The organism is Microbulbifer sp. S227A (assembly GCF_049800935.1).
Genome location: NZ_JBNAFZ010000002.1, coordinates 392759 through 450009 on the forward strand (window position 1 = coordinate 392759; position 57251 = coordinate 450009).

54 protein-coding genes (2 of these 54 running past the window's edge) are annotated in these 57251 nt (G+C 62.8%); 32 read left to right on the forward strand and 22 right to left on the reverse strand.

All coding sequences use genetic code 11. The features are described from left to right. The 5 genes from ACP15R_RS06755 to ACP15R_RS06775 all read right to left on the reverse strand — a co-directional run. Positions 1 to 557, reverse strand: partial view of an ABC transporter permease gene (locus tag ACP15R_RS06755; RefSeq protein WP_424985628.1) — the 5' portion only. Its footprint begins 292 nt before the window's first position; only the first 557 of its 849 coding nucleotides appear in the window; it begins with the start codon at positions 555 to 557; its stop codon lies beyond the left edge, outside the window. Continuing rightward, the gene (locus tag ACP15R_RS06760; RefSeq protein ID WP_424985629.1) at positions 557 to 1417 is read right to left on the reverse strand and encodes an ABC transporter permease; all 861 of its coding nucleotides are present in this window, start codon (positions 1415 to 1417) and stop codon (positions 557 to 559) included. Before ACP15R_RS06760 ends, ACP15R_RS06755 begins: the two co-directional genes overlap by 1 nt. A gap of 3 nt (positions 1418 to 1420) precedes the next feature. After that, positions 1421 to 2509, reverse strand: coding sequence for an ABC transporter ATP-binding protein (locus ACP15R_RS06765; RefSeq protein ID WP_424985630.1), 1089 nt, complete (start codon positions 2507 to 2509; stop codon positions 1421 to 1423). 71 nt (positions 2510 to 2580) lie between these two features. After that, a complete protein-coding gene (locus ACP15R_RS06770; RefSeq protein WP_424985631.1) occupies positions 2581 to 3648 on the reverse strand; it encodes an extracellular solute-binding protein in 1068 nt (355 codons plus the stop codon). 159 nt (positions 3649 to 3807) lie between these two features. Beyond that, a complete protein-coding gene (locus ACP15R_RS06775) occupies positions 3808 to 4680 on the reverse strand; it encodes a MurR/RpiR family transcriptional regulator (protein ID WP_424985632.1) in 873 nt (290 codons plus the stop codon). Positions 4681 to 4816: 136 nt separating this feature from the next. Here ACP15R_RS06775 and ACP15R_RS06780 point away from each other — a divergent pair, with 136 nt between their 5' ends. Genes ACP15R_RS06780 through ACP15R_RS06810 form a run of 7 tightly spaced genes read left to right on the forward strand, consistent with a single transcriptional unit; the run spans position 4817 to position 12542 of the window. After that, the gene (locus tag ACP15R_RS06780) at positions 4817 to 5593 is read left to right on the forward strand and encodes an N-formylglutamate amidohydrolase (RefSeq protein WP_424985633.1); all 777 of its coding nucleotides are present in this window, start codon (positions 4817 to 4819) and stop codon (positions 5591 to 5593) included. Then, on the forward strand, positions 5590 to 6111 hold the full coding sequence (locus tag ACP15R_RS06785; protein WP_424985634.1) for a TRAP transporter small permease subunit: 522 nt from the start codon (positions 5590 to 5592) through the stop codon (positions 6109 to 6111). Before ACP15R_RS06780 ends, ACP15R_RS06785 begins: the two co-directional genes overlap by 4 nt. After that, the gene (locus tag ACP15R_RS06790) at positions 6111 to 7436 is read left to right on the forward strand and encodes a TRAP transporter large permease (protein ID WP_424985635.1); all 1326 of its coding nucleotides are present in this window, start codon (positions 6111 to 6113) and stop codon (positions 7434 to 7436) included. Before ACP15R_RS06785 ends, ACP15R_RS06790 begins: the two co-directional genes overlap by 1 nt. Before the next feature lie 53 nt (positions 7437 to 7489). Beyond that, positions 7490 to 8524: a TRAP transporter substrate-binding protein gene (locus ACP15R_RS06795; RefSeq protein ID WP_424985636.1), complete on the forward strand. Its 1035-nt coding sequence runs from the start codon at positions 7490 to 7492 to the stop codon at positions 8522 to 8524. 36 nt (positions 8525 to 8560) lie between these two features. After that, positions 8561 to 9976 carry a glutamine synthetase family protein gene (locus tag ACP15R_RS06800; protein WP_424985637.1) on the forward strand — a complete coding sequence of 472 codons (1416 nt, stop codon included), beginning with the start codon at positions 8561 to 8563 and terminating at the stop codon, positions 9974 to 9976. A 41-nt stretch (positions 9977 to 10017) separates the two neighbouring features. Continuing rightward, complete coding sequence (locus ACP15R_RS06805; protein ID WP_424985638.1) at positions 10018 to 11400, forward strand: aldehyde dehydrogenase family protein; 1383 nt, start codon at positions 10018 to 10020, stop codon at positions 11398 to 11400. Next, a complete protein-coding gene (locus ACP15R_RS06810) occupies positions 11397 to 12542 on the forward strand; it encodes an iron-containing alcohol dehydrogenase (RefSeq protein ID WP_424985639.1) in 1146 nt (381 codons plus the stop codon). The genes ACP15R_RS06805 and ACP15R_RS06810 overlap by 4 nt, the downstream gene beginning before the upstream one ends. A gap of 86 nt (positions 12543 to 12628) precedes the next feature. On the opposite strand, the gene ACP15R_RS06815 is transcribed toward ACP15R_RS06810, so the two are convergent. The 4 genes from ACP15R_RS06815 to ACP15R_RS06830 all read right to left on the reverse strand — a co-directional run bounded on the left by ACP15R_RS06815 (position 12629) and on the right by ACP15R_RS06830 (position 16748). Further along, a complete protein-coding gene (locus ACP15R_RS06815; RefSeq protein ID WP_424985640.1) occupies positions 12629 to 13159 on the reverse strand; it encodes a hypothetical protein in 531 nt (176 codons plus the stop codon). Between the two features lie 276 nt (positions 13160 to 13435). Continuing rightward, a complete protein-coding gene (locus tag ACP15R_RS06820) occupies positions 13436 to 14704 on the reverse strand; it encodes an ABC transporter permease (protein ID WP_424985641.1) in 1269 nt (422 codons plus the stop codon). Continuing rightward, positions 14701 to 15507 carry a taurine ABC transporter ATP-binding protein gene (locus ACP15R_RS06825; protein WP_424985642.1) on the reverse strand — a complete coding sequence of 269 codons (807 nt, stop codon included), beginning with the start codon at positions 15505 to 15507 and terminating at the stop codon, positions 14701 to 14703. Before ACP15R_RS06825 ends, ACP15R_RS06820 begins: the two co-directional genes overlap by 4 nt. Positions 15508 to 15749: 242 nt before the next feature. Next, entirely contained in the window at positions 15750 to 16748 is a 999-nt protein-coding gene (locus tag ACP15R_RS06830; RefSeq protein ID WP_424985643.1) for an ABC transporter substrate-binding protein, read from the reverse strand. Positions 16749 to 17153: 405 nt separating this feature from the next. Here ACP15R_RS06830 and ACP15R_RS06835 point away from each other — a divergent pair, with 405 nt between their 5' ends. The 4 genes from ACP15R_RS06835 to xsc all read left to right on the forward strand — a co-directional run bounded on the left by ACP15R_RS06835 (position 17154) and on the right by xsc (position 23029). Then, positions 17154 to 18545, forward strand: coding sequence for an aspartate aminotransferase family protein (locus ACP15R_RS06835; protein WP_424985644.1), 1392 nt, complete (start codon positions 17154 to 17156; stop codon positions 18543 to 18545). 146 nt (positions 18546 to 18691) lie between these two features. After that, positions 18692 to 19633: a hypothetical protein gene (locus ACP15R_RS06840; protein WP_424985645.1), complete on the forward strand. Its 942-nt coding sequence runs from the start codon at positions 18692 to 18694 to the stop codon at positions 19631 to 19633. A gap of 41 nt (positions 19634 to 19674) precedes the next feature. Next, positions 19675 to 21132 (forward strand): PLP-dependent aminotransferase family protein, encoded by a 1458-nt coding sequence (locus ACP15R_RS06845; RefSeq protein ID WP_424985646.1) that lies wholly within the window; start codon positions 19675 to 19677, stop codon positions 21130 to 21132. 121 nt (positions 21133 to 21253) lie between these two features. Further along, entirely contained in the window at positions 21254 to 23029 is a 1776-nt protein-coding gene (gene xsc / locus ACP15R_RS06850; RefSeq protein ID WP_424985647.1) for a sulfoacetaldehyde acetyltransferase, read from the forward strand. 90 nt (positions 23030 to 23119) lie between these two features. On the opposite strand, the gene ACP15R_RS06855 is transcribed toward xsc, so the two are convergent. Further along, positions 23120 to 24007, reverse strand: a complete 888-nt coding sequence (locus ACP15R_RS06855; RefSeq protein ID WP_424985648.1) for a phosphate acyltransferase — start codon at positions 24005 to 24007, stop codon at positions 23120 to 23122. A 33-nt stretch (positions 24008 to 24040) separates the two neighbouring features. Between ACP15R_RS06855 and ACP15R_RS06860 the strand changes: the two genes are divergently transcribed. From ACP15R_RS06860 to ACP15R_RS06875, 4 genes are all read left to right on the forward strand, one after another. Beyond that, positions 24041 to 25177, forward strand: a complete 1137-nt coding sequence (locus tag ACP15R_RS06860; RefSeq protein WP_424985649.1) for a citrate/2-methylcitrate synthase — start codon at positions 24041 to 24043, stop codon at positions 25175 to 25177. A 124-nt stretch (positions 25178 to 25301) separates the two neighbouring features. Continuing rightward, the gene (locus ACP15R_RS06865; protein WP_424985650.1) at positions 25302 to 28088 is read left to right on the forward strand and encodes a molybdopterin oxidoreductase family protein; all 2787 of its coding nucleotides are present in this window, start codon (positions 25302 to 25304) and stop codon (positions 28086 to 28088) included. Next, positions 28085 to 28864 carry a 4Fe-4S dicluster domain-containing protein gene (locus ACP15R_RS06870; protein WP_424985651.1) on the forward strand — a complete coding sequence of 260 codons (780 nt, stop codon included), beginning with the start codon at positions 28085 to 28087 and terminating at the stop codon, positions 28862 to 28864. Before ACP15R_RS06865 ends, ACP15R_RS06870 begins: the two co-directional genes overlap by 4 nt. Then, entirely contained in the window at positions 28864 to 29742 is an 879-nt protein-coding gene (locus tag ACP15R_RS06875; protein WP_424985652.1) for a dimethyl sulfoxide reductase anchor subunit family protein, read from the forward strand. The genes ACP15R_RS06870 and ACP15R_RS06875 overlap by 1 nt, the downstream gene beginning before the upstream one ends. A gap of 96 nt (positions 29743 to 29838) precedes the next feature. Here the strand turns inward: ACP15R_RS06875 and ACP15R_RS06880 are convergent, their stop codons facing one another. From ACP15R_RS06880 to ACP15R_RS06890, 3 genes are all read right to left on the reverse strand, one after another. Beyond that, complete coding sequence (locus tag ACP15R_RS06880; protein ID WP_424985653.1) at positions 29839 to 30513, reverse strand: GntR family transcriptional regulator; 675 nt, start codon at positions 30511 to 30513, stop codon at positions 29839 to 29841. Positions 30514 to 30519: 6 nt separating this feature from the next. Then, on the reverse strand, positions 30520 to 31536 hold the full coding sequence (locus tag ACP15R_RS06885) for a Gfo/Idh/MocA family protein (protein ID WP_424985654.1): 1017 nt from the start codon (positions 31534 to 31536) through the stop codon (positions 30520 to 30522). A 311-nt stretch (positions 31537 to 31847) separates the two neighbouring features. Next, a complete protein-coding gene (locus tag ACP15R_RS06890) occupies positions 31848 to 32504 on the reverse strand; it encodes a GntR family transcriptional regulator (RefSeq protein ID WP_424985655.1) in 657 nt (218 codons plus the stop codon). 165 nt (positions 32505 to 32669) lie between these two features. On the opposite strand from ACP15R_RS06890, the gene ACP15R_RS06895 reads away from it, so the two are divergent. From ACP15R_RS06895 to rpsO, 4 genes are all read left to right on the forward strand, one after another. Then, on the forward strand, positions 32670 to 34112 hold the full coding sequence (locus tag ACP15R_RS06895) for an NCS1 family nucleobase:cation symporter-1 (RefSeq protein ID WP_424985656.1): 1443 nt from the start codon (positions 32670 to 32672) through the stop codon (positions 34110 to 34112). A 276-nt stretch (positions 34113 to 34388) separates the two neighbouring features. After that, positions 34389 to 35768, forward strand: coding sequence for a glutamate decarboxylase (locus ACP15R_RS06900; RefSeq protein ID WP_424985657.1), 1380 nt, complete (start codon positions 34389 to 34391; stop codon positions 35766 to 35768). A gap of 242 nt (positions 35769 to 36010) precedes the next feature. Beyond that, positions 36011 to 37015, forward strand: coding sequence for a calcium-binding protein (locus ACP15R_RS06905; RefSeq protein WP_424985658.1), 1005 nt, complete (start codon positions 36011 to 36013; stop codon positions 37013 to 37015). Positions 37016 to 37183: 168 nt separating this feature from the next. After that, positions 37184 to 37453: a 30S ribosomal protein S15 gene (gene rpsO / locus ACP15R_RS06910; RefSeq protein WP_369953691.1), complete on the forward strand. Its 270-nt coding sequence runs from the start codon at positions 37184 to 37186 to the stop codon at positions 37451 to 37453. A 186-nt stretch (positions 37454 to 37639) separates the two neighbouring features. On the opposite strand, the gene ACP15R_RS06915 is transcribed toward rpsO, so the two are convergent. Continuing rightward, positions 37640 to 38965, reverse strand: coding sequence for an ammonium transporter (locus tag ACP15R_RS06915; protein WP_424985659.1), 1326 nt, complete (start codon positions 38963 to 38965; stop codon positions 37640 to 37642). A 29-nt stretch (positions 38966 to 38994) separates the two neighbouring features. After that, positions 38995 to 39333, reverse strand: coding sequence for a P-II family nitrogen regulator (locus ACP15R_RS06920; protein ID WP_424985660.1), 339 nt, complete (start codon positions 39331 to 39333; stop codon positions 38995 to 38997). A gap of 254 nt (positions 39334 to 39587) precedes the next feature. Between ACP15R_RS06920 and ACP15R_RS06925 the strand changes: the two genes are divergently transcribed. Further along, a complete protein-coding gene (locus ACP15R_RS06925) occupies positions 39588 to 41816 on the forward strand; it encodes a transglycosylase domain-containing protein (protein WP_424985661.1) in 2229 nt (742 codons plus the stop codon). 12 nt (positions 41817 to 41828) lie between these two features. Here the strand turns inward: ACP15R_RS06925 and ACP15R_RS06930 are convergent, their stop codons facing one another. Beyond that, entirely contained in the window at positions 41829 to 42437 is a 609-nt protein-coding gene (locus ACP15R_RS06930; RefSeq protein ID WP_424985662.1) for an MlaC/ttg2D family ABC transporter substrate-binding protein, read from the reverse strand. Continuing rightward, positions 42427 to 43221 carry an MlaA family lipoprotein gene (locus ACP15R_RS06935; protein ID WP_424985663.1) on the reverse strand — a complete coding sequence of 265 codons (795 nt, stop codon included), beginning with the start codon at positions 43219 to 43221 and terminating at the stop codon, positions 42427 to 42429. Before ACP15R_RS06935 ends, ACP15R_RS06930 begins: the two co-directional genes overlap by 11 nt. Positions 43222 to 43412: 191 nt before the next feature. On the opposite strand from ACP15R_RS06935, the gene ACP15R_RS06940 reads away from it, so the two are divergent. The 6 genes from ACP15R_RS06940 (at position 43413) to ACP15R_RS06965 (ending at position 49254) form a co-directional block, all read left to right on the forward strand. After that, positions 43413 to 45137 carry a type I secretion system permease/ATPase gene (locus tag ACP15R_RS06940; protein ID WP_424985664.1) on the forward strand — a complete coding sequence of 575 codons (1725 nt, stop codon included), beginning with the start codon at positions 43413 to 43415 and terminating at the stop codon, positions 45135 to 45137. Continuing rightward, a complete protein-coding gene (locus tag ACP15R_RS06945) occupies positions 45134 to 46435 on the forward strand; it encodes an HlyD family type I secretion periplasmic adaptor subunit (protein ID WP_424985665.1) in 1302 nt (433 codons plus the stop codon). Before ACP15R_RS06940 ends, ACP15R_RS06945 begins: the two co-directional genes overlap by 4 nt. 70 nt (positions 46436 to 46505) lie before the next feature. After that, the gene (locus ACP15R_RS06950; protein WP_424985666.1) at positions 46506 to 46964 is read left to right on the forward strand and encodes a RidA family protein; all 459 of its coding nucleotides are present in this window, start codon (positions 46506 to 46508) and stop codon (positions 46962 to 46964) included. Next, on the forward strand, positions 46961 to 47731 hold the full coding sequence (locus ACP15R_RS06955) for a glycerophosphodiester phosphodiesterase family protein (RefSeq protein WP_424985667.1): 771 nt from the start codon (positions 46961 to 46963) through the stop codon (positions 47729 to 47731). The genes ACP15R_RS06950 and ACP15R_RS06955 overlap by 4 nt, the downstream gene beginning before the upstream one ends. 45 nt (positions 47732 to 47776) lie before the next feature. Next, positions 47777 to 48964: a GNAT family N-acetyltransferase gene (locus ACP15R_RS06960; protein ID WP_424985668.1), complete on the forward strand. Its 1188-nt coding sequence runs from the start codon at positions 47777 to 47779 to the stop codon at positions 48962 to 48964. After that, a complete protein-coding gene (locus ACP15R_RS06965) occupies positions 48961 to 49254 on the forward strand; it encodes a 4a-hydroxytetrahydrobiopterin dehydratase (RefSeq protein ID WP_424985669.1) in 294 nt (97 codons plus the stop codon). Before ACP15R_RS06960 ends, ACP15R_RS06965 begins: the two co-directional genes overlap by 4 nt. 12 nt (positions 49255 to 49266) lie before the next feature. Here ACP15R_RS06965 and ACP15R_RS06970 read toward each other — a convergent pair whose 3' ends face one another. Further along, complete coding sequence (locus ACP15R_RS06970; RefSeq protein WP_424985670.1) at positions 49267 to 49569, reverse strand: hypothetical protein; 303 nt, start codon at positions 49567 to 49569, stop codon at positions 49267 to 49269. 84 nt (positions 49570 to 49653) lie between these two features. Next, complete coding sequence (locus tag ACP15R_RS06975) at positions 49654 to 50142, reverse strand: peroxiredoxin (RefSeq protein WP_424985671.1); 489 nt, start codon at positions 50140 to 50142, stop codon at positions 49654 to 49656. A 93-nt stretch (positions 50143 to 50235) separates the two neighbouring features. Here ACP15R_RS06975 and ACP15R_RS06980 point away from each other — a divergent pair, with 93 nt between their 5' ends. Together ACP15R_RS06980 and rsmD are read left to right on the forward strand one after the other, a co-directional pair. Next, complete coding sequence (locus ACP15R_RS06980) at positions 50236 to 51447, forward strand: NAD(P)/FAD-dependent oxidoreductase (RefSeq protein ID WP_424985672.1); 1212 nt, start codon at positions 50236 to 50238, stop codon at positions 51445 to 51447. Continuing rightward, positions 51444 to 52007 carry a 16S rRNA (guanine(966)-N(2))-methyltransferase RsmD gene (gene rsmD / locus ACP15R_RS06985; protein ID WP_424985673.1) on the forward strand — a complete coding sequence of 188 codons (564 nt, stop codon included), beginning with the start codon at positions 51444 to 51446 and terminating at the stop codon, positions 52005 to 52007. Before ACP15R_RS06980 ends, rsmD begins: the two co-directional genes overlap by 4 nt. 9 nt (positions 52008 to 52016) lie before the next feature. Here the strand turns inward: rsmD and map are convergent, their stop codons facing one another. Continuing rightward, positions 52017 to 52832, reverse strand: coding sequence for a type I methionyl aminopeptidase (map, locus tag ACP15R_RS06990; RefSeq protein WP_424985674.1), 816 nt, complete (start codon positions 52830 to 52832; stop codon positions 52017 to 52019). A 66-nt stretch (positions 52833 to 52898) separates the two neighbouring features. Continuing rightward, a complete protein-coding gene (gene sfsA, locus ACP15R_RS06995; RefSeq protein WP_424985675.1) occupies positions 52899 to 53603 on the reverse strand; it encodes a DNA/RNA nuclease SfsA in 705 nt (234 codons plus the stop codon). A 48-nt stretch (positions 53604 to 53651) separates the two neighbouring features. Between sfsA and ACP15R_RS07000 the strand changes: the two genes are divergently transcribed. The 4 genes from ACP15R_RS07000 to ACP15R_RS07015 are packed head-to-tail and all read left to right on the forward strand — an operon-like array spanning position 53652 to position 56601. Continuing rightward, a complete protein-coding gene (locus ACP15R_RS07000; RefSeq protein WP_424985676.1) occupies positions 53652 to 54374 on the forward strand; it encodes a competence/damage-inducible protein A in 723 nt (240 codons plus the stop codon). Next, entirely contained in the window at positions 54371 to 55108 is a 738-nt protein-coding gene (locus tag ACP15R_RS07005) for a GNAT family N-acetyltransferase (RefSeq protein ID WP_424985677.1), read from the forward strand. The genes ACP15R_RS07000 and ACP15R_RS07005 overlap by 4 nt, the downstream gene beginning before the upstream one ends. 6 nt (positions 55109 to 55114) lie before the next feature. Further along, positions 55115 to 55687 carry a peroxidase-related enzyme gene (locus ACP15R_RS07010; RefSeq protein ID WP_424985678.1) on the forward strand — a complete coding sequence of 191 codons (573 nt, stop codon included), beginning with the start codon at positions 55115 to 55117 and terminating at the stop codon, positions 55685 to 55687. Beyond that, positions 55684 to 56601 (forward strand): OmpA family protein, encoded by a 918-nt coding sequence (locus ACP15R_RS07015; protein WP_424985679.1) that lies wholly within the window; start codon positions 55684 to 55686, stop codon positions 56599 to 56601. Before ACP15R_RS07010 ends, ACP15R_RS07015 begins: the two co-directional genes overlap by 4 nt. A 27-nt stretch (positions 56602 to 56628) precedes the next feature. Here ACP15R_RS07015 and ACP15R_RS07020 read toward each other — a convergent pair whose 3' ends face one another. Further along, a protein-coding gene (locus ACP15R_RS07020; RefSeq protein WP_424985680.1) for a LysR family transcriptional regulator crosses the window boundary here: on the reverse strand, positions 56629 to 57251 show its 3' portion. The gene runs 283 nt beyond the window's last position; only the last 623 of its 906 coding nucleotides appear in the window; its start codon lies off the right edge, out of view; it ends in the stop codon at positions 56629 to 56631.

Consider the following 57251-nt stretch of genomic DNA (forward strand, 5'->3'; position numbering starts at 1 on the left):
GTCTGGTCGAACTTCTGCAACCGTGCCGAAATCACCAGCGTCGCGATTGTCGTGACAAATGAAAACTGCCCGAGTACCACCAGCACCAGACCCGGCCGCAGCAGTTCCGCGTCATATCCCACGTGATCCCACAGGCTGTTTGCCACGTTCGAGGAAAACACGAGGATCGAGATGCCCAGCACGATCCCCGGAATGACCAGCGGTAACAGCATCAGCACATAAAGTACGCCGCGCCCGCGAAACTGATAGCGGTTGAACAGAAAGGCGTTGGCCGTGCCCACCGCCACCGACAGGCCCGCCACGCAGACCCCGACAAGCGCCGATGTGCCGATGGACCGCAGGATGCTGCGGTCATGGAACACGCCGATCATCGGGCGTTCATCGCCAAAGAACCAGCTCCACGTGAACCCCTCCCATGGCAGCGAGGGGAACTGGCTGTCGTTGAAGGCAAAAACCGCGACCACCGCCAGCGGCAGCGCCAGATAGAAAAAGAACAGCGCGACATAAGCGTTGTAAATCATCCGCACCGCGCGAGGTTGGGGGATAGACGGTATCATCAGGACCCCATCGTCTTTTCAAGGGTCTGACCGGTCACGCGCAGCGTGCCCCAGACAATCAGCGAGGACAGGATCAGCAGCATGAAGCCAAAGGCCGCGCCAAGCTCCCAGTTAAAGCGCACGATGAATTGCGAATAGATCAGTTCGGTGAACCACAGGCTGTCCTTGCCACCCAGCATGGTTGGCGTCAGATAGTTGCCCAGAGACAGCATGAACACCACGATGCTGCCCGACACGATGCCCGGCGTGGCATGGGGGATGACGATCTCACGCAGCACGCTAACCCCGGACCCGCCAAGGTCATAGCCGGCCTCGATCACCGCATCGTCAAGGGATTCCAGCGTGGTGACCAGCGGCACCACCATGAACAGCATCGAGGTATAGACCAGGCCGACCATCATCGCGACGTCGTTATACAGCATCTCAACCGGCCCATCGGCCAGCCCGGTCCATTGCAGCAGCGATGAGAACAGCCCGGTTTCCCGCAGCAGGATCATCCAGCCGAAGGTGCGCACCAATTCCGACACCCAGAACGGCACCAGGCACAGCAGGAACAGCACCGACTGTACCCGGCCCTTGGCGATCTTGGCGATGTAATAGGACACCGGAAAGGCGATGATCAGGGTCACGATGGTCGTCAGGATCGACATCATCGCGGTGCGCAGAAAGGCCCACATGTAGATGGGTTCGCCAAAAAAGCTGCCGTAATTGGCAAGGCTGGTCGCGTATTCACCAACCCCGACCCGTTCGCGCAGCGACAGCAGCGCCATGTCGACATGCGGGATGATGATGAGCAGGCTCAGCCACAATACCAGCGGCGTCAACAACAGGTAGAAACCCAGTTTTGTCCCGTGCGCCATCGGTCAGGCTCCGAAACAGGCGGTCTGATCCCCGGCCCAGCCGATATGTACCGGGGCGCCTTTGGACAGGTTGGCAAACTCGCCGGATTGCGGCAGCGTCACCTCGATTTCCTGCCCGGTTGCGCCGCGCACCAGAATGCGGCTGGCCGCGCCGTTGAACAGCAGGCTGCTGACCTCGCCGCTCAGACGGTTGTCGAAATGCGCGAGATCGGCGGCATCATGGGCCACCCGAACCGCCTCGGGACGCAGGAAAATCTCGGCGGCGGTTCCGGTGGCAAGCGGCCTGCCCTGTGTCGCCCCGGCGATCAACATGCCGTCGGCGGTGCGCAGCGCGATACGGTTGCCCTCGGCACGTTCAACGGTGCCGCTCCACCGGTTGCTGTCACCGACAAACCCCGCCACAAAGGCGGTTTCCGGCCGGTAATAGAGATCGCGCGCGCTGCCGACCTGCTCGAACTGTCCGGCATTCATCACCGCGATCTGATCCGACATCACCAGCGCCTCGGACTGGTCATGGGTGATATAGACAAAGGTTGTGTCAAACTCGGCCTGAAGCGATTTCAACTCGATCTTCATGCGTTCGCGCAGCTTGAGATCCAGCGCCCCCAGCGGTTCATCCAGCAGCAGCACATCCGGTTCCAGCACCATGCAGCGGGCGATGGCCACGCGCTGTTTCTGGCCCCCCGACAATTCGTCGGGCTTGCGGGTCTCGATCCCCGGCAATCCGATGCGCTCCAGAACCTCGCCAACCTTGCGCGCGATCTCGGGCCCGGGCAGTCCCTTGCGGCGCAGTCCGTAGCCGATATTTTCGGCGACATTCATCATCGGGAACAGCGCGAGATGCTGGAACACCATGTTCACCGGCCGCTTGTTGGGGGCGACCTTCAGCACCGATTTGCCCTTGATCCGGATATCGCCGCCAGAGGGTTCAAGAAACCCCGCGATCATCCGCATGATCGTCGTCTTGCCACAGCCCGACGGGCCCAGGATCGAAAAGAACGATCCCGGCGCGACCGAGAAAGAGACCCCCTTGACGGCGGTTGTTTCGTCAAAGCGCTTGGTCAGGCCCTGGCATTCCAGATCGGGTGTCATGTTCGTTATTGCTCGCCTCAAATGACGGCGGCACCCGCCTTGCCGCGGATGCCGCCCGATGGTTCGGTTGCTTAGTTGGCTGCCTTGACCCGGTCCAGAACGCCGCCTTCGATGGCTTCGAGACCCGCGGGAACCGGCGGATACCACTTGATGTTGTCGATCGCTTCGGGCGGGAAGCTGCTCTGGAACCGCGCCTTGAGCGCATCCGATGCAAATTCATCCGCACCTTGCGACGCGGTAAAGTTGCCCGCCGCCTCGGTGATCTTGGCCGACACCTCGGGGCGCATCACAAAGTTGATCCAGTCATAGGCCGCATCATCCGCCTTGCCCTTGGCGGGCAGCACAAAGGTATCGATCCACCCCAGGGCACCCGAGGCCGGCGCGACAAAGGTAATGTCGGGATTGTCGGCGTTCAGCTTCCAGCCGCCGGTATCCCAGGCCATCGCCGCCACCACCTCGCCGGACCGCACAAGACCCATCAACTCGTCACCGCCGCCCCAATATGTCTTGACGTTGGGCTTGCATTCGATCAGCGCGGTTTCGACCTGGGTCATGATGTTTTCATATTCCGCCGGATCGCCATAGGCGGCAAACGGGTCCATCCCCATCGCATAGGCAAAGCCGATCAGCGTCGGGCGCTTGAGCCGGTACGACACCTTGCCGGCAACATCATCGCCGCACAGGTCGGTGTAATCCTTGACCATCCCGGCCTTGGCCGTATCGAGCACCAGCCCGCTGGTGCCCCAGACATGCGGCACGCCATAGACATCATCGCCCACGGTGGTGTTGGCCTTGGTCGCGGCCAGCATCGAACCGATGAACTGCGCGGCGTCGATCCGGCTCAGGTCGATGGGTTTGTAAATGCCGAACTCGGCCTGGGGGCCGGCAATGCGGTCCTGGCTGGGCTGGGCAAGGTCGAACCCGCCGCCACCGGTGGCGCGCAGCTTGGCGATCATTTCCTCGTTGTTCGACAGGGTCACTTCGACCGTATGGCCGGTCTCGGCCTCGAACATCTCGATCACGTCATCGGGCGCGTACCCGCCCCAGGTCAGCAGACGCAGGGTGTCCGCCGACACCCCGCCCGCCAGTCCGCCGAACGAAAGCGCGACCGCCGCGCCGATCATCATCTTGTGTTTCATGTCATTCCCCTGTCTTGATTATGTGAATCACGGCCCGACACCTGCCAGTGCCGCGAAACAGTATTGCGACAGACATGCCGCCCCTGTTTTCGTTTTTGTTCCTTTTCACAGCAAACGCGCAACTTGCGGATGCTGTCAACACTCACCTGCCCCCTCCCGTCACGTGAACTTGCGAAAGAAGCGGGTGCGGTCAAACATCTCTTCCAGCGCCTCCATCCGGTCGCGGGTACTGTCCCATGTGCGCTCTTGCACGTCGGCGATCACCGTTTCCAGCATCAACAGCAGCGTCACCGATGAATCCCAGGCCGAAGGCACCACGATCCGCCCGCAAAACGAGCAATCCGCGAGGTCATGCACCGGCGAGCGCCATTGATCGGTGAACAGCACGATGACCGCCCCCCGTTCGCGCGCCATTTCGGCGAGCTTGAGGGTCGAGTTCTCGTAGCGGCGGACATCAAAGATCACCACCACGTCGCCCGCCTTCACATCCAGCAGGTAGTGCGGCCAGGCGTTCGAGATCGACTGGATATGGGTCACTTCCGCGCGCAGAACCTGCATATGCAGGAAAAAATGCTCGGCCAGCGACCGGGTGATGCGCCCGCCAACCACATAGACCGACCGCTCGGCATCGGCGAGCATGGCACAGCACCGCTCGAACATCTCAAGGTCGATCTGGGTCAGGGTCTGGCGGATATTGCCCATCACCGCATCGGTAAACCGGTTCAGGATATGCGCCTCGGGCGCGCGCTCGGACCAGATGTTGCGCTTGCTGATGGGGTCGGAAATCCGGGCCTCCAACTCGTCCCGCAGCGCCGCCTGAAACGCCGGAAAGCCGGGAAAGCCCAGTTTCTGCACCATGCGCACGACCGTCGGCGTCGACACCTCGGCATTCTGGGCAACCTGCGTGATCGAACTCAGGCCCGAGACCGGATAACCCTGCAACAGGGAATCGGCGAGCTGTTTCTCCGCCCGCGTGAGCGTATCGAATGCCGATTGCAACCGCTCCGCGATGGTTTCCGATGCCTCCGACACCCGTTGCGCCCTCCGTTTTGCTTACAATATCAACAGCCCGTCGCATCGTGAAGGAATTTTTTCAGACTTCGATTGACAGGGCGGCCCTCGGTGAAGAAAACTTTTCAAGTCAGAGGGAAGTGAACCGGTTTCGAACATGTCACCAACGGGCGCAATGGAAACGGCGGTGGCCGTGCATAATCGCGACGGGCACGGGCCGGCGCTGGTGGTGTGCGAACATGCCTCGAACCGGATACCCGCGCGGTATGACGGGCTTGGGTTGCCCGCGGGTCTGCTGGACAGTCATATCGCCTGGGATCCCGGTGCGCTGCCGGTGGCGCAAGGGATCAGCGCAGCACTTGATGCGCCGTTGGTCGCGGGGGGGCTCTCGCGCCTGCTTTTTGATTGCAACCGCCCGCCAGAGGCCCCGGATGCCATCCCCGCTCGCAGCGAAATTCACGACATCCCCGGCAATTGCACCCTGACACCTCGCGAACGTGAGGCCCGCATCGCCGGCATACACAACCCGTTCCGCGATGCGTTGCAAACGGTGCTGGCCGGGTTCGCGGCCCCGCCGGTGATCGTCACGGTCCACAGCTTTACCCCCGTCTATCGCGGCGTGCCGAGAGATGTGGAGATCGGACTGATCCATGACAGCGATGATCGCCTGACCGCCGCGATGATGGGCTGTGCCGGCGATCACACAGACCGCAGGCTGCGCGTGAACGACCCCTATGGGCCGCAAGACGGCGTGACCCACAGCCTGCGCGCCCATGCCCTGCCGATCAACGCCCCCAACGTGATGCTGGAAATACGCAACGACCTGATCCGTGACCTCCGGTCACAGGTGGCGATGGCATCCATGCTGGCCCGCTGGATCGCCGACGCCTGTACCGATCTGGGCGTGACCCTGCCCGTGGCGGCCCCCACATGATTGCCGCGCTAAGGGCTTATGTCCGCGTCATCGACGCGATCAATTACCGGATTGGCCGGGTCGTGATGTATGGCATTTTCGTGATGGTGGCGATCCTGCTGTGGTCGTCGCTCTCCAAGACGTTCAGCGTTCCGTCGCTGTGGACGCTGGAAATGGCGCAGTTCGCAATGGTCGCCTATTACATCCTTGGCGGCCCCTATTCGTTGCAACTTGGCTCCAACGTGCGCATGGACCTGCTCTATGGCGAGTGGAGCGACCGGCGCAAGGCATGGACCGATGCGATCACCGTGCTGTTCCTGATCTTCTACCTCGCAATCCTGCTGTGGGGAGGGATCGACAGCACGATCTATTCGTTCAAATACGGCGGCGAGCGCAGCCCGACGGCTTGGCGACCATATCTCTGGCCGATCAAGGTGATCATGATCACCGGTATCGCCCTGATGCTGCTTCAGGCCATCAGCGAACTGTTCAAGGACATCCTGCGCCTGTGCGGCGAGGACATGGGAGACAAGACCTGATGTCTTATGAACTGATCGCGGCGCTGATGTTCTCGACGATGATGCTGATGCTGCTCACCGGTCAGCGGGTGTTCGGGGCCATCGGCTTTGTCGCGGTGGTGGCGGCGCTGCTGCTCTGGGGCGACCGGGGCGGGTATGACCTCGGGTTCTCGGCGGCGATGAAGCTGATGAAATGGTACCCGCTGCTGACCCTGCCGATGTTCATCTTCATGGGCTACGTGCTCAGTGAATCGCGCATTGCCGATGATCTTTACAGGATGTTCCATGTCTGGATGGGCGGGTTATCCGGCGGCCTCGCGGTGGGCACCATCGGGTTGATGGTGCTGATCTCGGCGATGAACGGGCTGTCGGTTGCGGGCATGGCCATCGGGGCCACCATCGCGCTGCCGGAACTGCTGCGCCGCAATTATGACAAACGCATGGTGACCGGGGTGATCCAGGCGGGATCGTCTCTGGGCATTCTCGTGCCGCCCTCGGTTGTGCTGGTGCTTTACGCGATGATCGCGCGCCAGCCGGTTGGCCAGCTCTGGCTCGCGGGCGTGGTTCCGGGGCTGATGATGGCGGCGATGTTCATTCTCTATATCGTGGTCCGCTGCCGGATAAACCCGTCGCTTGGTCCGGTCCTGCCAGCCGAAGAGCGCGATATCCCGATGGGCGAGAAACTGCGCCTGCTGCGCGCGGGCCTGCTGCCGTTTGGTATCTTCTTTGCGATGATGATCCCTTTCGTCAATGGCTGGACCTCGCTTGTAGAAAGTTCGGCCATTGGTGCGATGACCGCGTTTGGCGCGGCGGTGCTCAAGGGGCGCATGACTCGCGAAGTGTTCGAGAATTCGGTGCGCAACACGCTTGGCATTTCCTGCATGTTCATGTGGATCATCCTTGCCGCGCTTGCCTTTGGCGCGGTGTTTGACGGGCTGGGCGCGGTCAAGGCCATCGAAAGCCTGTTCACCGAAAAGCTGGGCCTGAACCCGTGGGTGATCCTGATCCTGATGCAGCTCAGCTTTATCCTGATGGGCACGTTTCTGGACGACACCGCGATGCTGGTCATCGTGGCGCCGCTCTATGTGCCGCTGGTCGGCGAGTTGGGCTTTGATCTGATCTGGTACGGCGTGCTTTACACGATCACCACACAGATTGCCTACATGACGCCGCCCTTTGGCTATAACCTGTTCCTGATGCGCGCGATGGCACCACCCGAAATCTCACTTCGCGATATCTATGGATCGATCCTGCCTTTCGTGCTGGTGATGATCCTGGCGTTGACGTTGATCCTGTGTTTCCCGCAGATCGCTCTGTGGCTGCCAGATTACGTTTACGGCAAATAGCCCTCCGCCGAAGAGAGGGAAAACAACGACGACAACCAACAAGGAGAGAAGACATGACAACCAGACGTAAGTTCCTGACAACCTCGGCCCTTGGTGCAGCGGCCGCCCCGCTGGCCACTCCGGCGCTGGCACAATCCACGATCACGTGGCGGATGCAAACCTATGCCGGCCCGGCACTGGCCGCGCATGTGATCGACCCGGCGATCGAGATGTTCAACAAGATCGCCGGCGACCGGATGCAGATCGAACTGTTCTATGCCGATCAGCTGGTGCCCACGGGCGAGCTGTTTCAGGCGATGCAGCGCGGCACGATCGACGCGGTGCAATCGGATGACGACTCGATGGCTTCGCCCACCGAAGTCACGGTGTTTGGCGGCTATTTCCCGTTTGCTTCGCGCTACAGCCTTGATGTGCCGGTCCTGTTCAACCAGTACGGCCTGAACGAAATCTGGGACGCGGAATATTCCAAGGTCGGCGTCAAACATATCAGCGCCGGGTCATGGGATCCGTGCCATTTCGCGACCAAGGATCCGATCCGAAGCCTTGCGGATCTCAAGGGAAAACGCGTCTTCACCTTCCCCACCGCCGGGCGTTTCCTGGCTCAGTTTGGCGTGGTGCCGGTGACCCTGCCCTGGGAAGACATCGAGGTCGCGGTCCAGACCGGCGAACTTGACGGCATCGCGTGGTCAGGCATCACCGAAGACTACACCGTCGGCTGGGCCGACGTGACCAATTATTTCCTGACCAACAACATATCCGGTGCCTGGGCCGGGTCATTCTTTGCCAATATGGAGCGCTGGAACGAATTGCCCGAAGACCTGCAAACCCTGTTCCGGGTCTGCTGTGATCAATCGCATTACTACCGACAGTGGTGGTATTGGGGCGGCGAAGCCTCGCTGCGGGTGAATGGCGACAAGATGGAGCTGACCTCGATCCCCGACGCGGAATGGGCCACGGTGGAAGACGCCGCCCTGAAGTTCTGGGATGAAATCGCCGCCGAGTCCGAAACCAAGGCCAAGGTGGTCGAGATCTTCAAACAATATAACGCCGACATGCAAAAGGCCGGCCGCCCCTATCGCTATGGCTAGGCGCTGCCGATAGCGCGAACCGCGGCGGCCCCGGTTATGGATCGGGTCCGCCGCACCCAAGTGAACGACAAGAACAAGGGGCAGATCATGCCGGGATTGATGACATTCGAGGCGCTGAAAACGGCTGTGCAAGACGGCCGCGTCGATACGGTTCTGGCCTGTATCGTCGACATGCAGGGGCGCCTCATGGGCAAACGGTTTCATGCCCGGCATTTCATCGACAGCGCCTGGGAAGAGACCCATTGCTGCAATTACCTGCTGGCCACCGATCTCGAGATGGCCACGCCGGATGGCTACGCCAGCACCAGCTGGCAGACCGGCTATGGCGATTACGTCATGAAACCGGACCTGGGCACCATTCGCCCGATGCCTTGGCTGGACGGTACGGTCATGCTGCTGTGCGATGTGCTGGATCATCACGGCCATGCCCCGATCAGCCATTCGCCCCGCGCGATCCTCAAGGCCCAGATCGCTCGCTGCGAGGCACTGGGCCTTGCGCCGGTCATGGCGACAGAACTCGAATTCTTCCTGTTCGAGAAATCCTATGCCGAGATCGCCAGGGGCGGCTATCGCGACCTGACCCCGATCAGCGCCTATAACGAAGATTACAACATCCTGCAGACCAGCCGCGAGGAACATGTGTTGCGCCCCATACGCAACCATCTCTATGCCGCCGGCATCCCGGTTGAAAACTCCAAGGGCGAGGCCGAGGTTGGACAGGAAGAGCTGAACATCCGATATGCCGGGGCGCTGGACACGGCGGATCATCACACCATCGCCAAGCACGCGACCAAGGAAATCGCCGACCAACAGGGCCACGCCGCCAGTTTCCTGCCCAAGTGGCACCCCGACCGTGTCGGCAGCTCGGCGCATGTGCATCAATCGCTGTGGCGCGATGGTGAAAACGCCTTTTGCGATCCCAAAGGCGATCACGGCATGTCCGAGCTGATGCGGCAGTATATGGCCGGGCTGATCAAATACGCGCCCGACATGACCGTGTTCATGGCCCCTTATATCAACAGCTACAAACGCTTTTCCAAGGGCACCTTTGCCCCCACCAAGACGGTCTGGTCGGTCGACAACCGCACTGCCGGTTTCCGCCTGTGCGGCGCCGGTACCAAGGGCGTGCGGGTGGAATGCCGGATACCGGGATCGGATATGAACCCCTATCTGGCACAGGCCGCCATGCTTGCCGCCGGGCTTGCCGGGATCGAGGAAGCGCTTGCCCTGCAAGCCCCCACCACCGGCGATGTCTATGAAGCCGAACAGGCCAACGAGATCCCGCGCAGCCTTCCCGCGGCGCTGGATACCCTGCGCGGCTCCGCGATGCTGCGCGCGGCGATGGGGGACGAGGTGATCGACCATTATTGCCGCGCGGCGGAATGGGAGATCGAAGAGTTCGACAAGGCCATCACCGATTATGAAATTGCCCGGGGGTTCGAGCGGGCCTGATCCCGCCCCCCGCCCCTGCCTACGACTTCCGGAGATCCGAAATGAACGCTCAGGTGCAGTGTATCTCTCCCATTGACGGGCGCGTTTACGCGACGCGCGATTGTTTGACCCAGGCCCAGGCATCCGACGCGGCGGCGGCGGCCCGCGCGGCGCAAAAACCATGGGCTGCCCGCCCCCTGTCGGAACGGATCGACCTGGTCCTCAAGGGGGTCGCCAATATCGGCGCGATGAATGACGACATCGTACCCGAACTGGCCCACCAGATGGGTCGCCCGATCCGCTATGGTGGCGAGTTCGGCGGGTTCGAGGAACGCGCCACCCATATGGCCCGGATCGCCGAACAGGCGCTTGTCCCGATTGCAGTCGAGGACAGCGGCGATTTCAAACGCCACATCACCCGCGAGCCGCAGGGTGTCGTTCTGGTCATCGCGCCTTGGAATTATCCCTACATGACCGCGATCAACACGGTGGCCCCGGCGCTGATTGCGGGCAACAGCGTGGTTCTGAAACATGCAAGCCAGACCCTGTTGGTGGGCGAGCGCATGGCCAGGGCCTTTCACGCGGCGGGCATACCCGGGGACGTGTTTCAGAACCTGTTCCTGAGCCACGATACAACCTCGGCCCTGATCGGCGCGCGCGCCTTTGATTTCGTGAATTTCACCGGTTCTGTTTCCGGCGGGCGCGCCATTGAACGGGCGGCGGCGGGCACTTTCACCGGACTTGGACTTGAACTGGGCGGCAAGGATCCCGGATATGTGGCCGAGGATGCCGACCTTGATGCGGCGGTCGATACGCTGATCGATGGGGCGATGTTCAATTCCGGGCAATGCTGCTGCGGAATCGAGCGGCTCTATGTGCACCACTCGCGGTTTGATGCTTTCGTCGACAAGGCGGTGCAGATCGTCAGCGGCTATCGCCTGGGCGACCCGCTCGATCCTGATACCACGCTTGGCCCGATGGCACAGACCCGGTTCGCCGATCTCGTCCGCGAACAGACCAGCGAAGCGATCGCCGCCGGGGCAACCGCGCTGATCGATCCGGCCATGTTTTCCAATGACGGCGGGGCCTATCTCATGCCGCAGATCCTCATCAACGTGGACCACTCGATGCGGGTGATGCGCGAAGAGAGTTTCGGCCCGGTGGTCGGGATCATGCCGGTTGCCGACGATGCCGAGGCCATTGCCCTGATGAATGACAGCGACTATGGGCTGACCGCCTCGATCTGGACCGCCGATACCGCGCGCGCCGAGGCCATCGGGGCGCAGCTTGAAACCGGCACGGTCTTTATGAACCGCGCCGACTATCTCGATCCCGCGCTCTGCTGGACCGGCTGCAAGGATACCGGGCGCGGTGGCGGATTGTCGGTAATCGGCTATCATAACCTGACGCGACCCAAATCCTATCATCTGAGGAAACTGCCATGACTGCGACCGTGAACTGGTCATACCCCACCGCGATCCGATTTGGCGCGGGCCGTATCTCTGAACTGGCCGAAGCCTGCAAGGAGAGCGGGATCAAGCGCCCGCTGCTGGTCACCGACCGGGGCCTGTCGAACCTGCCGATCACCCAGCAGGCGCTGGATGTGCTGGATTCCTCCGGTCTGGGCCGGGCGATGTTCCATGACGTCGATCCCAACCCGAACGAGGTCAACCTCGCCGCCGGTGTTGCCGCCTATCGCGAAGGCGGCCATGACGGGGTGGTTGCCTTTGGCGGCGGCTCCGGGCTCGACCTGGGCAAGCTGGTGGCCTTCATGGCGGGGCAATCCCGCCCGGTCTGGGATTTCGAGGATGTCGGCGACTGGTGGAACCGCGCCGACACAGACGCCATCGCGCCGATCATCGCGGTTCCGACCACCGCCGGAACCGGTTCCGAAGTCGGGCGCGCCTCGGTTCTGACCAACTCGGACACTCACGAGAAAAAGATCATCTTCCATCCGAAAATCCTGCCAACCGTGGTCATCGCCGATCCCCGGCTGACCGTCGACATGCCGCGCGCGATCACCGCCGGCACCGGGATGGATGCCTTTGCCCATTGTCTCGAGGCCTTCTGTTCGCCGCATTACCATCCGATGAGCCAGGGCATCGCGCTGGAAGGAATGCGGCTGGTCAAGGAAAACCTGCCCGCCGCTTATGCCGACGGCACCGACCTGTCAGCCCGCGCGGAAATGATGAGCGCCGCGATGATGGGGGCCACCGCGTTCCAGAAGGGCCTTGGTGCCATTCACGCGCTGTCGCATCCGATCGGGGCCGTGTTCAACACCCATCACGGCACCACCAACGCGGTGGTGATGCAACCGGTTCTGCGTTTCAACCGGCCCGAGATCGAGGACCGGCTTGCAATGGCCGCCGCCTATCTTGGCATCAAGGGCGGCTTTGACGGCTTTTATGACTTTGTCGGCGATCTGACCAAGCGGCTGGGCATTCCGGCTACGCTGACCGAGCTGGGCGTGACCGACCCTGACATCGATGCGCTTGTCGCCTCGGCCCTCGCGGATCCCAGCACCGGCGGCAACCCGGTGACAATGACCGCCGAGAATACCCGCGCGCTGCTTCTGGAGTGTCTCTGACGCCACCAGCCGCCGCATGATCGCGACCGGAGCCAAACACGCCCGCCACCCGCGCACGGGTGGCGAAGCCTGTCACGACCGGCTGATCACGCGCCGATTTCCGCGTTGCATTTGCGGCTTTCCTCGATGGCCTTGAACGTCCCGTCGAGATTGATGATGAACGCGCCCTCGTGCTCGGGCATCACCACCATTTCGTATTTCTTCATGACATCGGTGACAAAATCGGCGTCATTGGAAACCACGTACCCGCCGGTATATCCATCGGCGAGATGTTTGCTCTTCTGCTGGGCCTCGCCCTCGTAAAGATCGCCATCAATTGCAATCAACAGCTTTTCCTTGCCACCCGTCAGGCCGATATCGGCCTTGGTAAACACCCCGATATAGCCAAGCGCGTGATCCGCAGTCAGCCCCATTTGCAGGACATTGCCCGCATCGTCCACCCGTTCCGCCAGACAGGAATTGCGCGTTTCGTCCTGATAGATCGTCCAGCCCTCGGTCTCACCCCATTTGGTGAAAACGCTGTCGCTGGAAGGCAGAACCCCGTCAGAGGCCAGCGCAGCCCCGGCGCTCAGGCAGAAGGCGGAACTGGCCACGATAACCATTCGAGAAAAAGTCATTGGAAACTCCATGAGATTTCATTCGGTCCATGACGCGGGATTGAATTCGGCTGGCATGTCTGAGCAGGCGCTTATTCATCTTATGCGTGAACCTGATTCACCATACTCGCCAGTTGCGTCACATTTGCAACATGACGCATCTGCGGTGAATTGAAAGGGCAAATGGGCGCACGAATTTCGGTTGGCACCCTTTCCCGACAAAGTTGTGGCCAAAAGAAAAACCCGAGGCCATGACACGGCCCCGGGTTTCCATTTCGGTTATCCGTGCCGCCCGGATCAGCCCTTGCCCTTCCACGGCACAAGCAACCGTTCCGCCCAGCGCATCAGGATGTCGATGCCAAAGCCGATGATGCCGATCAGGATGATGCCCATGATGACGATATCGGTATTCTGGAACTTGGACGCCACCATGATCATCATGCCCGCCCCCTTCTCAGCGGCAACCAGTTCGGCGGCAACCACGGTGCCCCAACACACGCCCATCGCAACCCGAGCGCCGGTAAAGATTTCCGGCAAGGAATTGGGCACGATCACGTAACGCATGATCTGGCTCTTGCTGGCACCAAGCGAATAGGCGGCGTGAACCTTGGAGATCTTGACGCCGGAAACACCCGACCGCGCCGCGATGGCCATGATCCAGAGAGCGGCGAGGAACAACAGAATGATCTTGCCGGTCTCGCCGATCCCCGCCCAAATGATCACCAGCGGAATCAGCGCAAGCGGCGGCACCGGCCGCATGAATTCGACGATCGGGTCGAACCAGCCGCGGAACCAATCCGACAGGCCCATGGCATAGCCAAGCGGAATGCCGACCAGGGCACCAAAGAAAAAGCCAACCACAACCCGGAACAGCGAATAACCCAGGTGCTCCCACAGGGTCGAGCCGCGGAACCCTTCCTTGGCGATTTCGACGACGCGCGTCACGACATCCTCTGGCGCGGGGAGCCAGATCGGTTCCATCTGCCAGCCCTTGGCGGGCTCGAAATTCAGCGTGCCCTTGGGGCTCATCCCGACGCGGCCATATTCGATCTCGACCTCGCCGCCCGGCGCAATCGGAGTGCCATTGACGGCGACGATCTCGGCGCCCTCGTCACGACCGAACTCGTCATTCCGGTCGACGCGGATCAAACCGCTTCGCCAGATGCCGATGGTGGCGGAATCGTTCTTGGCCCAGCCATCGCCGGGATCGACCTCGGGCGCGGTGGCCTCTTCGTCCACCGGATGCACCAGCACGGTCACCGTCGCGGTGTCGCGATCTCCGTCGGGCAGTTGCGCGGTATACTCAAAACTCGCCGTTCCCTCGAACGGGCCGGGCATGTGCAGGAATTTCGGCAACAACACCGATCCGGTGAACATGCCCCACAGCAGGAACAGCGACAGGACCGAGATGACGGAAGCCGCCCGGTTCGGGGTAACGGCGCTCTCGTCACCGAAAGTCACGGTCTTGAGCGACGTATAGTCGTTGCGGGCCGCGTGGTGGATCAGCTTGGTGACCACGAAATAGGACACCACAAAGATGGCAACATATATCAGCAGGGGGATCATGCGCTGGCCTCCGTGCGTCCCATGATTTCTTCTTCCATATCCCAGATCATGCCGAGAATTTCCTCGCGCTTGATCGCAAAGTCGGGGTGTTTCTTAACCTCGCGCAGGTCCTGCCCGACCCCGAGGTCTGCAAATGGCAGGCGATATTCCTTGTGAATACGGCCCGGACGCGGCGCCATGACCAGCAACCGCTCGCCCAACAGCAACGCTTCCTCGACCGAGTGGGTGATCAGGATGATGGTCTTGCCGGTCTCTTTCCACAGTTTCAGAACAAGCGACTGCATCTTTTCCCGTGTCAGCGCGTCGAGCGCACCCAGCGGTTCGTCCATCAGGATCACGTCGGGATCATTGGCAAGACAGCGCGCCAGGGCAACGCGCTGTTGCATGCCGCCGGACAATTCGTAAACCGCCTTTTCCTTGAAATCCTGCAAACCGACCACGTCCAATAGATGATCGACGGTTTCGTCCATGTCGTTCTTGGGCATGCCCTTCATACGCGGGCCGAACCCGACATTCTCGCGCACGCTCATCCATTCAAACAGCGCCCCCTGCTGGAATACCATGCCGCGTTCGGCATCGGGGCCGGTGACGGTGTGGCCGTTCATCACGATCTGCCCCTCGGTCGGAGCCAGAAAACCGGCGACGATATTCAGCAAGGTGGTCTTGCCACAGCCTGACGGGCCGAGCACCGACATCAATTCGCCCTGGTTCAGGTTCAGAGATACATCCTTGAGCGCCTGAACCGAACCGCCGTTCGGCAGCTCAAAGCGCATGGACAGGTTTTCGATGGCAAGTCCAGTCATGGGATAGGAGTCTTCCTTCTGGCTCTGGGGGCCGGTGCTGCCGGCAAGAATTGCGTGATCCGTGGCCGGACAGGCCGCGGGCCCGTTGCACCCCGACCCGGCACCGGCGCTTGGTCGGGCCTGCGCCCTGCGGAGCCGTCACCCGGTGATCGGGATCCCTCCGGCGACGGCGCCAATGGCCGGACGGATCGGAATTCGGAATGGGGCCCGGCGCGGGATTGCACCCGGCCCCGATGGCGGTCTTACGATCCGGACGCGGTCCCGAGCGGGCCGGTATTGACCGCGTTCTCATAGGTGTCCTTGGCGGCGTCGATGCTGCCCGAGGCCACGAAAACATCGGCGACCCCCTTCATGAAGCCCTGCGCACCGCCGCCGAGCCATTTGGCCGTCAGCTGTTCGTCGACCGTGGGGAACACGAAGGTTGCCATGGTTTCGGCCGTGGCTTCGACATCCATGCCCGCGTCCTTGGCAATCACCGGCAACATCTTGTCGCGATTGGCTTCATCCGCCCACATGGCGTTTGCATCGGCCGTGACCTTGAGGAACTTGGCAACCAGGTCCGAGTTTTCGGCAACCCAGCTGGCCGGGCCCGAGGTGACATCGAACACCAGGATACCCAGTTCTTCCTTTTCCGCACCGCTCAGCAGCACGTTGCCATGTTCGAGCATCCGGCGCAGCGAGCCACCCCAGCCACAGGCCATGTCAACGGCACCCTGCGCCAGCGCGGCGGCCCCATCGGGCGGCGCCATGTCGACGACTTCGAGGCTGTCGAGCGAGATCCCGAAGTGGTCCATCTGTTTCAGAAAGCCGTAATGCGCCGCCGTTCCAAGCGGCACCGCCACTTTCTTGCCCGCCAGTTCGCTGGCCGATTCCTTGTCGATCTCGTGATCGGAATGCACCACGCAATTGTCATTCTCGGAATAGGTGATCGCCACGTCGAGCGCCTGAAGATCCTGCCCGGCGCTGACCGCGACGACAAAGGGCGGAACCCCCTGGCTGACACTCAGCTGCACGTCGCCGGATGCCATGGCCGCGCTCATCGCGGTGCCGGTATCAAAGCTGACCCAGTTGACGGTCACACCCATCTCTTCGTCATAGGTGCCCATGACCTTGGCGTATTCGAACGGCATCGGCCATTCGAGGAAATATCCGACGGTGATTTCATCGGCGCTCGCGGCCTGTGCCGCGCTGATCGCCATCACCCCGGCCACGGCACCCATCAGTCTGGACTTCAATTTCATGCAATGTCTCCCGGTTGTCTGCCAGATCGGCAGATTTTCGATTTCGGGCGGTCGACCGCCTCTCGTGTAGCGCCATCCGCGATCACGCGGAACTGGCCCCTGACCTCATTCGGAACGCAATTCCCGCCGCCGATCAATGGTTTTATGTGCAACTGACAAACATTGTGGCAATGGTCAGAGTCACGCCCACCCCCGAGCCGATCGATTTTGCCCAATGGTTTCAAACGGCTATCCGATTTTTACCGGGTGACGGGCGATTTTCTGAGCTTGTTTTGGACTTAGGCTGTGACCATAACTGGCCCTACGAACTGCTTTCGATTTGCGCTCATGCTGGGTGAATGGCGACTCTGGCAATAATGGCCAGCCTTGTCGTGCGCACCTCTTTGTATCCTGAAAGGACATGCCATGGACGGTACGTTCAACGAAAATGACATTTCTCGCGTTGTCGAGGCCGACAAGGCGCATATCTGGCATCACCTGAGCCAGCACAAGCCCTATGAAACGACCGACCCCAAGATCATCGTCGAGGGCAAGGGCATGCGCGTCTGGGACCAGAACGGCAAGGAGCATCTTGACGCGGTGTCCGGCGGCGTCTGGACCGTCAATGTCGGCTATGGCCGCGAATCCATCGCCAATGCCGTGCGCGACCAGCTGATCAAGCTGAACTATTTCGCCGGGTCCGCGGGGTCGATCCCCGGTGCCATGTTCGCCGAAAAGCTGATCGACAAGATGCCGGGCATGAGCCGGGTCTATTACTGCAACTCAGGCTCCGAAGCCAACGAGAAGGCGTTCAAGATGGTGCGCCAGATCGCGCACAAGAAATACGGCGGCAAAAAGCACAAGATCCTGTATCGCGAGCGCGACTATCACGGCACCACCATCAGCTGCCTGTCCGCTGGCGGCCAGGACGAGCGCAACGCGCAATACGGGCCGTTCACGCCCGGTTTCGTGCGGGTGCCCCATTGCCTGGAATACCGCGCCTACGAGCAGGAGGGCGCGCCGGCCGAGAACTACGGTCTCTGGGCCGCCGACCAGATCGAAGCCGCGATCCTGCGCGAGGGCCCCGATACGGTTGCGTCCCTGTGTCTTGAACCCATCACCGCCGGTGGCGGCGTCATCACCCCGCCCAGCGGCTACTGGGAACGGGTGCAGGACATCTGCGAGAAATACGACATCCTGCTGCATATCGACGAGGTCGTCTGTGGCGTCGGACGCACCGGGACATGGTTCGGCTATCAGCATTTCGGCGTCAAACCCGACATGGTGACGATGGCCAAGGGCGTGGCCTCGGGCTATGCGGCGATTGCCTGCCTCGTGACCAACGAAGGCGTGTTCGACAAGTTCAAGACCAATGCCGACGACCCGCTGGACTATTTCCGCGATATCTCGACCTTTGGCGGCTGTACCGCCGGGCCGGCGGCGGCGATGGAGAACCTGCGCATCATCCAGGACGAGGACCTGCTCGACAATACCACCCGCATGGGCGAACGGATGATGGGCAACCTGAACGCGCTGATGGACAAGCACGCGGTCATCGGCGACGTGCGCGGCAAGGGCCTGTTCCTTGGTGCCGAACTGGTGCAGGACCGTGAAAGCCGTGCGCCCATGGCCGAAAAGCAGGTCCAGGCGGTGGTCGCCGACTGTATGGCGCAGGGCGTCATCATCGGCATGACCAACCGTTCGGTTCCGGGCTATAACAACACGCTGTGTTTCTCGCCCGCGCTGATCGCCGGCGCGGACGACATCGACCAGATCACCGATGCGGTCGACGGCGCATTGGGCCGGGTCTTTGGCTGATTGAAACCGCACCGGCGCGGGGTTGTCCTGCGCCGGTGCTGCACTTGGGAGCCAATGCGCGGCGGCGTGCGTTCCCGGAAATGTCTTTGCCCGCATCCCAAGCTGTGCAGAATGGCCGCATACCCCTGCCCGCAAAGGATGCCGCCATGCAAGCCCCCGACACCTCGCCCGACCGCGCGTTTTCCCGGCTGCAAACGGCGCTTGCCGCGCTCGATCAGGCGATGATCGAACTGGACGAGGTGCAAAAGAAATTCGACTCGGTCAGCAGCCGCATCGACACCCTGCTGGTCAACACCGCGAAATCGCCATCGGCGAATCTCGGGGCCAACCTGCGTTCGCTCAATGCCCGCAGCGAGGTTCTGCGCAAGGCGCTCGACCGCGCGCGCCGCAACTTTGCCAGCGCCCGCAAGGGGTATCATCAGGCGTCGCAGGCCTATTCCAGCAAACACGGGCAACACGCCGACGCGCTTGGCGCGGCGCGGATGGACATTGCCGATGCCGAGCGCTGCAAGGGGGCGATGTCGCGCAGCCTGCTGGCGCTGTTCGATACCCTGAGCCAAGGGGCGCGGGACAAGGGGCCGGGGCATGGCGGCCCGGCGCTTGATCCGGCGCGGTTTCTCGACCTGCTGATCGTGCTGGAGCGCACCCTGTCGCTTGACCCGGATTACGACGATCCCGCCCTGCGCCACCGCCCGGTTGATTTTCTCGAGATCGGCTGTGGCAACGGGCAAAACCTCGCGCTGCTGAACATCTGCGACGTGCTTGCAACCGACCGCATCACCGGGATCGACACCGACGCCCCCCTGATCGCAAGCGCAAAGACGGCCTTCGGGCTTGAAGGCCAACTCGCCGTTGCCGATCCGATGGCGCATGACTATTCTGGTCATGACGTGATCTTCTGTTTCCGTCCCTTTCAGAACCCGGAGCAGATGCGGCAGCTTGAAACCCGGCTGGTCGCCTCGATGCGGCAATCCGCCTACCTGATCGCGGTGCAGCCCGACGACCTGTCGCGTTTCCCCGAACTGGAATGCGTGTCGGGCATCCATGGCATCTGGAAAAAGACCGGTGGGCGAAACATCCCCGACTAAGTCCAGATTGCAAGCGCCCTAGGTCCAGCCTATCCTGTGGCATGGCAATCTCGGTCGATACATTCTTTCTGAATCCGGAGGCGCAGGGCACCTTGCAGGCGCAGATCCAGCAGGTTGTCGCCGAGGGCATCCTGTCGGGCCGGTTTCACCGGGGTGAAAAGCTCCCCTCCTCGCGCAAGCTGGCCAGGCATCTGGGTGTCAGCCGCATCACCGTGACGCTTGCCTATACCGAGCTGCTGGCCAATGATTACCTGACCTCGCGCGGGCGGTCGGGCTATTTCGTGTCCGACAATGCCCCGGTGCCGCCGGTCTATGCGCCGTCGCACCGCACGCAGGACCGGGTCGACTGGTCCCGCGCCTTTTGCCGGACCTTCACCGGCGGGGACACCCCGCAGAAACCGGCCGACTGGCACAGCTATCGCTATCCCTTTATCTACGGGCAGGCGGACCCAACCCTGTTTGACCATGCCAATTGGCGGCTCTGCGCGCTGCGCGCCCTGGGGCAAAAGGACTTCACATCGTTGACCGGCGACTATTACGACCGGGACGATCCGTTGCTGGTGGAATTCATCGCGCGCCACACCCTGCCCCGGCGCGGCATCGCGGCGCGGCCCGAGCAGATCCTGATCACGATGGGGGCACAGAACGCGCTCTGGCTGACGGCACAGATCTTGCTCGACCCGACCCGCAAGGCGGCGGTGGAAAACCCCTGTTACCACGCGCTGCGCGACATCCTGCGGCAATCGGGGTGCCGGATGGACCCCTTGCGGGTGGATGCGGACGGGCTGCCCCCGGACGAGTTGCCCGACGATACCGACGTGATCTTTACCACGCCCAGCCACCAGTCACCGACCACCGCAACCATGCCGCTGGCCCGGCGGCGCGCCCTGCTTGACCGGGCACGTGATCTGGATGCGCTGATTGTCGAGGATGATTACGAATTCGAACTGTCCTTTCTCGCCGCGCCTTCCCCCTCGCTCAAATCGCTGGATCGCGACGGGCGGGTGATCTATGTGGGCAGCTTTTCCAAATCGCTCTGCCCCGGGCTGCGGCTTGGCTATATCGTCGGCTCGGAACCGTTCATCCGACAGGCCCGCGCCCTGCGCGCCAGCGTATTGCGTCACCCGCCGGGCCACCTGCAACGCACCGCCGCCTATTTTCTCAGCCTCGGACATTTCGACGCCCAGATCCGCCGCATGTCCAAGGCGCTGCACGAGCGCAGACAGGTGATTGAACACGCGGTGAACGATCACGGCCTGACCATCGCCGGGCGCGGGGTCTATGGCGGCTCGTCCCTGTGGATGCGTGCCCGGCCCGGCACAGACATGACTGCGGTGGCACAGCAGCTTGCCCGCGACGGCGTGGTGATCGAGCCCGGTGCCCCGTTTTTTGCCGGCTTCGAGCAACCGCGCAACCATTACCGGCTGGGCTATTCCTCGATCCCCGCGAGCCGGATTCCAACCGGAATCGAGCTGATCGCGCGGGCGTTGGCGGGGTGAATCCCACTGGACATAAACCGGGCACCAATCTGGACCTAACCGGCCCTCCGCGCGGTCCTTAACATCCGCAACCAAGCTGGCACCCGATGCCGTGATCCTGCCACCCCGGAGAATGTTCCAAATGAAGATGACCACCGAAGAATGTTTTGTCAAAACGCTGCAAATGCACGGCATCGAGCATGCGTTTGGCATTATCGGCTCGGCCATGATGCCGATTTCCGACCTGTTCCCCAAGGCCGGGATCACCTTCTGGGATTGCGCCCACGAAGGCAGCGCCGGAATGATGGCAGATGGCTATACCCGCGCCACCGGCAAGATGAGCATGATGATCGCCCAGAACGGCCCCGGCATCACCAATTTCGTCACCGCCGTGAAAACCGCCTATTGGAATCACACGCCGCTGTTGCTGGTGACGCCGCAGGCCGCCAACAAGACCATCGGCCAGGGCGGGTTTCAGGAAGTCGAACAGATGAAACTGTTCGAGGACATGGTTGCCTATCAGGAAGAGGTGCGCGACCCCTCGCGCGTGGCCGAGGTGCTGACCCGTGTGATCGCACAGGCCAAGCGCCTGTCCGCCCCGGCCCAATTGAACATCCCGCGCGACATGTGGACCCAGGTTGTCGATATCGAGATTCCGGAACCGATCGAATTCGAACGCTCGCCGGGCGGTGAAAACTCGGTTGCCGAGGCTGCCCGCCTGCTGAGCGCGGCGAAGAACCCGGTGATCCTGAACGGCGCCGGCGTGGTGCTGGCCAAGGGCGGGATCGAGGCGTCGCGCCTGCTTGCCGAACGGCTGGATGCACCGGTCTGCGTCGGCTACCAGCATAACGACGCCTTTCCGGGCAATCACCCGCTGTTTGCCGGGCCGCTGGGTTACAACGGCTCCAAGGCGGGCATGGACCTGATCCGCGAGGCGGATGTGGTGTTGTGCCTTGGCACCCGGTTGAACCCGTTCTCGACCCTGCCGGGCTATGGCATGGAATACTGGCCCGCCGACGCCCGGATCATCCAGGTCGATATCAACCCGGACCGGATCGGCCTGACCAAGAAGGTCAGCGTCGGGATCGTCGGCGACGCCGCCAAGGTTGCCTCGGGCATCCTTGCACAGCTGTCCGACGATGCGGGCGACGCGGGGCGGGCCGGGCGCAAGGCGCGGATCGCGGAAATCAAATCCCGCTGGGCCCAGCAATTGTCGTCGATGGATCACGAAGATGACGATCCCGGCACCAGCTGGAACGAACGCGCCCGCGCCGACAAGCCCGACTGGATGAGCCCGCGCATGGCGTGGCGCGCGATCCAGTCCGCCCTGCCCGCCGACGCGATCATCAGCTCGGATATCGGCAACAACTGTGCCATCGGCAATGCCTATCCGTCGTTTGAAAAGGGCCGCAAGTACCTCGCGCCCGGCCTGTTCGGACCCTGCGGCTATGGCCTGCCGGCGGTGGTCGGCGCCAAGATCGGATGCCCGGACGTGCCGGTGGTCGGCTTCTCGGGCGATGGCGCCTTTGGCATCGCGGTCAACGAACTGACCGCCATTGGCCGCAAGGAATGGCCCGCCGTGACCCAGGTGGTGTTCCGCAACTATCAGTGGGGCGCGGAAAAGCGCAATTCGACGCTGTGGTTCGATGACAATTTCGTCGGCACCGAGCTCGACACCCAGGTGTCCTATGCCGGTATTGCCAAGTCCTGTGGTCTCAAGGGCGTGGTGGCGCGCACCATGGAGGAGCTGACCGAGGCGCTGAACCAGGCGATGATCGATCAGAAGGCGGGCATCACCACCCTGATCGAAGCAATGATCAACCAGGAACTGGGCGAGCCGTTCCGCCGCGACGCGATGAAAAAACCGGTGGAAGTCGCCGGGATCAATGCGCAGGACATGCGGCCCCAGACCGTATGATCGCATCCCGCGCCATCGGCACGGCCCCGGATTTCCCCAGGGAACTCCGGGTAGCGGCGTGATGCGGATGGCCGCAGGAAACGGCGCGCGTTATGCCAATGCGAGCGTCACCGCGGTGGCGGCGATGATGTCCGCCACCGTCGCGCCCCGGCTGAGATCACAAACCGGTTTGCGAAACCCCTGCAGGACCGGCCCGATGGCCTGTGCCCCGGCCAGTTCCTGCGCCAGCTTGTACGCGATATTGCCCGCGTCAAGATCGGGAAAGACCAGCACGTTGGCGTCGCCCCGCCCCAACCCGTCGCCCCGCCCCAGCCCGTCGCCCTGTCCCAGCCCCTTGAGCGCGGCCACCGCCGGGTTCAGCGCCGCGTCCCCCTGCACCGGGCCGACGAACCCTGTCGCCGCTGCCGCCGCGCGCACCTTGTCCACACTGTCGCCGACACCCGACGCCCCGGTGGAAAAGGACAGCAACGCCACCCGCGCCTGCCCGAGCAGCGCCTTGCCGGTGGTTTCCGAGGCCCGCGCGATCTCTGTCAGGGCCGCCGCATCCGGTGCCACGTTCAGCGCACAGTCGGCAAAGATCAACTCGCGCCCGTCCGGGAACCGCATCAGGAAAAACGACGAGGGCAGCGCCACCCCGTCCGCCAGGCCAATGGAGATCTGCGCCGCCTCGATCACCTTTTTCGACGGATTGACCGCCCCCGCCAGCATCGCATCCGCCGCCCCGGCGGCCACCATCGCCGCCGCCCGGTACAAGGGACGCGACAACATCCGGCGCGCCACGGCCTGTTTCATCCCGCGTGCCTTGACCAGAACCGCAACAAGCGCATCATTGGTGTCAGCAAGCGGAACCGGCGTGCAAATCCCCTCGGCTTGCATCCGCGCCACCGCCTCCGCTATGCGCGGGTCATGCATTTCGGGAAAGACCACCCGCGCGCGGTCTGTCCTTGCCCGTATCATGGCGCGTTCCAGTGCCGACATCCAAATCCCCGTTTTGCTCCGAAGGAGACAGCGATGACCGAGAACGTCAAGATCAACCGTGGCCTCAAAGGCGTCTATTTCGAGCGATCCGCCGTCAGCGACATCGACGGGGCGGCGGGCGAACTAAGCTATCGCGGCTATTCGATCCACGACCTTGCCACCCGGTCGAGCTTTGAAGAGGTCTGTTACCTGCTGATCCATGGCGAGCTGCCCAATGCCGGCGAACTCGCGGCATTTGACGCCAGGATGAAGGCCGCGCGCCACCTGCCGCCCGAGGTTTTCGACATCATCAGCGCCTGCAAACACGGGCACCCCATGGATGTGCTGCGCACGGCGGTTTCGGCGCTGGCCGCGCTGGAACCCGACAGCCAGCAGGTCGGCGAAGAGGCCTTTGTCGCCAACGGGCTGCGCCTGACCAGCCAGGTGCCGATGATCATTGCCGCCCATGAGGCCATCCGCAACGGCCGCGACCCTGTGGCACCGGATGCCACGCTGGGCCATGCGGCCAACTGGCTGTGGATGCTCAAGGGCGAGAAACCCAGCGAGGATGCCGCGCGGCTGGCGGATGTGGATTTCATCCTGCATGCCGAGCATGGCAGCAACGCCAGCAGCTTTGCCGCCCGCGTTACGGTCGGAACCGAGACCAACCTGCATGGCGGCATCGTCACCGCGTTGTCGACGCTGGCCGGGCCGGCGCATGGCGGAGCCGCCGAGGACGTCATGAAGATGGTGCACGAGATCGGCAAGCCCGAGAACGCCGCCGCCTATGTCAAGACCAAGCGCGGCGCGCGCGAGGCGGTCACCGGGTTCGGCCACCGGGTCTATCGCAAGGAAGATCCGCGCGCCCGTCACATGCGCGAAGGCGTGCGCAAGCTGGGCGAGGAAATGGGCGCACCTGAATGGTATGAAATCCTGCAAGCTGTGGTCGATGCGATGAAGCCCTATGCGCGGCACGGGTTGAATGTGAATGTCGATTTCTATTCCGGCGTCATCTATCAGCTGCATGGCATCCCGATGGACCTCTATGTGCCGATCTTTGCCATCGGCCGCATGCCCGGCTGGGTGATCCAGTGTATCGAACAACAGCGGGGCAATATCCTGATCCGTCCCCTGACACTCTATAACGGACCCGAGCCGCGCCCCTTCGTGCCGCTGGAGGCGCGCGGCTGATCCCGCCACCGTTCCGCAGAGCACCCCGGATGTGGAACGATATTTCCGAACTCCCACGCGATACGGAACATCTTTACCGAACCGGCCCCGCTCCCTAGGGTGTGGGAAATCAGGAAGAGACCAAATGCCTCATACCCAGCCGCCGCTCGATCTGTCGCCCCCCGTCTCTGACGAGATCCGCAAGACAACCTGTTACATGTGTGCCTGCCGATGTGGCATCAATGCGCATATCAAGGATGGCAAGGTCGCCTATATCGAAGGGAACCGCGATCACCCGGTGAACCAGGGGGTGCTCTGCGCCAAGGGCTCGGCGGGGATCATGCAACACAATGCCCCCTCGCGCCTGCGCAAGCCGCTGCGCCGGGTGGGGCCACGGGGGTCAGGCGAATTCCAGGAAATCAGCTGGGAAGAGGCGATTTCGACCGCGGTGGGCTGGCTGACGCCGCTGCACGAAACCGCGCCGCACAAGCTGGCCTTCTTTACCGGGCGTGACCAAAGCCAGTCGTTCACGAGCTTTTGGGCACAGAATTTCGGCACCCCGAACTATGCGGCCCATGGCGGGTTCTGTTCGGTCAACATGGCCACGGCGGGCATTTACACGATGGGGGGCGCGTTCTGGGAATTCGGCCAGCCCGACTGGGACCGCACCAAGCTGTTCCTGCTGTTCGGCGTCGCCGAAGACCATGACAGCAACCCGATCAAGATCGGGATCGGCAAGCTCAAGGCGCGCGGCGCGCGGGTGATCGGCGTCAACCCGATCCGCACCGGCTATAACGCGGTTGCCGATGACTGGGTCGGTATCACGCCGGGCACCGACGGGCTGCTGGTGCTGGCGCTGGTGCATTGCCTGATCAAGGCGGGCAAGATCGACCTGGACTACCTCGCCCGCTGGACCAACGCGCCGGTTCTGCTCGACAAGAAGACCGGGCTGTTCCTGCGCGACGACGATGACAAGCCACTGGTGCGCGACCGCAAGAGCGGCAAGATCACCGCCTTTGACACAGCAGGCATCTATCCCGACCTCAGCGCCACGCATGAGGGCCACCGCACCGTGTTTCAGCACCTGGCCGAACGCTATCTCTCTGCCGAACACGCGCCCGAGGCGGTGGCCGAACGCTGTGGCATCCCGGCCCCGCGCATCCGCGCGATTGCCGCCGAACTGGCCCGCGTCGCCTTTGACGAAGCATTTGAAATCGAACGGGAATGGACCGATTTTCGCGGCGAAACCCATCGCACCATGACCGGCCGCCCGGTCGCGATGCACGCCATGCGTGGTGTGTCCGCCCATGCCAACGGGTTCCAGACCTGCCGCGCCATCCACCTGTTGCAAATCCTGTTGGGCACGGTCGAGGCCCCGGGCGGCTTCCGGTTCAAACCGCCCTATCCGAAACCGGTCGAGGCCCACCCGACCCCGCATGGCCAGGGCCGCCCCGGCCGTCCGCTTGACGGGCCGCATCTGGGATTTCCGCGTGGCCCTGAGGACCTGCTGCTTGACGATCAGGGCAATGCCAAACGCATCGACAAGGCCTTTACCTGGGAAAACCCGCTCTCGGCGCATGGGCTGATGCATATGGTGATCTCCAATGCCCGCGCCGGCGATCCCTATCATATCGATACGCTGTTTCTCTACATGGCCAACATGGCGTGGAACTCCTCGATGAACACCAAGGGTGTCATCGACATGCTGACCGCGCGCAACGACGATGGCGGTTACTTTATCCCGCGCATCATCTATTCCGACGCCTATTCCAGCGAGATGGTCGCCTATGCCGATCTGATCCTGCCCGACACCACCTATCTGGAACGGCATGATTGCATCTCGCTTCTCGACCGGCCGATCTGCGAGGCCGAGGCCGCCGCCGATGCGATCCGCTGGCCGGTGGTCGAACCCGACCGCGAGGTGCGCGGCTTCCAATCGGCGCTGGTGACGCTGGCCAACCGTATCGGCCTGCCCGGCTTCGTCGAAAGCGATGGCAGCCCGAAATGGAAAGACTATGCCGACTACATGGTGCATCACGAACGCCGCCCTGGCATCGGCCCGCTGATGGGCTGGCGCGGGGATGGCTCGCAAACCGGGCGCGGAGCCCCCAATCCCGGGCAGATCGACCGCTATATCGAGAATGGCGGGTTCTGCATCCACCACATCCCGGAAGAGGCGCAGTTTTTCAAACCCTGGAACGCCGGCTATCAGGACTGGGCGGTCAAGCTCGGCCTCTATGACAGCCCGCAACCCTACCTGTTCTCGCTCTGGTCCGAACCGCTGCGCCGCTTCCAGCGCGCCGCAGAGGGCCATGGCGAACGCCAACCGCCCGAACACCTGCGCGACAGGCTCAGGCAGGTGATGGATCCGCTGCCGATCTGGTACGATACCGATCAGGCCGGCCATGAGGGTTTCCCGATCCGCGCCCTGACCCAAAGGCCGATGGCGATGTATCACAGCTGGGGCAGCCAGAACGCGTGGCTGCGCCAATTGCACGGGCACAACCCGCTCTACGTTCCGACGAAACTGTGGCAACAGCACGGCTTTGGCGAAGGCGACTGGGCGCGCGTCACCTCGGCGCACGGATCCATCGTGGTCCCGGTGGCCCATCACGGCGGGCTGAACGAGAACACGATCTGGACCTGGAACGCCATCGGCAAACGCAAGGGTGCATGGGCGCTGGCCGAGGACGCGCCCGAAGCGACACGGGGGTTCCTGCTCAACCACCTGATCCACGAGCTGCACCCACCAAGGGGCGACGGTCTGCGATGGTCCAATTCGGACCCCGTCACCGGACAGGCGGCATGGTTCGACCTGCGCGTCAGGATCGAAAAAGTGCCCGCCCCCGCCGAATGCGACCCGGCCTTCCCGCCCCTGCCCTCGCCCGTGGGACAGGGCCCCGCGGCACTCTCATGGAAGGTAGGCAAATGACCGCTCTCCCCACCAGCACCGAAAAGAAACTGGGCCTTGTCATCGATCTCGATACCTGTGTCGGCTGCCATGCCTGCGTGATCAGTTGCAAGGGATGGAACACCGAGAATTACGGCGCGCCGCTTTCGGACAACAACCCCTACGGGGCCGACCCGGCGGGCACCTTTCTCAACCGTGTCCACAGCTACGAGGTCCAACCGGAAACCGGCGCGGCGCAGCTGACCCATTTCCCGAAATCCTGCCTGCATTGCACCGACGCGCCCTGTGTCACGGTCTGCCCCACCGGGGCAAGCTACAAACGGGCCGAAGATGGCATCGTTCTGGTCAATGAAAGCGATTGCATCGGCTGCGGTCTCTGCGCCTGGGCCTGCCCCTATGGCGCGCGCGAACTCGATGCCGCCGAAGGGGTGATGAAGAAATGCACCCTCTGCGTCGACCGGATCTATAACGAGAACCTGCCCGAGGACGACCGGGTCCCGGCCTGCGTGCGCACCTGTCCCGCCGGAGCGCGGCATTTCGGCGATTTCGCCGACCCCGACAGCAACGTGTCGCGCCTGAGCGCCGAACGCGGCGGCATCGACCTGATGCCCGAACAACAGACCCGCCCGGTCAACAAATACCTGCCACCGCGCCCCAAGGATCGGCTGGACGGGCAGGTCGACACGCTCGCGCCCCTGCTGGCACCGGTCGCCGAAGAAGCCAGCGGCTTTCTCGGCTGGCTGGACAAGGCGCTTGACCGCCTGCCCGGCGCCCCCTCCAAAGACGAGGCCCGCTGATGCATCCCGCCCCCTCTGTCATCCTGTTCACCGTGATGTCCGGAGCCGGTTTCGGCCTGCTCGCCTTCCTCGGGATCGGCCTGCCGGATGTCACCGGCTGGGTCGCTTTCACCTTCTTTGCCATTGCCTACCTGCTCGCCGTGGGCGGGCTGATGGCCTCGACCTTTCACCTCGGCCACCCGGAACGCGCGATCAAGGCGTTCAGCCAATGGCGCACAAGCTGGCTGAGCCGCGAAGGATGCTGTGCCGTCCTGGCCCTCCTGGTGATGGCGGCCTACGGGGCCGGCCTGGTGTTTCTCGACACGCGATGGGCCGCCCTCGGCCTGATCGGCTCGGTCGCCAGCGTTCTCACCGTGTTCACGACCTCGATGATCTACACCCAGCTCCGCACCGTCCCACGCTGGCACACCCCCCTGACCCCCGCACTGCTGCTGTCCCTGTCCATTGCCGGCGGTGCCTTGCTGGCGGGCCAGCCGCAAGCCGCGATCACCCTGCTCCTGTTGGCCGGGCTGATCCAGGTCGCGGCCTGGATCAGGGGCGACTCCGCCCTCGCAACATCCGGCAGCACCCTCGCATCCGCCACCGGCCTTGGCACGGCGGGAACGGTCCGCGCCTTCGAACCACCCCATACCGGCAGCAACTACCTGCTGAACGAATTCGCCTATGTCGTCGGACGCAAACACAGCCTGCAACTGCGCGTGATCTCGCTCCTGCTGATGATCGCCCTGCCCGTCGTGCTGCTCCTGCTGCCCTTCAGCCACCTGTTCGCCGCGCTGGCGGTGCTGTCACATCTTGCCGGCACGGCGATCTCCCGCTGGCTGTTTTTCGCCGAGGCCGAACATGTCGTGGGCCTCTATTACGGCAAACGCACCCCCTGATCCGCGCCTTCATCTTTGTTCAAATACTCCGGGGGAGCCGCCCGCAGGGCGGTGGGGGCAGAGCCCCCTCCACCGCCAGGTCTACCCCGTGGCGCATTACAGATGCAGGAACCGGTATTTCTCGAGGATCGCAAGCAGCATTTCCTTGGCATGGGTACGATGCGCATGGTGACTGCGCTGCGCATTATCGGCATCCCCCGCCCGGATCGCCTCGAGCACAGCGCGATGGTCCTCGTTCGACTTCACCGGCACCGGGCGAAACCGCAGCGTCATCGCGCGGGCACGGCGAACCTGGTCGACCATCATCGTGGCGATGACCTGCACCCGGCTGTTGCCGCCTAGACGCACCAGCTCGGCGTGAAACCGGTCATCCGCCAGCGCCCAGGCCTCAAGATCCGCAGCCGCCAGCGCCGCGTCCATGTCATCGATCGCCCGCGACAACGCGGCCAGCTCTGGCTCGCGATATCCTTGCCGCGCCGCGTCGCCGGCGGACAGGCTCTCCAGCTCGGTCAGGACGTCATAGATTTCCCGCATGTCATCGGGTGACAGCGCGCGAATGCGCACCCCCTTGCGTGGCCGCATCTCGACCAGCCCCTGCGCCGCGAGCATCAGCGTGGCTTCGCGCACCGGGGTACGCGACATGCCCAGGCGTTCGGCCAGCTCGCTCTCGAGGTGGTCCGATCCGGCACCAAGTTCGCCCGAAAAGATCAGCCGCCGCAATTCCTCCACGGCCCGCTGGGTGTTGGACTTCTGTTTCGCGGCCCCATCCATCGGTGGTCAAATCCTCATCTTGGTCCCGGTTTCGGCCGACCGGTATATGGCATCCCGAACCCGGATCACAGTCAAGTAATCCTGGCAGTTATTCTCGATCGGGGTGCCGTGAATCAGGCCCGAAACCACATGCGCCTGCAAGGCGTGTACGCAATCGCCGCCAAAGCCGTTCCAGGTATCGGGCGGCGACACCGGGCGGCTGGCCTGCGCCCCGAAGGCCCGCAGGGAAACGCTGCCATCGCCAAACAGCGCCAGCGTACCAGCGGTGCCCTCGATCAACGCCTCGCCCATGGTGCGCCGCTGATTGTCGGCGGCATGATCGAGCAACCGGTTGCCATCGAACAACGCCCGTACACCGCCCGGATGGTCAAACAGCACAAACCCCGCATCCTCGCCCGCCAGCACCGGGTTGACGCGCCGCAGGTCGGCATAGACCGCAACCGGATCGCCGAACAGATAGCGGAACGTGTCGACCCAATGCACACCCGTTTCGTGGATCAGGAATTGCGGCATGGACTGGAAATAGGGCTGCCGGTCAAGATAGGCCCGCGCGCCCTGCCCGTCACCGGGGCGCAGCCGGAACGTCGCCTGCAGAACCGTGCCGATTTCTCCGGCATCGATCAACGTCTTGATGGCGCGATACCAGGGCATGAAGCGAAAGTTCTCGTGTATCACCACGGTCACCCCGGCCTGTTGCGCCTCGGCTGCGATCTGGCTGGCCTCGGCGTGATCCCGGCAAAACGGCTTTTGACAGATGATCGTGCGGATGCCGGCGGCCATGGCGGTGCGGATCGCGGCGGCGTGCCCGGCGGGCGGCAGGATGATGTCGAGAATATCCGGACGCGTCCGCGCGATCATCTCGTCCAGATCGTCAAAGGCGGCAAGCCCTGTCGCCGCCGCCGCCGCCAGGTTCAGATCCGCCGCCCCCACCAATTTCACCTGCGGGATTCGGGACCAAGCGTCATAGTGAAACTGGCTGAAATAGCCGGCACCCAGACAGGCCACGCGCAACGGAACCGCCATCTTCATGCCCCTTCAATACGCATGGGAGCCGCATCGACCGCCACGCGTGATCGCTTTCCGTTGGCAACCACTTGCAGGACATCATTCCTTTGGCCAAGCCAGCGGAACCTCGTGCGAATGTTCAGGACAAGCCGCATGATCCCGGGGCCGATCCCGTCACCTGCGAATATCGCCATGTCAAAACGCTGCTTCATTTGACTTGTGACCCTCTGCACTGATGTGGATTTATGGCAAGCGACAACGATCACCGCATCATTAATGCATACGCAAAAAAATTCAATAAAAACCCGCATCCAACCGATGGACAAAGGTCAGGCAACGCCCCACCAGCTGAGGGTTTGCTCGCAATGATACCGGATCGCCTCGATGGTCGCGCCGGTATCGCCCTGTTGCAGCGCGTCGATCACCGCGAGATGTTCCTGCATCGCCGAAACGATCCGCACATGCAGGAACGGACGGGCATTCTGGATGATGGCAATCCGCATGCGGTTGGCATCGTAGCTTTTTATGAGCTGGCCATTGCCAAGCCCCCGGGCCAGAAAATCATGCAAGGACAGATCGACCTCGATGGCCCGCGACGAAAGCTGCGGGTCTTTTCCGCTTCTTGCGGCGTCTTGCAGCCTGACATGCTGCGCCCGCAGGTCGTCGAGCCCCTCGATCCCGCCGCTTGCAATGCGCCGTCGCGCGCCTTCCTGGTCCAGCGCCATGCGGAAATCCAGACAATCGCGAATGACACCCGGCCGCGCCTCCATCACCTGGATGCCGCGCTTGGGCAGGGTGGATAACAGGCCATGGGCGCTGGCCTGCTTGACCGCGTCGCGAATGGCGGCAATCGGACAGTCGAGCACCTGGACAAGCTGCGCCATCGACAGGAATTGACCGGCCTGCAACTGGCCACCGCGCAGGGCGGCCCAAAGCGCCTGTTGCGCCTTGTCCGCCAGAAGATTGACCTCCCCAGATTGGTTCACCATTGACCCCCACACGCCATTCTCAATCAAAACCGTAAGCTGTTATGTGAATTACCTGATAGTCTATCAACTAATACAGCATCTAAAATGTTAGCTACAAGATCAAGCATAACATGCAAGGCAGCGGCAAACCGTCACCTGCCGGACCACAACAAGGAGGAAAGCATGGCTTTCATGGATGAACCGGGCATTGCCCATGGCGGCACGCTGGACCCGGAGGGCAACACGCTCAATCCGGTCGGCGCGGATGAAAAGACCTGGGGATGGTTCGCCATCTTCAACATCTGGGCCAATGACGTGCAATCGCTCTTTGGCTATTCGCTGGTGGCCTCGCTGTTCATCTCGTTCGGCGTCGGCGGCTGGACCGCCTTTGCGGCGCTGATCACCGCCGGGCTCTTCGTAATGTGGATGGTCAATCTCTCGGGTGCCGCGGGCGAGAAATACGGCATACCCTACCCGGTTCTGGCCCGCGCCAGCCTTGGCACACAGGGGGCCAAGCTGCCCGCGATCCTGCGCGCCACGGTTGCGGTGTTCTGGTACGGGGTACAGGTCTATTTCGCCTCGACCGCGGTGGCCCTGTTGATCCGCTCGCTTACCGGCGCGGGCGGCGGCCCCGAGATCCTCGGCCTGACCGGCATCGACTGGCTGTCCTTCGTGATCGTCTGGGGATTCCACATCGTGATCTTCTGGCGCGGCATGAGCTGGGTCGAAAGTTTTCTGAACATCGCCGGCCCGTTTGTCTACCTCGTGATGATCGGCCTTGTCGTGGTGCTCTGGCAGCGTTCGGACGGCCAGCTCCTGTCTGCCACGGCGACTATCTTCGCCAATCCCGAGGGCACACCCTGGACCGAGTTCAAGGGTTTTGTCGCCATCGTCGGCACCATGGTTGCCTATTTCGCCGCCGTCATGATCAACTTCAGCGATTTTTCACGCTATGCCAGGGACAAGCGCACCATGAAGCTGGGCAATCTCGCGGGGCTGCCGTTCAACATGATCCTGTTCTCGGCGCTGGCCCTGCTGACCACCGGCGGTGCCGCCGTGGTCTTTGGCGAGGAAATCATCAACCCCACCCAGATCGTCGAACGCACCGACAGCGTCCTGCTGGGCGTCATCGCCGCGATCACCTTTTTCGCGGCAACGGTGGGCATCAACCTCGTGGCCAATTTCATCCCGGCGGTCAACGGCATCGCCAACCTTGCGCCCGACAGGATCAGCTTTCGCAAGGCGGGCCTGATCACCTCGCTCTTTGCGCTGGTGATCGGGGGCTTCTGGACCAGCTTCATCAGCCAGTTCGGGATCAGCGGCTTTGTGAACACGCTGGGGGCCGTGCTCGCCCCGATCTTCGGCATCATGATCGTCGACTATTACCTGCACCGCAAGGAACAGCTGAACCCGGCGGATCTCTATGACATGGAGGGTGGCCTCTATCACTATGACAACGGCTGGAACGGTGCGGCGGTCAAGGCCTTTGGCATCGCGGCGGTATTCTCGGTGGCAACCGTCTGGGTTCCGTGGTTCGCCATCCTGTCCGGCTTCAACTGGGTGATCGGCGCGATACTGGGCGGTGTGATCTACGACGCCATCGCCAGGGACCGCGTCAGGGTCTGACACCTTGCCCGATCTGAATATGATGTGGCCGCGCATGTCGCGGCCACATTCATTTGCGGGAATACCGCCGCATGAGCGCAGGCAAGGATGTGATTTCACGTGGATTTCGGGCCACAACCATGCCAGCTTTGATGCAAACGCATTGCCCGCCCGTGATCGCCGGTCCGGGATCCGTCGCCACGACCGGCAACCGCGCAATGCGCCAGAACACCATCAGACGGGCCGGCGCGGCCGACGCCGGCCCGTCAGCGCAATCCAGATCGCCCGGAGTCCATGATGACCGATCGCCCCGAGAACCAGAATGACGAAGTCTATGGCTCGAACCTGCTGTCGCAGACGCTGCCAAAGTCCGAGTTCCCGTCCACCGAAAACGATCCAGGCCGGGTCTATGCCGCCGTTCGCGACGAATTGATGCTGGATGGCAACTCGCGCCAGAACCTCGCGACCTTTTGCCAGACATGGGAAGAGCCGGAAATCCACAAGCTGATGGATGCCTGCATCGACAAGAACATGATCGACAAGGACGAATACCCCCAGACCGCCGAGATCGAAGCGCGGTGTGTGCGCATGCTGGCCGATCTTTGGCACGCGCCAGCCGGAAGCGCGACCGGGTGCTCGACGACGGGATCCAGCGAGGCGGCCATGCTGGGCGGGTTGGCGATGAAACGCCGCTGGGAAGCCAGGCGCAAAGCCGAAGGGAAACCGACCGACAAGCCCAACCTCGTAACCGGGCCGGTGCAGGTTTGCTGGCACAAGTTCACCCGCTATTGGGATGTCGAACACCGCGAGATCCCGATGGAAAACGGCCGCCTGCTGATGACACCGCAAGAGGCGCTGAACTATTGCGACGAGAACACCATCGGCGTGGTGCCCACGCTCGGCGTGACCTTTACCGGCGAGTACGAACCGGTCAAGGCGGTCAGCGATGCGCTCGATCAGCTGCAGAACGACACCGGGCTCGACATCCCGATCCATGTGGACGGGGCCAGCGGCGGCTTTCTCGCGCCGTTCTGCGCGCCGGACCTGGAATGGGATTTCCGCCTGCCCCGCGTGCGCTCGATCAACGCGTCGGGGCACAAGTTCGGCCTGGCCCCGCTGGGTGTCGGCTGGGTGATGTGGCGCGAGGAACTCGACCTGCCCGAGAACATGATTTTCTGGGTCAACTACCTGGGCGGCAACATGAAAGACATCGCTCTGAATTTCTCGCGCCCGGGCGGTCAGATTGCCTGCCAGTACTACAACTTCCTGCGTCTGGGTCGGGAAGGGTATGAAAAGGTGCACGGCGCCTGCTACGATTCCGCCAGGTTCCTGGCAGATGAGATCCGTTCCATGGGGCCGTTCGAGATCGTGTTTGACGGCGACCGTCGCAGGGGCATCCCGGCCGTATCATGGAAGATGAAAGAGGGCATCGATCACGGCTTCAGCCTGTTTGACCTCGCCGACCGCCTGCGCGTGCGGGGATGGCAGGTGCCGGCCTATACCCTGCCTGCAAATTGCGAGGATCAGGCGATCCAGCGGATCCTTGTTCGCAACGGCGTCAGCCGGGATCTCTGCGCCTTGCTGGTCGGCGACATGAAGGCAGCGCTCGGCCATCTGGACAGGCATCCGGCGCAGGTTCCGCTGGGTCGCGAGGACGCGTCCGGGTTCCATCACTGACACCTCATGTGGATCGTGCCCAGTTTGCGCTTGAAACCACCCGTTCGGCTCCAAACGCGATGGGTTGCGCTCGGATGCCCCGTGACCTTGACAGGCGCACGCCCCCCCCGGCACCCCGCGTATGGCCCGGAGGCAGGATGGCGGACCCGTTAACCGGCCCTTAACCGTGAAGTCAGCTTTGCTTTGACCCCGACCTCATGATCATGGCCTACTCCGGCGGATGTAGTCTGTGGAGAGTCCCAATGTTGATGTTGGCTGGATTGCTGGGCTTGCTCGCCGTCGGCGGCGCGGCCGTTGCGGTTGATATGTCTGCCGAAACCGATACCGACATCGATGATGCCGCGGAACCGGAAACCGAGGATATGGCCACGGGCGAAGCCGAGGTTGAAATCGTGCCGCTCAACCAAATCTTGTCCGGCGGCGCGGCCCCGGAACAGATCGATGGCGATGCCGGCCACGACCAGATAAACGGGTATGGCGGTGCGGATGTGATCCATGGTGGCGCGGGCAACGATACGCTGCACGGTGCGGCTGGTGACGATGCCCTTTCCGGCGGCGACGGCAAGGATACGCTGCATGGCGGCGACGGGCAGGATCTGCTGAACGGTGAAATGGGCGATGACCTGCTGTTTGGCCATGGCGGCGATGACATGCTGCTGGGCGGCGGCGGCGCGGACGGGCTGCAGGGTGGCGATGGCGACGATACGCTGCACGGCAATTCGGGCGACGACGCCTTGCATGGCGGCATGGGCGACGATGTTCTGACCGGCGGTGACGGCAAGGATACCCTGCAAGGCGGTGCTGGCAACGATATTCTGTTGGGGATCGATGCCGAAGATGGCGAGCTGCGGGATGACGAGACCAAGGATTATCTCAATGGCGGCGATGGCGATGACACTCTGATCGGCGGTCGCGACGATGTACTGTCCGGTGGAAACGGGGCGGACCGGTTCGTTCTGGATGCCAGCCAACCCGCTCAAGAGGACGGCGATGAAGACGATCCCGGAGCGATCCGGGTCACGGATTACGATGCTGACGAGGACCAGATACTGGTGATGTCAGACCTGGAACAGAATCCCGAGCCACATATCGAGGTGATCGCGGACGAAGACACTCCTGGGCTCAGCCATATCTGGGTCGATGGCACCGAAGTTGCCAGCGTGATGGGCGGCAGCACCCTGACCGCCCAAGATATCGTCATCATGGATCACGGCACCGGTGCCGCCCTGGGCCTGGGCAACGCCTGATCCGGCACGGCATCGCGAAACCCTTTGCCTTTGGCGGAAAATGCGCCTATACGCGCCCATCCCCGACGACTCGCGTGCTTTGCGGTCGGTGGGGAACATTCTCCATGGGCCTGTGCTGGACGACATCCCGGCCTGCGCCATCCACTCTAACCTGCAAAGGAGACCCCGATGTCGATTACGCTGGAAGAAAAATCGCGGATCATGAAGGAATTCGCAACCAAGGAAGGCGACACCGGATCGCCGGAAGTTCAGGTTGCTGTTCTGAGTTCGCGCATCGCGACCCTGACCGAACACTTCAAGACCCACAAGAAAGACAACCATGGCCGCCGCGGCCTGCTCAAGATGGTTGCTCAGCGCCGCAAGCTGCTGGACTATGTCAAGCGCAAGGATGAGGCGCGCTACCAGGACCTGATCAAACGTCTGGGCCTGCGCCGCTAATCCGCGTCCCGATCCAAGCCCCCGTCGCGAGGGTTGGAATCAATCGAGACGGAATCAAACGCCCGCCAGGATTTGGCGGGCGTTTTTGCGTTTGAAGCCAGAACGGCGGAGTGCCAGGCCATCCTGAGAATAGCAAAAGGCCCCGACGCATCACGCCGGAGCCCTTTCGAAAATCAGGTGGCCCGATCAGCCCTTGGAGAACTCCGGATAGGCTTCCATGCCCAGTTCCGCCATGTCGAGACCGTTGATTTCTTCCTCTTCGCCGACGCGGATACCCATGACTGCCTTGAGGATGAGCCATGCAACCGCCGAGGTCACGACCACGAACACACCAACCACGAGGATCGCATAAAGCTGGGTGATCAGCGACGCATCGGAATTGGTAAAGACCACCGCAATCGTACCCCAGATGCCCGCGAACAGGTGGACCGGGATCGCGCCGACCACATCGTCGATCTTGAGCTTGTCGAGGAACGGCACCGCAAAGACCACGATCACACCGCCGACTGCACCGATCAGCGTCGCGGAAAACAGCGACGGGGTCAGCGGTTCGGCGGTGATCGACACCAGGCCGGCAAGCGCACCGTTCAGGATCATGGTGAGGTCGGGCTTCTTGTAGAGCAGCTGGGTCAGGATCAGCGCCGCCACCGCTCCTGCCGCCGCGGCCGCGTTGGTGTTGGCAAGAATGCGGCTGATGTCAGCGACATTTCCGGCTGTATCCATGTAAAGCTGCGAGCCGCCATTGAACCCGAACCAGCCCATCCACAGGATGAACGTCCCCAGAGTGGCCAGCGCCAGGTTGGAACCGGGGATCGGAATCACGCGACCCTCCTTGCTGTATTTCCCGATGCGCGGACCAAGGATCAGCGCGCCGGTCAACGCCGCCCAGCCACCGACCGAGTGAACCACGGTGGAGCCGGCGAAATCAAGGAAGCCGGCTTCGTCAAGGAAACCACCGCCCCATTTCCAGCTGGCCTGGATCGGGTAGATCAGCGCGGTCAGGATCACCACGAAGATCAGGAACGGCCACAGCTTGATGCGCTCGGCCAGCGCACCGGACACGATCGACGCGGTCGCCGCACAGAACATCAGCTGAAAGAAGAAGTCAGAGCCAACCGACGCATAGGTGAGATCCGGCTCGGCCCCGGCCAGCCCGACCGGTTCGAGGCTTGTCAGGGAAAACGCCCCGAGCATACCCGGAATCGACCAGCCATCGCCCGGATACATCAGGTTATAGCCGATCACGAAATAAAAGATCGCCGCCAGCGAGAACAGCGCCATGTTCTTGGTCAGCTGCATGGTGACGTTCTTGGAGCGCACCAGCCCGGCTTCGAGCATCGCGAACCCCGCCGCCATCCAGAACACCAGCACGCCCATGACGATGAACATGAATGTGGTCAGGATAAAGCCGATATCGGCATTGGTCGGCGTCACATCCGCCTCCTGCGCCAGCCCCAGCGACGGCAACGCGACGAGCGCGGCTGCTGTGGCAATCGTTTTGGTCGGTGTCATTGTGTCAATTCCCCTTTTCCGCCGCGGTATCACAGCGCTTCTTCGTTGATTTCGCCGGTGCGCACGCGAATGGCCTGCTCCACGTCGAGAACGAAAATCTTGCCGTCCCCGATCTTGCCGGTCTTGGCGGTCTTGGTGATGGTCTCGACGACCTGGTCCGCCATGGCCGCGCTGACAACGAGTTCAAGTTTGATCTTGGGCACGAAATTCACCGCGTATTCCGCGCCGCGATAGATTTCGGTATGGCCGGATTGCGATCCAAAGCCCTTGATTTCGGTCACCATCATGCCGCGCACCCCGGATTCGGTCAGCGCCTCGCGCACCTCTTCCAGCTTGAACGGCTTGATTGTCGCTATGATGAGTTTCACCTCGATCCCTTTCCTTTGCAGGCTCCCTGCGTACAGACACCCGGAGCAAAACGCCGCGATGCAGCGTTGCAAATGGTTTGGACGTGCAAACCGGGTGGCAAACGTGGAAAGATGCACAATTTTTGCACTAAATTTGGCAAGTGACCAATTTTTCATCAGTTAAGAAAGGGCATATCCCGGTCAATCGGAGGCTCAACAAACCGTCCCGGTGCATGTAATGTCGCCCCAAACACAAAGGCCGGGCAGGGCTGAGCATGACCAACAAAACACCTCGCAAGCCGCCATTGGTGGCCGACAAACGCTATCCCTCGGGACAGCGGAAAACCCGCAAGACCACCGCGACCAAGACGCGGAAAGCCCCGGCAAAGGCCAAACCGGCACCCCGCAAGCGCAAGACAACCCGCCGCAAGGCCAGCGGTGGCGGCGGTATCGTCGGGCTGTTTCGGCGGCTGATCCGGTGGGTTCTGCGGCTGATCTGGGGCATCACCTGGCGGGTCGGCTCGGTGGTCTGCCTGATCATCGCGCTGTGGGTCGGCTATATCTATACGACGCTGCCGGATGTGACCCAGCTGCTCGATGGGCGCGCGCGCGGGTCGGTCACCATGCTCGACCGCAACGGCGATGTGTTTGCCTGGCGCGGCGATCAGTTCGGCGGCGTGATCACCACCGAGACGGTTTCATCCAACCTGCACAACGCCATTGTCGCAACCGAGGACAAGCGGTTTTACCGCCATTTCGGTGTCAGCCCGCGCGGCATTGCCAGCGCTGTGCGCATCAACCTGAGCGAAGGGCGCGGCCCCTTGTCCGGCCACGGCGGATCGACCATTACCCAGCAAACCGCCAAGCTGCTGTGCCTGGGCGATCCCTATGACCCGGCATCGGGCCTGTCCGAAGCGGAATACGAGGCCGATTGCCGACGCGGCACCATCCAGCGCAAGATCAAGGAAGCGGTGTTTGCCCTGGCCATGGAGGCCAAGTATTCCAAGGACGAAATCCTGACGATTTACATGAACCGGGCCTTCCTGGGTGCCGGCGCGCGCGGTTTCGAGGCGGCAAGCCAACGCTATTTCGGCAAATCCGCATCCAAGGTTTCCCCCGCCGAGGCGGCAATGCTCGCCGGGTTGCTGGTGGCTCCGACGCGCTATGCCCCCACCAACAGCCTGACCCGGTCGCAAAACCGCGCGACGGTGATCGTGGGGCTGATGGAAGATCAGGGATACCTGAGTGCCGCGCAAGCCAAAGAGGCGCGCGACCATCCTGCACAGCTCTCGAAAGCGGCGGCAGAGCGCGCCGGCGGTTACTTCGCCGATTGGGTCATGGCCGCCGGGCCCGAGTATTTCACCCGCAACACCACCGAAGACGTCATCATCCGCACCACGCTGGACCGGCGGCTTCAGGCGGCGGCGGAAGAGGCGATGCAATACGTGTTCGAGAACAAGGTCCGGGCGGGGTCCAAAGCCGAGGCGGCGATTGTCGTGATGTCGGCGGATGGTGCGGTGCGCGCCATTGTCGGCGGGCGCGAAACCAAGGTTGCCGGCGCGTTCAACCGCGCGGTTCAGGCCAAGCGCCAGACCGGCTCGGCGTTCAAGCCCTTTGTCTACGGGGCGGCGCTGGATCTTGGCTACTCGCCGCTGGACACGGTGATAGACGAACCGTTCTGCATGAACATTCCCGGTTCCGGGCAATGGTGCCCCAAGAACTATACCAAGAATTACAAGGGGCGGGTGACGCTTGCGGATGCGCTAAAGGACTCGCTCAACATTCCGGCGGTCAAGGTTTCCGAGCGGGTCGGACGCGAGCTCGTGCGGCAGGTTGCCAGCCAGTTCGGGCTTGAAAGCGACCTGGCGGCGGGACCGGCGCTGGCGCTTGGTGCCTCGGAAAGCACGCTGATCGAGATGACCGGGGCCTATGCGGGCATCCTGAATGGCGGCTCGGCGGTGACCCCCTATGGGTTGACCGAATTGAAACTTCTGGGCGAGCGCGACGCGCTCATGGGCACCGAGGGCGGGATCGGCGAACGCGTGATCCAGACCAAGGCCGCCGAGGAGTTGATCTGGATGATGGAAAAAGTGGTTTCCGAAGGCTCGGGACGGCGCGCGAAACTGCCGAATTGGCAAGCCGCCGGCAAGACCGGCACAACCCAGGCGGCGCGCGATGCCTGGTTCATCGGCTTTACCTCGCAATATGTCGCCGGCGTCTGGATGGGTTATGACGACAATACGCCCCTGAGCGGCGTCACCGGCGGCGGGCTGCCAGCCGAGATCTGGCACGAGACAATGGTCCGGGTGCATCAGGGGCTCGAGCCGACCCCGCTGCCGATGCGTGCCCCGGCGGGCCCGGTTGAGAACCGCGACGGCGGGGCACCCCGCCAGGGCGGCTCGGGCGGGACCGGCCTTGGCGGTGTCGTCGACAAGGTATTGCGCGACATTTTCGGCGGTGGCGGCGGCCGCAACCAGCGGCCACAGGATTTCAACGACAGATAGGCGGGCCGCCGCCTATCCCAGCTTGGAGATATCCGCCGTCAGCTGGTCGATATTGCCCTTGCGCCGATCGAGCATCGCACCGATTTCGGTGCGCTCGGTCAGCAGCAGGTTCACGCCCTCGATGAACATGTTGAAGAACTTGTCACGACCGGATTTGTCGGACACGAGGAAAGTTACCTCAAAAGGAGCCTCGCCGCGCAGCTTGGCAATGCTGCGGATCTCATAACCGCTCTTGATCTTGCGAGTCGCGGTCACTTCGACCGTGCCGCCGATGAACTCGCGGAACCGCCGGCCGTATTTGCGGGCGATATAGCCCTGGAACGCCTTGGTGAAGGCGTTCAGCTGTGCCCGGCTGGCCGAACGGGCATCGGCGCCAAGCGCGTAGCGTGCCATGATCGGCACATCGGCGAACTTGACGAAAATGCGTTCGAAATCACGGATCATCGCGGCCTCGGACTTGCCCGAGGCAATCACGTTGTTGATCTCGCCAACCAGTTGGTCAACCAGCTTGCGGGCCCCTGCCTCGGTCAGTGCCAGCGCCGGCATCGGCAGCGCCGCAAGACCGGCAAAGGCCACAGCCGATCCGAGAAAGCTGCGGCGCATCAGGGGTTTATTCGGCATAGGGGTCTGCATAGGGATCCTCGTATGGGTCGGTGTCGGATGTTGCATAGGGGTCTACATAGGTATCGCCACTGTTGCCTTCCAGTTCAAACCGGCGATTCTGCAAATAGATCACGCGCGCGACCGCATAGCTGTCTTCGCTCTCATACAGGATAGAATCGATGGTATCCGAATACCTGCCCCGCGCGCTGAGCCGTTCCACGGCATTGGCGTAAAAGCCGACATTCTCGATGGGGCGCGTGGGCGCGAAGGTCAGCGGGTTGGTAAAGAAATCGACAAAAACGCCAACCGAATCGCGCTGTGTCGACGGGCCAAAGAACGGCAGTTCGATATAGGCCCCCTCTCCGACCCCCCAGGCGGCCAGGGTCGCGCCGAAATCGGTTTCTGTCACCGGGATGCCGAACTCGGAAGCGGGGTCGGCGAGACCGGCGAATCCGATGGTCGTGTTCATTAGGAACCGGCCGATCGAAATGCCCGCCTGCTTGAAATCCCCTTGCAGAAGATAGTTCGCGGCATCCCCCGGTTCGGACAGATTGGCGGCGAAACTGTTGAAACTGTCTTCGATCGGATCCGGGATGATATTCGTGTAACCTTTTGCAGCAGGACGGAAAAACAGCTTATCTACGCCAAGGTTGAACTGGTGGACCTTGCGGTTGTTGTTTTCGTATGGGTCAAACGGCACGGCGCTGTCACGCTCGCCGGGGTTGCGAACCGTGCAGGCCGACATCAGGGACAGGCAGAGACCGGCAACAATCAGGGTCTGAGCGCGCAGGGGCAAGGTCATGAAATTCGCGTCCGTCTTCAGTGTGAAGTATTCAAGTGGGCAACTGACTAATGCAAACAGGGTAGGTTCACACTCGGTCCAACTTCACTTAATGAAATTGTGGCAGTTTGGGAACAGGCCATGTCGGCGCTGCGCATGATCACGCTGCCCATGGGCCGATCGATGTACCAACAGGACGGGGCAGATTTCCGATGATGACAAAGCCGGGCCGCGACGAACTCCGCAAGGCACGCCGGCAAGGGCGTACGCTGTATTGGGTTGTCGGCATCTTCAGCTTTTTCGCCAACCTGCTGATGCTGACCGGGCCGCTTTACATGTTGCAGGTCTATGACCGCGTCCTGGGCAGCCGGTCCGAGGAAACGCTGGTCGCGCTGTCGCTGCTGGTGGCGTTTCTCTATGGCGTGATGGGGGTGCTGGATTACAGCCGGGGCCGCATCATGGCGCGGGTCGGGGCGCGGTTCCAGTCGGCGCTGGATCACCGTGTCTTTGACGCCATGGTACGCCGCTCCGCCGTTGCCCCCGACCCGGCCGCGCAAACCGGTCTGTCCGATCTGGAGGCGGTGCAGCGGCTGATTTCGTCGCCGGTGCTCATGGCGGCGTTCGACCTGCCCTGGACACCGATCTTCCTCGCGGGGATCATCCTGTTTCACCCCTGGCTCGGGATGCTGGCCCTGGGTGGCGGCGCGATCCTGATCCTGATCACGCTATTGAACCAATTGTTCTCGCGCCGCCCGCAGATGCAGGCCAATTCCGCCACCCACCGGGCCTCGATGCTGTCGGACGAGATTCGCAACGAGGCCGAGATGATCCAGAGCATGGGGATGCGGGGCGCGGCGTTCGAGCGGTGGAAATCGGCGCGCGATGCCTCGCTCAAGGAGAGCATCGGAGCAAATGACGTGGGCGGCACGTTCACCTCGATGACCAAGACGCTGCGGCTGTTCCTGCAATCCGCCATGCTGGGCCTGGGTGCCTATCTGGTATTGCAGAACGAGGTCACGGCGGGCGCGATGATCGCCGCGTCGATCTTGCTGGGCCGCGCGCTGGCCCCGATCGAACTGGCCATCGGCCAATGGGCGCTGGTTCAGCGCGCCTCAAAGGGCTGGAACACGCTTGCCGACCTGTTGGAAAAGGTCCCGCCGGAAGCGCAGCGCACCGAGTTGCCCGCGCCCAAGGCGCGGCTGGACGTGCAGGCGCTTACCATCGTGCCGCCCGGCGATACCCGCGCCTCGCTCAAGACGGTGAATTTTCGTGTCGAACCGGGCCAGGCCGTGGGCGTGATCGGGCCGTCCGGATCGGGCAAATCCACGCTTGCGCGGGCCCTGACCGGTGTCTGGCGGCCCGCTGGCGGCACCATTCGCCTGGACGGTGCATCGCTTGACCAATACGCGCCCGACGATCTGGGACGGTATATCGGCTACCTGCCCCAGCGGGTGCAGCTGTTTGACGGAACCATCGCGGCCAATATCGCCCGGCTTAGCGACAACCCCGACAGCAAGGCGGTCGTCGCCGCCGCCAAGAAGGCCGATGCCCATGACATGATCGTCAAGCTGCCCGATGGCTATGACACCCGCGTGGCGGCGGGGGGCGGGCGGCTGTCCGGCGGACAGATGCAGCGTATCGGGCTGGCCCGTGCGCTATACGGAGATCCGGTCATCGTGATTCTGGACGAACCCAACTCGAACCTCGACAACGAAGGCTCGATGGCGCTGAACAAGGCAATTCGCGACCACAAGGCGGCGGGTGGATCGGTTCTGATCATGGCGCACCGGCCGGCGGCGATCCAGGAATGTGACACCCTGCTGGTGATGGATAACGGCACCCGCGCCGCCTTTGGCCCCAAGGACAAGGTGTTGCAGGAGATGGTCGCCAACCACGAACAACTCAAGAAATCGCCGTCCATGGGAGGGGTCCAATGAGCGCGAACACATGGTCGGCGCGCAGGCCGGTTCTGTTTGGCCTGTTCGGGTTGCTGCTGCTGGTGGGCGGCTTTGGGACATGGTCGGTTGTGTCCAACATCGCCGGGGCGATCATCGCTCCGGGGCGGCTGGAGGTCGACCGTAATCGCCAGGTGGTCCAGCATCCCGATGGCGGCGTGGTTGCGGAAATCCTGGTGGATGAGGGCGACAGCGTGATCGAGGGCGCGGTGCTGATCCGCCTGGATTCCAAGCTGCTCACATCGGACCTGCTGATTGCCGAGGGCCAGCTGTTTGAGCTCATGGCCCGTCGCGGGCGGCTCGAAGCCGAACGCGATGGTGCCGATACGATCACCTTTGACCCGGTCTTGACCGAGGCCGCCGCGATCCGCCCCGAGGTCAGCGGACTGATCGAAGGGCAGGAACGGCTCTTTACCGCGCGCCGGGAATCGACCGCCAAGGAATCCGAACAGCTGGAAAAACGCCGCGGGCAAATCCAGGACCAGATCAAGGGCATCCGCGCGCAGCAGGAATCGCTCAAACGCCAGCTCAGCCTGATCGGCAAGGAGCTCGACAACCAGAAATCGCTGCTGGATCGCGGGCTTGCACAGGCGGGCACGGTGTTGAACCTGGAACGGTCCGCCGCCGATCTTGACGGCACCCTGGGCGAGCTCATTGCGTCCGAGGCGCAGGCCGAGGGCCGCATCACCGAGATCGACATCGAGGTTCTGAAGCTGGACACCACGCAGCGCGAAGAGGCGATCACCCGCCTGCGCGACCTGCAATACCGCGAGCTGGAACTGGCCGAGCAGCGCCGCTCGCTGATCGAGCGGCTGAACCGGCTGGACATCACCGCCCCGGTATCCGGGATCGTCTATGATCTTCAGGTCCAGACGCCGCGTTCGGTCATCCGCCCCGCCGATCCGGTGCTGTATCTGGTGCCGCAGGATCGTCCGCTGGTGATTGCCGCGCGTGTCGAGCCGATCCATATCGACAAGATTTTCCTCGGCCAGCCGGTGACTCTGCGGTTTTCCGCGCTGGATCAGCGGGAAACGCCGGAACTGTTCGGAACGGTCACCCATGTTTCGGCGGACGCGTTCGAGGATACCAACAGCCGCGCGTCGTTCTATCGTGCCGAGATCATGCTGGAGGAGGGCCAGCAGGACAGGTTGCCCGAGGGTACGATCCTGATACCCGGCATGCCGGTCGAAACCTTTATCCGCACCGATGCGCGCACGCCGCTCGCCTATCTGGTCAAACCCCTGGCGGACTATTTCACCAAGGCATTCCGCGAATCCTGAGTTGGGGCTTTTCGCCGCCGCCGAACCCGGCTAGCGTCCGCGCGAAACGCGACTCCAGAGGGGATCAGACATGAGCATCCAAGACAAACTCGCCGAACTTGGCGTGACATTGCCAGACGCGCCCGCACCGGCGGCGAACTATGTCCCGTTCGTGACAATGGGCGACATCGTCTATGTTTCGGGCCAGATCTCCAATGATGCAAACGGCCTGATCCTGGGCAAGCTGGGCGATACGATGGATGTCGAGGCCGGTGCCGCGGCGGCGCGGGCCTGCGCGATCAACCTGCTGGCACAGGTCAGGGCCGCCTGTGACGGTGATCTTGACCGGCTGGTGCGGGTGGTCAAGCTGACCGCCTTTGTCAACTCGACCGATGATTTCACCGACCAGCCCAAGGTGGTGAACGGTGCATCCGATTTCCTGGTCGAGGCACTGGGCGACGCGGGGCGGCATTCGCGCTCGGCCGTGTCCGCGGCGGCGCTGCCCTTGGGGGTTGCGGTGGAAATCGAAGGCACTTTCCAGATCAAATGACCCCTGCCCTGCCCGGCGTGTTCACAAGAACACCCATCGCACACCGTGCGTTGCACGACATCTCGGATGGGCGCCCGGAAAACAGCCGCGCGGCGATCCGCGCGGCCATCGCCGCGGGATACGGCATCGAGGTCGACCTGCAACTGACCAACGATGCGCAGGCGCTGGTGTTTCACGACTATGACCTGGGCCGCCTGACCGGACAATCCGGCCCGGTGCGCGGGCTGAGCCGGGAGCAGGCGCGCAGCGTGGCGCTCCGGCATGGCGACGGCGAAACCATACCGACCCTGTCCGAGATCGTCGCCCTGGTCGATGGGCAGGTGCCGCTGCTGATCGAAATCAAGGATCAGGATGGAGCCATGGGCACGGCGATCGGCCCGCTGGAACAGGCCACGGTGGCGGCGCTGCGCGGATATTTCGGCCCGGTTGCGGTGATGTCTTTCAATCCGCACAGCGTTGCCAGGATGGCCGAACTGGCCCCCGATCTGCCACGCGGGCTGGTCACCAGCGGCTATGACCCGGCGGAATGGCCCTTGCCCGTCGCGACCTGTGAACGGCTGCGGCAGATCCCGGATTTCGACAGCTGCGGGGCCAGCTTCATCAGCCACGAAAAGGCGGATCTCGAAAACCCCCGCGTTGCAGAGCTGCGCGCGGACGGGGTGCCGGTCCTGTGCTGGACGGTTCGCTCGCCCAGCGAAGAGGCAGAGGCGCGGTGCCATGCCGACAATGTGACCTTTGAACGGTATCTGGCACCGCTTGCGGGTTAATCCGGCGATTGACGGGCCCAGATAAAGGTCACGCACGAGGAACAGATGGACCAGGCACAGATCGAAATCCAGGTGATTGGCGCCCTGTCGCAGATCGCGCCCGAGGATTGGGACGGCTGCGCCTGTCCCGAAACGGCGGATGGCGGCCGCCCGATCGATCCGTTCACCACCCATCGCTTTCTGTCCGCTCTGGAAGACTCGGGCTCGGTCGGGCGCGGCACCGGCTGGCAGCCGCAATACCTGACCGCCTATCTTGACGGGATGCTGATCGCCTGCGCGCCGCTCTATGCCAAATCGCATTCGCAGGGCGAATATATTTTCGACCACAACTGGGCTCATGCCTATGAACGGGCGGGCGGGAACTATTATCCCAAACTCCAGATCGCCGTGCCGCACACCCCGGCGACCGGTCGCCGGTTCCTGGTGCGACCGGGATACGAAGAAATCGGCCAGTCGGCCCTGGTACAGGGCGCAGTACAGCTGACGGCGGACAACCAGCTGTCCTCGCTGCACGTGACCTTTTGCACCAAGGAGGAAGCCGCCGCCGGTGAAAAGATGGGATTGATGGCCCGCGCCAGCCAACAGTTCCACTGGCTGAACGACGGCTATGGCGATTTCGACGGCTTTCTCGCCAGCCTGTCGTCACGCAAGCGCAAGAACATCCGCAAGGAGCGCGCGCAGGCCAATGGCTTTGGCGGCACCATCCACGTTCTGAGCGGCGATCAGATCAGGGCCGAACACTGGGACGCGTTCTGGACGTTCTACCAGGACACAGGTGCGCGCAAGTGGGGGTCTCCGTATCTGACCCGGCGGTTCTTCGATCTGGCGCAGGACCATCTGCGCGACGATCTCGCGCTGGTGCTGGCCGAACGCGAGGGCCGCTGGGTTGCGGGCGCGCTGAACGTGATTGGCCGGGATACGCTCTTTGGGCGCTATTGGGGCTGTATTGAACATCACCCCTGCCTGCATTTCGAACTGTGCTATTATCGGGCCATCGATCTTGCCATCGCGCGGGGCATGACGCGGGTCGAGGCCGGGGCGCAGGGAGAACACAAGCTGGCGCGCGGCTATTTGCCGACCCAGACCCACAGCCTGCACTGGGTCGCGGATCCGGGCTTTGCCGAGGCGATCGCCAATTACCTCGAGGCCGAGCGAAACGCGGTCGAGGAAGAGATCGAAGTGCTGACCGAATATGGCCCGTTCAGGAAACCACAGGTGGAGGAACAGCAATGACCGAGAAACTGTCAGACGAGGCACGCGGACCGCTGCTTGATCCGCTCTTCAAGACCGGCTGGACCATGGTCGAGGGCCGCGACGCCATCGCCAAGAAATTTGTCTTCAAGAACTTCATCGATGCCTTCGGCTGGATGACCCGCGTGGCGATCTGGGCGGAGAAATGGGACCACCACCCGGAATGGAGCAATGTCTACAAGACCGTGAACGTGGTGCTGACCACACATGATGTCGACGGGCTGAGCGCGCAGGACGCCAAGCTTGCCCGCAAGATGGACAGCCTGGTCTGAGCGCGCAAAGGATCAGCGTCGGCCCACACCGTTGGCATAGGACATTGCGGCGGCGTTGAACATCGCGGTGAACTCGGGCGCAGTCACGTAACCCTTTTGCGTGTCGATCCCACCCGGCACCCGCGCGGGATTCTTGCCCGGCAGCACGACCGTCTGACGTGTGCCATCATAGTCGAAACACCGATTGGCCCAGCAGTTGCGCCCATCCACCAGCGCGATATCGGCGACCCCATGCGCGCCAGACGTTGCATTGTCCGGCATCTCGCAGGCCGCAACGACACACAGAACCGGGGCAAGTCGAAACAGGTTGGTCATGACGTTCCCGCTTGGTCAGAATCAAGAGCGCGAGCCGGCCGCGCGGGCGATCACCGGGACCATCCCCCGGTGATCGCCAGGTCGTTACATGGAGGCCAGCAGCCCCTCGCCGCCGGAAACCTCGCAGACGCCCGGGTTTTCCTCGGCCTGCAGCAGCGTGACGCTGCCATCTTCGACCAGCATCGCATAGCGGCGCGAGCGCGCGATCAGCCCGGCGGGCGGGGCGTCAAAATCCATGCCGATTGCCTTGGTGAACGCGCTTTCGGGATCGGACAGCATGGTCAGGCCGGCCGCTTCGGCACCGGTGGCTTCGCCCCAGGCCTTCATCACGAAGGGGTCATTCACCGAGACACAGATGATCTCGTCGACTCCCTTGCCGTCGAACTCGGCCTTGGTGCGGATAAAGCTGGGCACATGCGCGGAATGGCAGGTCGGCGTAAAGGCGCCGGGAACCGCGAAGATCACGACTTTGCGCCCCTTGGTCTTGTCCGCGAGCGACACCGCTTCGGGCCCCTCTGCGCCCATCGCGACCAATGTTGCCTCGGGCAGTTTTTCTCCGGTGGAAATCGTCATGCTGCGTCCCTTTCTGAAATTTCATTTGCGCCAGTGACACATTTAGGATTTGTGAGCAACGGGACAAGCACTTGCAAGGGGCGATGTAGACAGATGAGCCATATCGTTGTGATCGGAGCGGGCCAGGCCGGGGCATCGCTGGTGGCAAAGCTGCGCAATAGCGGGTTTGACGGTGCGCTGACCCTGATCGGAGCCGAACCCGCCCCGCCCTATCAGCGCCCACCGCTCAGCAAGGCCTATCTGCTTGGCGACATGGAGCTGGAACGCCTGTATCTGCGCCCCGAGAGCTTTTACGCGGACCAGGATATTGCCTTGCGCACCGCGGCGACAGTCACGGGGATCGATCCGGCGGCCAAGACGGTGGCCGTCGGTGACGAGGTGATTGCCTATGATCAACTCGCGCTCACCACCGGGTCCGATCCGCGCCGGTTGCCTGCCGCGATCGGGGGCGATCTTGAAGGGGTCCATGTGGTGCGCACGCTTGCGGATGTCGACGCGATGGCCCCCGCAGTCACCAAGGGCGCGCGCGCGTTGATCGTGGGCGGCGGCTATATCGGACTGGAAGCGGCGGCGGTTGCCGCCAAGCGCGGCGTAAAGGTGACGCTGGTCGAGATGGCGGACCGCATCCTGCAACGGGTGGCGGCACCGGAAACCAGCGACTATTTCCGCAACCTGCACAGCGGCCACGGGGTCGAAATCCGCGAGGGGATCGGGCTTGATCGCCTGACCGGGGCAGACGGCCGGGTCACTGGCGCGGTCCTGAGCGATGGCAGCGAGATTGCGCTTGATTTCGTGATCGTCGGGGTCGGCATCACCCCCTCGACCACATTGGCCGAATTGGCCGGGCTGACCATCGACAACGGCATCGCGGTCAACGCGTTGGGCCAGACCTCGGACCCGTCGATCTGGGCGGCGGGCGATTGCGCATCCTTTCCCCATGCCGGTGGGCGCATCCGCCTTGAGAGCGTGCCAAATGCCATCGACCAGGCGGAATGCGTCGCGGAAAACATGCTCGGCGCGGCAAAACCCTATGTCCCGAAACCGTGGTTCTGGTCGGATCAGTATGATGTGAAGCTCCAGATTGCCGGGCTGAACACCGGCTATGACCGCGTTGTCACGCACCAAGGAGACAAGGGCGCTGTGTCGTTCTGGTATTATGCGGCCGACAGATTGCTGGCGGTGGACGCGATGAACGATCCGCGCGGTTACATGATCGGAAAGCGGCTGATCGAGGCCGGGAAATCCCCCGCACCCGACGACATTGCCAACCCCGAAACCGACCTGAAATCGCTGCTGCGCCCGTGAGGATCATCGCGGGACGCTTTCGTGGGCGGGCGCTGGCCTCGGTCGGCAAGGGCGACAGCGCGGCGCATCTGCGCCCCACCACGGACCGGGTGCGCGAAAGCCTGTTCAACGTGCTGGCCCATCGTCACGACCTTGAGGGCGCACGGGTGCTCGACCTGTTTGCCGGCACCGGCGCGCTCGGCCTAGAAGCATTGTCACGTGGCGCGGCGCATGTCACGTTTGTCGATGACGGGCGCGTCGCCGGGCACCTGATCCGCAAGAATATCGACCTGACCGAAAGCGGCGAACAAACCGATCTGCTGCGCCGGGATGCGACGCGGCTCGGCCCCTGCCCCGGCACGGCTTGCGACCTCGTGTTCCTTGATCCCCCCTATGGCAAAGCCCTTGGGCAAAAGGCCCTCGCCACCGCGCAGGACGGTGGCTGGATCGCGCCCGGAGCGTTGATCGTCTGGGAAGAAAGCGCATCGATGACGCCCCCCCACGGCTATGCGCAGATCGACACCCGGAAATACGGCGATACGCATGTGACCCTGCTACGGGCCTCTGACGGCACGGAATGACCGCGCGGGTCAGCTGTCGTAGGTCGGGTGGAAACGCCCCGAAGGCGACGGTGTAAAGATCTCGAACCCGTCCGCCGTCACGCCGATGGAATGCTCGAACTGCGCCGACAGGGACTTGTCCCGCGTCACAGCCGTCCAGTCATCGGCGAGGGTCTTGGTTTCCGGTCGGCCCAGATTGACCATCGGTTCGATGGTAAAGAACATGCCCTCTTCCAGCGTCGCGCCGGTTCCCGGACGGCCATAATGCAGCACGTTGGGCGGCGCGTGAAACACCCGGCCCAGCCCGTGCCCGCAAAAATCGCGCACAACGCTCATGCGATGCGCCTCGACATAGGTCTGGATGGCGTGGCCGATGTCACCGAACGTATTGCCCGGTCTGACGATCTCGATCCCCTTCATCAGCGCGTCATGGGTGACCTGAATCAGGCGCTCGGCCTTGCGCGGCAGCTTGCCCGCGACATACATCCGGCTGGTATCCCCGAACCAGCCATCGACGATCACCGTCACATCGATGTTCAGAATATCGCCATCCTTGAGCTTCTTGTCGCCGGGAATGCCGTGGCACACCACGTGGTTGACCGAGATACAGCTAGCATGCTCGTATCCCTTGTAGCCGATCGTGGCCGATTTCGCCCCCGCCTCTTCGACCATTCGGGTGATCGCCGCATCGATGGCGCCGGTGGTTTGTCCGACAAAAACATGGTCACGGATGTCATCCAGGATCCGCGCCGCCAATGCGCCCGCAGCATGCATTCCGTCGAAATCGGAGCGATCGTAAATTCGGATGCCATCCTTGGTCAGACGGCCGCGCAGCTCGTTATTCACCGTTGACTCCATATTTGTTGACTTACCATACACTTAATACCCCACGCGCAAAAGTGCCAGTGGGGGTCAAATCAGAACTGCGACAGGCTGTCCCAGGTCAATGTCCTGCGGCGTGATCCTTGTGCCGAAACACAGGGTTTCAACGCCCCGGTCGCGGGCGGCGTCATAGGCCGTAGCATAGTCCGGGTCAATATCGCGGGCGAGGTCAAACCCCGTGCAATCGGTGCGTTGAACCAGGTACAGCATCACCGCCCGATGGCCCTGCGCCGCCACGCGGGACAGTTCCACAAGGTGTTTCGCGCCGCGTTTGGTCACCGAATCCGGGAACTCGGCAAGCCCCGGCTGGCGACACAATGTCACGCTCTTGACCTCGACATAGGCATCACGCAGGCCCGGTTGGCTCAGCAGGAAGTCAATCCGGCTCGACTCACCGTATCTGACCTCGGGGCGCACCGTCTGGTAGGCGGCGAGCCCCTCGACCTGTCCGGCGATCAACGCCGCGCGCAGGGCGCGATTGGGCACCGAGGTATCCACGCCGGTAAAATGGCCGTTCTCGTGATCCACCAGCCGCCAGCCGAATTTCAGCTTTTTGCGCGGATCGTCATTGGGTTCGAGCCAGACCTTCTGGCCCGGCTGCGCCAGCCCCAACATCGAGCCGGGATTGGCGCAATGGGCGGTGATTTCGCGACCGTCCTCCAACCGGCAATCGGCCAGAAAGCGTTTGTAGCGGCGGATCAGACGGGCGGGAACAAGAGGGGTTTCAAAGCGCATGGCCAAGGGCCTATACCTGCAGGCGCAACCATTCAAGCGAGGCATGCCATGGCAAATCCTACCGCCGCGATGCTGGTGATCGGCGATGAAATCCTGTCAGGGCGCACGCGCGATTCGAACATGCATTTCCTGGCCGGCGAGCTGACCAAGAACGGCATCGACCTGAAACAGGTGCGCGTTGTCAGCGATGACCGGGACGCGATCATCGATGCCACCCGCGCCCTGTCCGAAACCCACGATGTAGTGTTCACCAGCGGTGGCATCGGGCCGACCCATGACGACATCACGGCGGATTGCATCGCCGCCGCGTTTGGCGCGACGATCGATGTTCGTGATGACGCCCGCAAGATACTTGAGGATCACTACGAAAAGAGCGGGCTGGAGCTGAACGCCGCGCGGCTGCGCATGGCCCGCATTCCAGAGGGGGCGCAGCTGATCGACAACCCGGTGTCCCGCGCGCCGGGCTTTACCTTGGGCAACGTTCACGTCATGGCCGGTGTCCCGCAGGTGTTCCAGGCGATGGTTGCCAGCGTCCTGCCCACCCTGACCGGCGGCGCGCCGCTGCTGAGCCAGAGCCTGCAGGTGTTTCGCGGAGAAGGAGACATTGCCGAGACCCTGTCGCAATTTGCCGCGCGCTTTGCCGACCTGTCGATCGGCTGCTATCCGTTTCAGAAAGACGGGGTATTTGGCGCGAATATCGTCATTCGCGGTCAGGATGGCACGCGGGTGGACAGCGCGATGACCCAGCTATCGAAGGTGTTGCTCGCATGAACACAGCGCAACCATCATGGTACGATGTGATTGACGGCACCTGGCCCGCCGCGCGGGTCCGGCGGCATGGCGTCTGGACGCTCCGCGAGGGGCAAGGCGGCGGCAGCCGCGTATCGGCGACGACCCTGGGCCAACCCGGTGCGGATTTTGGCACCGCTGACCTTGACAGCGCGCAAGCGGCGATGCGTGACATGGGGCAGCCCCGGATCTTCATGATCCGCCAGGGGGAAACTGCCCTTGACCAGGCGCTGGAGCAACGCGGCTATCTGCTCAGGGATCCGGTCACGATCTATGCCTGCCCCCCGGCACAGTTGATGGATGAACCGATACCGCGCGTCACCGTGTTCTCGCTGTGGGAACCGCTGGCGATCATGCGTGAAATCTGGGCCACCGGCGGGATCGGCCCGGCACGCCTTGCGATCATGCAACGCGCCAATGGCCCAAAGACCGGCTTTCTGGGCCGTCACCGGGACAAGCCCGCCGGAACCGCCTATGCGGCGATCCATGATGGCGTCGCGATGGTGCATGCGGTCGAAATCCTGGCGCATCAACGGCGCAGCGGCATGGGTCGATGGATCATGCGTGCCGCCGCGTTCTGGGCCGCCGAGCAGGGCGCGCAAACCCTGTCGGTGATGTGCACGGTCGAGAATACCGCCGCCAACGCGCTGTACCGGTCCCTCGGAATGCAGCCCGTTGCACAGTATCACTATCGACATCTGCCAGAGGGAGCCTGAGCCCACATGAAAACCGGGACACCGCCAACCGCCCTTGACCTGCCAATGGTCGATCCGCTGCCCCAGGAGACGCAGACGTATTTTGACATCTGTGTCGAGAAGCTCGGCATGGTCCCCAACGTGCTCAGGGCCAACGCCTTTGACATTGCCAAGCTCAACGCCTTTACCGGCATGTATAACGACCTGATGCTGGCAGAGAGCGGGCTGAGCAAGCTTGAGCGCGAAATGATCGCGGTGGTGGTATCGTCTATAAACCGTTGTTATTACTGCCTTGTAGCGCATGGCGCGGCGGTTCGGCAACTATCGGGCAACCCGCAATTGGGCGAGATGCTGGTGATGAATTACCGTGTTGCGCCGCTTGATTCCCGCCAACGCGAAATGCTCGATTTCGCCGCCAAGGTTACAACCGCGAGCGCCACCATTGAGGAGGCCGACCGCCAGGCCCTGCGCGATGTCGGCTTCAGCGACCGCGACATCTGGGACATTGCCAATGTCGCCGGCTTCTTCAACATGTCAAACCGCGTCGCAAGCGCCACCGCGATGCGGCCGAATGACGAGTATCACGCCCAGTTCCGATGATGCGCCGCCTCGCCGCCAGTTTGATCTTCGGCTTGCTGCCCGCCATCGCACAGGCACAGGACCTGGCGTTGCCGGCGAGCGCCCGGCAATTGTCCGACCGGACCAGCCCGCTTGACAGCTATGACCTGCCGACCGGGAGCTTTGCCGATGGCACCATCCCGGCGCGCCGCTTCGAAGGGCGCATCGAGCGGCGGACCTTTCGCATCGACGGCGCTTCATCCACGACGCTGCAACTGATGGCCCCGTTGCGCGACCAGCTCGCCGGATTGGGGTATGACATTGTTTTTGAATGCAAAGACCGGGATTGTGGCGGATTTGACTTCCGCTTTGAAACCGAGATCGTCCCGGCGCCGGACATGCATGTGGACATCCGCAACTATCGGTTTCTTTCGGCGACCCGCGCATCTGATGACGCCGTCAGCATATTGGTCAGCCGCAGCGGCAACGCCGCCTATATCCAGACGATCCGCGTGGCACCCGACGGGGCGGACCCCGGCAGCGTCACGGCACACACCGCCAAGAACCCGGAGGCCGGGCGCGAGTTGGGCCAGACCCTGCGGCATGACGGACATGTGGTGCTGCGCGATCTGGAATTTGACAGCGGAGCCGGAACCTTGCTGCCCGGCCCCCATCTCTCGCTCGACAGGCTTGCGGGTTATCTGCGGGACCATCCGGAGCACCGCATCGCCCTGGTCGGTCATAGTGACAGCACCGGCGCGCTGGCCACCAACATCACCCTGTCCAGACAGCGCGCAAATGCGGTCAGGGACCGGCTTGTCGAACAGTTCGACATCGACCCGTCCCGCGTGGAAGCCGAGGGTGTGGGATATCTTGCCCCGATTGCGTCCAACCTGACGCCCGAAGGGCGAGACGCCAACCGGCGCGTCGAAGCGGTTTTGCTGTCGACGCGTTAGATCAACCGGGCTCGCAGGGCAATCAACCTACCAATCCGCCGGCCCTTTCTCGGCAAAGGCATGGACCAGGAAATCGATAAACGCGCGCACCTTGGGCTGGGTAAAACGCCCCGGCGGATAGACCGCATAGATACCCTGGGTTTCGGCCGGCAAGGAGGGCATCGCATCCTCGACCAACCCGGATTGCAGCGCCTCTGAATAGAGGAAACTGGGCAGATAGGCGATCCCGAGACCCGAAATCGCGGCATTCAACAACGATTGCCCGTCATTGACGCTCAGCCATCCGGCGGTCCGCACCTGGCGCTTTTCACCCGACGGCGCGGTCAGACGCCAGACATTGCCGCTGGACTGGTTGGAATAATGCAGCAGCTTGTGTTCATTCAGGTCATCGATCTTTTGCGGTCGTCCGTATTTCTCGAAATACGAGGGCGAGGCGATCATCCGCTTGGTGGTTTCGGTCAGCTTGCGGGCACGAAGGGTGCTGTCTTCGAGCTCGCCAATCCGGACGGCCATGTCGAACCCCTCGGAGATCAATTCCACATAGCGGTTGTTCAGAACCATATTCACCGTGATGTCCGGGAAATCCGACAGGAAACCGGATAGAACCGGCGACAGGTGATTGACCCCGAAATCGGTCGCGACACTGATCC

Coding starts and splice junctions, on each gene's coding strand:
- ACP15R_RS06760 (WP_424985629.1), bottom strand. CDS start 1,417: ATGGCGCACGGGACAAAACTGGGTTTCTACCTGTTGTTGACGCCGCTG.
- ACP15R_RS06765 (WP_424985630.1), bottom strand. CDS start 2,509: ATGACACCCGATCTGGAATGCCAGGGCCTGACCAAGCGCTTTGACGAA.
- ACP15R_RS06770 (WP_424985631.1), bottom strand. CDS start 3,648: ATGAAACACAAGATGATGATCGGCGCGGCGGTCGCGCTTTCGTTCGGC.
- ACP15R_RS06780 (WP_424985633.1), top strand. CDS start 4,817: ATGTCACCAACGGGCGCAATGGAAACGGCGGTGGCCGTGCATAATCGC.
- ACP15R_RS06785 (WP_424985634.1), top strand. CDS start 5,590: ATGATTGCCGCGCTAAGGGCTTATGTCCGCGTCATCGACGCGATCAAT.
- ACP15R_RS06790 (WP_424985635.1), top strand. CDS start 6,111: ATGTCTTATGAACTGATCGCGGCGCTGATGTTCTCGACGATGATGCTG.
- ACP15R_RS06795 (WP_424985636.1), top strand. CDS start 7,490: ATGACAACCAGACGTAAGTTCCTGACAACCTCGGCCCTTGGTGCAGCG.
- ACP15R_RS06800 (WP_424985637.1), top strand. CDS start 8,561: ATGGATCGGGTCCGCCGCACCCAAGTGAACGACAAGAACAAGGGGCAG.
- ACP15R_RS06805 (WP_424985638.1), top strand. CDS start 10,018: ATGAACGCTCAGGTGCAGTGTATCTCTCCCATTGACGGGCGCGTTTAC.
- ACP15R_RS06810 (WP_424985639.1), top strand. CDS start 11,397: ATGACTGCGACCGTGAACTGGTCATACCCCACCGCGATCCGATTTGGC.
- ACP15R_RS06815 (WP_424985640.1), bottom strand. CDS start 13,159: ATGACTTTTTCTCGAATGGTTATCGTGGCCAGTTCCGCCTTCTGCCTG.
- ACP15R_RS06820 (WP_424985641.1), bottom strand. CDS start 14,704: ATGATCCCCCTGCTGATATATGTTGCCATCTTTGTGGTGTCCTATTTC.
- ACP15R_RS06825 (WP_424985642.1), bottom strand. CDS start 15,507: ATGACTGGACTTGCCATCGAAAACCTGTCCATGCGCTTTGAGCTGCCG.
- ACP15R_RS06830 (WP_424985643.1), bottom strand. CDS start 16,748: ATGAAATTGAAGTCCAGACTGATGGGTGCCGTGGCCGGGGTGATGGCG.
- ACP15R_RS06835 (WP_424985644.1), top strand. CDS start 17,154: ATGGACGGTACGTTCAACGAAAATGACATTTCTCGCGTTGTCGAGGCC.
- ACP15R_RS06840 (WP_424985645.1), top strand. CDS start 18,692: ATGCAAGCCCCCGACACCTCGCCCGACCGCGCGTTTTCCCGGCTGCAA.
- ACP15R_RS06845 (WP_424985646.1), top strand. CDS start 19,675: ATGGCAATCTCGGTCGATACATTCTTTCTGAATCCGGAGGCGCAGGGC.
- xsc (WP_424985647.1), top strand. CDS start 21,254: ATGAAGATGACCACCGAAGAATGTTTTGTCAAAACGCTGCAAATGCAC.
- ACP15R_RS06855 (WP_424985648.1), bottom strand. CDS start 24,007: ATGTCGGCACTGGAACGCGCCATGATACGGGCAAGGACAGACCGCGCG.
- ACP15R_RS06860 (WP_424985649.1), top strand. CDS start 24,041: ATGACCGAGAACGTCAAGATCAACCGTGGCCTCAAAGGCGTCTATTTC.
- ACP15R_RS06865 (WP_424985650.1), top strand. CDS start 25,302: ATGCCTCATACCCAGCCGCCGCTCGATCTGTCGCCCCCCGTCTCTGAC.
- ACP15R_RS06870 (WP_424985651.1), top strand. CDS start 28,085: ATGACCGCTCTCCCCACCAGCACCGAAAAGAAACTGGGCCTTGTCATC.
- ACP15R_RS06875 (WP_424985652.1), top strand. CDS start 28,864: ATGCATCCCGCCCCCTCTGTCATCCTGTTCACCGTGATGTCCGGAGCC.
- ACP15R_RS06880 (WP_424985653.1), bottom strand. CDS start 30,513: ATGGATGGGGCCGCGAAACAGAAGTCCAACACCCAGCGGGCCGTGGAG.
- ACP15R_RS06885 (WP_424985654.1), bottom strand. CDS start 31,536: ATGGCGGTTCCGTTGCGCGTGGCCTGTCTGGGTGCCGGCTATTTCAGC.
- ACP15R_RS06895 (WP_424985656.1), top strand. CDS start 32,670: ATGGCTTTCATGGATGAACCGGGCATTGCCCATGGCGGCACGCTGGAC.
- ACP15R_RS06900 (WP_424985657.1), top strand. CDS start 34,389: ATGACCGATCGCCCCGAGAACCAGAATGACGAAGTCTATGGCTCGAAC.
- ACP15R_RS06905 (WP_424985658.1), top strand. CDS start 36,011: ATGTTGATGTTGGCTGGATTGCTGGGCTTGCTCGCCGTCGGCGGCGCG.
- rpsO (WP_369953691.1), top strand. CDS start 37,184: ATGTCGATTACGCTGGAAGAAAAATCGCGGATCATGAAGGAATTCGCA.
- ACP15R_RS06915 (WP_424985659.1), bottom strand. CDS start 38,965: ATGACACCGACCAAAACGATTGCCACAGCAGCCGCGCTCGTCGCGTTG.
- ACP15R_RS06925 (WP_424985661.1), top strand. CDS start 39,588: ATGACCAACAAAACACCTCGCAAGCCGCCATTGGTGGCCGACAAACGC.
- ACP15R_RS06930 (WP_424985662.1), bottom strand. CDS start 42,437: ATGCCGAATAAACCCCTGATGCGCCGCAGCTTTCTCGGATCGGCTGTG.
- ACP15R_RS06935 (WP_424985663.1), bottom strand. CDS start 43,221: ATGACCTTGCCCCTGCGCGCTCAGACCCTGATTGTTGCCGGTCTCTGC.
- ACP15R_RS06940 (WP_424985664.1), top strand. CDS start 43,413: ATGATGACAAAGCCGGGCCGCGACGAACTCCGCAAGGCACGCCGGCAA.
- ACP15R_RS06945 (WP_424985665.1), top strand. CDS start 45,134: ATGAGCGCGAACACATGGTCGGCGCGCAGGCCGGTTCTGTTTGGCCTG.
- ACP15R_RS06950 (WP_424985666.1), top strand. CDS start 46,506: ATGAGCATCCAAGACAAACTCGCCGAACTTGGCGTGACATTGCCAGAC.
- ACP15R_RS06955 (WP_424985667.1), top strand. CDS start 46,961: ATGACCCCTGCCCTGCCCGGCGTGTTCACAAGAACACCCATCGCACAC.
- ACP15R_RS06960 (WP_424985668.1), top strand. CDS start 47,777: ATGGACCAGGCACAGATCGAAATCCAGGTGATTGGCGCCCTGTCGCAG.
- ACP15R_RS06965 (WP_424985669.1), top strand. CDS start 48,961: ATGACCGAGAAACTGTCAGACGAGGCACGCGGACCGCTGCTTGATCCG.
- ACP15R_RS06970 (WP_424985670.1), bottom strand. CDS start 49,569: ATGACCAACCTGTTTCGACTTGCCCCGGTTCTGTGTGTCGTTGCGGCC.
- ACP15R_RS06975 (WP_424985671.1), bottom strand. CDS start 50,142: ATGACGATTTCCACCGGAGAAAAACTGCCCGAGGCAACATTGGTCGCG.
- ACP15R_RS06980 (WP_424985672.1), top strand. CDS start 50,236: ATGAGCCATATCGTTGTGATCGGAGCGGGCCAGGCCGGGGCATCGCTG.
- sfsA (WP_424985675.1), bottom strand. CDS start 53,603: ATGCGCTTTGAAACCCCTCTTGTTCCCGCCCGTCTGATCCGCCGCTAC.
- ACP15R_RS07000 (WP_424985676.1), top strand. CDS start 53,652: ATGGCAAATCCTACCGCCGCGATGCTGGTGATCGGCGATGAAATCCTG.
- ACP15R_RS07005 (WP_424985677.1), top strand. CDS start 54,371: ATGAACACAGCGCAACCATCATGGTACGATGTGATTGACGGCACCTGG.
- ACP15R_RS07010 (WP_424985678.1), top strand. CDS start 55,115: ATGAAAACCGGGACACCGCCAACCGCCCTTGACCTGCCAATGGTCGAT.
- ACP15R_RS07015 (WP_424985679.1), top strand. CDS start 55,684: ATGATGCGCCGCCTCGCCGCCAGTTTGATCTTCGGCTTGCTGCCCGCC.